This is a genomic window from Parasutterella secunda (assembly GCF_023336895.1).
Lineage (GTDB): Bacteria > Pseudomonadota > Gammaproteobacteria > Burkholderiales > Burkholderiaceae_F > Aphodousia > Aphodousia faecalis.
The window spans coordinates 1-41,377 of record NZ_JAMBLT010000014.1 but is presented as its reverse complement, the minus strand read 5'-3'; the positions used below and the strand labels follow the sequence as shown (position 1 = coordinate 41,377).

The window sequence follows — 41,377 nt, the reverse complement described above, 5'->3', positions numbered from 1 at the left end:
TCATTGGAAAACGTACAGTGAAAGGAAAAAGGCAAACCAAGAAAGAACGTTATAGTGGAAGTGGGACGCAGTTTCGGAATCTTGAATCTGAGTTAGTTGTCCGTTAAATCAGTCTCAAAAGCTCGGCGTAATAGACATTGGGAGCCTTATTTCCGAGTTTTGAGTGCGGGCGACTTCCATTGTAATAGAAAATCCAATCCTTGATTTTAGTTTTAGCCTCCTTTCGTGTATCAAATTGCCCCGACGGTGGTGTGACCTCACGTTTCAGTGTTGCCCACAGCGATTCCGACGGTGCGTTATCCCAACATTGCCCCAGGCCGCTCATCGAGCTACGTAAGCCGTATTCTTGGAGCATTGCTTGAAAAGATAAGCTGCAATATTGAGATCCGCGGTCGCTGTGGAAAATGCATCCGGCATCAGGCATTTCGTTCTCATAGGCCATTTTCATGGCATTCATCACTAAGTCGCTGGTCATACGAGACTGCATGCTATAGCCCACTAAGCGCCTAGTTCCCAAGTCAATGACACTGGCCAAATACAACCAGCCCTCGCGTGTGCGGATATACGTAATATCGCCACACCAAGCCTCATTGATACCAAGCTCGTCAAATTGCCTCGATAAAAGGTTGGGCGCAACGGCCAATTGATGGTTGCTGTCAGTCGTTTTAACGTACTTGCGATGGAAGCGATGATAGATTCCGGCGTTTCGCATTAAGTTGCGAAGCCGCGGAACCGACACAGAGACGCCTTGCTGGCGTAAATGGCGGTAGCACACCATTTAACCGGGCGTATAGCCCTTACAACGACCCTCAATAAAGGCCTTGATCGTGCTGACAATGAATGCATCGGTATGCACGACACCATAACGATGGGTCTTGTCGCTTTTTCTCCAATCGTAAAAGCCACTAGTGCTGATACCAAGCAAGTAACAAGCCCGAGTCACAGAAATGCCGGAGTGCTTACCGACTGTACCGTCTTCAATGCACTGAGCAATAAAGGCGTACTTCTTTACGGCAATTTGCCGAAGTACGCCGCCGCTTTTTTTAAAAATTCAATCTCAGCTTGAGCTTTCTTGAGTTCTAATCGCAAGCGTGCGGTTTCATCGAGGTTTTTATTTTCTTGTTCTGAACGAGCTTCTTTGGCTTTTAAGCACCAGACATTCAGTGTCTTTGGGCTGATTCCAAGACTTTTAGCCACTTCAACTTGAGTCTCACCGTTGAGAACACGGCTGACAGCAGACTGACGAAATTCGGGGGAGAACTTAAAGTTTTTCTTCATTTTGCTAGATCCTTTTAATCGTATTGTAAGGATCAGATTCAAAATTCCGAGTCTACGACCTTACTTCATACCTTATCTGAAATACGATGGAAAACCCTGCTTTCATTCAACCCCATAGTTAAGTAGTATGAATTTAATCATTTTTTATAAACACTTATGGATCCTCATCATGATGAAACAACTAAAAAATCCCCCCCCCAACATAACAATTACTACTTAATTCAGTCTCAAAATAAGTCCTTCACTACACCATCAATAAAAAAATCAGGTTCTTTATCTATAAAAGCAACTGCGGTGGCCGTTGCTTTGGCAGTCAACTGTAGCTACATTTTCGCTCAACCAATCTCATCTTGGGATGAGTTTAGTGCTGCTGTCGACTCAAATGCTGTTGAACTCGATGTTAATGCTGATTTGAATTATGACAATACCTCAGAAACTCTCAAGGCTCATAATGCATTAAAAATTAATTGGAATGGCTTTGGCCTTAACACCTACCCGATTGCCCCTGGTAGCCTACTGACAGTGTTCTCCTCAGACAAAAGTTTAGAAATGTTCGGAGCTGGGCAGATTGAGTATGATGAAGTAAGCGGCACCATCATTGACTACACAGGAGGCATCCAAACACGAATTTCAGTCGAAGGAAGTGCTCAAGACCCTAATTCGCCTTGCATTGTTTCATTTGACCACATGGTCTTCCAGAATTCCCAAGACTTATCCGACCATGGAGGAGCATTCTCCTATATTGAAAGCACCACAGGACTTGACAATATTCCATACAATGAGATTTCTATTAGCAATTCTGTTTTTGCCAATAATTTTGCGAGGGCATATGGTGGTGCCATTTTCATTGATCGATCAATAAAGACCACTATCTCTAATAGTCTTTTTGAGGGAAATTCAACAGAAGTAAGCGGTGGCGCACTATTAATCAGCCGGAGTTGGAAGACAACCATTAAAGATACTAATTTCATTAATAATTCAGCGACATCCTTCGGTGGAGCAATCTATCTAGCTCATCTGTATCCTTCTCCAATAGGGAGTTCTTTACGCCCTGCCATTCCAAGAGAGAATAAGAAATTTGTCACGCCGATGATCCTAACCATTTCGGCAGAAAATAAAGATGTTTTGTTTGACCAAAACTCTGCAGCATATGGATCTGACATTTACATTAATATGGGCGATTTCGTTGAAGGATCCAAGTTATACACTTGGCGAGCACACTCTGCCAATCTGAATTTATCTGCCGGCCCTGAAAGGACAATCACCTTCAATGGAAATATTGAAGGTAACGGAAGTTATTATGACCTTGGAAGCAGCGGAATCTTTGAAACGAATATCAACATCAACATCAATCAAGAAGAAAATTCAACGGGAACGGTAACCTTTAACGGCATTATTGATTTCATCGACCAAGACAACAATACCATTATTGCCGATCTCAATTTTTACCGGGGAACGGTAAATATAGGCCATAAAGACACGCTCAAAACAAGTGGCGTGATGATTATGGGTGACGCCCAAAATCAGAGGAATCTCTCTTTTTCTGATAAACAGGTTCAAACATACACGATCCACTCTCTTGGGGCTAAAGAATCGGGCGAGCATCATGTTAACTTAACCATGGATGTCGATTTAGCAAACAATATTGCCGATTCTCTCTCTTTGATTGACCACCATATTCTTGGAAATGGGAGTCTTTCTCTGGATGTAGGACAATGGAACATCTTATCTGACATGGCTGACGGCCAAGACGTTGCAACCGTAACACTTTTAGAAGGAGACTCTATCGAAAATCTTTCGTTTGGTCTCTTAGATGAAGCACAAAGCGTCAATGGGAAGCTTTACAAATATAACGTAACGTTAGATGACGCTTCAAACGGAACTTACACTTTTTCATCGATTGCCGATGCGGATCCCGAGATCCCCATTGTCCCCCAACCTTCACATTTCAACCCCGAAGTCTACGCCGGTGTTCTTATTCAAAAGACGATCCAAACTCTTCAACATGAAATTTCTCAAAGACTCTTTAACTCAGAACACCTTAATAATGGAGCGTGGACAACATTTGGCCGAGTTGACGGTTCTGCTCTAGGCGGTCAAGTCTCTCTGAACGTCGAACACTATGATTCTGACTGGGACTTGGACTACGGTATCGCACTGTTTTCAGCAATGTCAGAGCCTCAACACTTCGGCAAATTATCTTCTCGACTGGGGATGTATGGTGGTTTTATAACCGCAAGCGGAGAAGATCGTGTCAATGATGTGAGCTCTCAAGGGGGCTTTTTAGGCCTTGCCGCAAAACTCTCCACTGGACAAACATTTGCAGACTGGCATGCCAATATCGGCTACTTGGCCAGTGATGTCAATAGTCATTTAGGAAACTCAACCGATATCGATAACTATTGGATTGGAAGTGGATTGTCATTAGGTATGCATCTTGCCATTCCGAATACAAGCTTCTCTGTCATTCCGTCTTTAGATGTCATTTATACGTACGTCAACGGCCAAAACTTTCGTTCTGCACATGATGTAAAAGTTTCAATGGATAGTTTCTCCAATTGGGAAGTTAGTCCCGGTATCCGAATCGAAAGTGCCATTCCAAACGATTGGCGTATATATGTAGAAGGACGTTATGTCTGGAATGATGACAATTCCGGAGCTACTGCATACGGCCTGACAGACAATGAAGGAAACAGCGTGAGCGATCAAGTTCTACCCGATCTCAAATTCGGAGACTATGCAGAAGTGTCATTTGGCATAGGCAGAGATGTCGGCAATTGGAATTTCAGAGCGGATGTTGACTGCCAAGCAGGCGATACACAAGGTTGGAGTGCTGCAATGGAAGCGCAATATCGCTTCTAATCTTTGCCTGGCAATTCGTCCTCTCTAAAAAGACCCTCCTTTTTCTTGCTCAACACGAAAAAAGAGGGTCTGAATCTATCTAAGTTTCATATGTTTGTCCGCGCCTTGGAGTAGTTTCATGCCTGCATTACTTCGATTGCAATTTCTTCCCAAATTGAGGTTTCATAAAAATTGCCATGAATACAAGAATTAAGAAAAACCCGCATTACCGCAAAAATACATAATTATCTTTAGTTTTGATCATTCTAATGGTTGAATTGACAACTTCTCTCAATAATCAAAGCAGGTATTTGGAATAGGGTTGCAGAACAGGAATTTTGAATCTCTATTGAAAGCCTCATTTAACCGAGTTCAGAAGCTGAACGTAGTATTCATTGGGTGATTGCATCCCCAATTTTGAATGCGGCCGACGTCCATTATAGTAGTACAACCAGTTCTGCACCTGTCTTTTTGCCTCCTCTCGTGAATTAAAGCAACCGTTTAACGGAAGCGCCTCCCGTTTCAAAGTCGCCCAAAAAGCCTCTGCTGCTGCGTTATCCCAACATTGTGCGCGTCGACTCATTGAGCTACGAAAGTGAAAATTTTGAAGCGTTTCTTGAAAAGCTTGACTGCAATATTGCGAGCCTTGGTCGCTATGAAAAATACAACCGTCGTTCGGTAGCTCATTTTCCCAAGCGTTTGTCAACGCATTGATAACCAGTTGCTTGGTTATGTGTTTGTCAAAGCAATAACCGACCAGCCTGCGCGTGCCCAAGTCGATCACCGCGGTCAAATACAGCCACCCTTCTGCTGTTGGGATATGCGTAATATCTCCGCACCAAGCTTCATTAATTCCAAACTCTTCAAAGCGCCTGTCAAGTAAATTTGGGGCTTTTGGCAAATCGTGATCACTATCGGTTGTACGCACATATTTGCGGTGGAAACGATGAAATAAACCTTCGGCCCTCATGAGGCGCCGCAAGCGTTTGATATCGATACTCAGGCCTTTTTGTCTGAGGAACCGATAGCAAACAAGCAGGCCCGGGATATGACCATTGCAAGCGGTTTTGATTTCTGCCTTGAGTGTTTCAAGAATGAAAGCGTCCGTATAAACGACCCCAAATCGATGCTCCTTGTCACTGTTTCTCCAAGCATAAAAGCCACTAACGCTCACGCCCAGTAAGCGATAAGCACGGGTTATGGGCAAGCCGACGTGCCGACCGATTTCCGCAGCATTAATGCAGTGTTCAAGAAAGGCGTACCTCGTTACGGCATTTTTGCGAAGTACGCAGCTGCTTTTTTTTAAAAAGGCAATTTCTGCTTCGCGTTCTTTCAGTGCCTTACGCAACCGGGCATTTTCTTCAGACAACGAAAGAGTGCCTGAAGACATTTCATCTTTAGCCTTCACGCACCAACGATTTAAAGTTTTGAAACTAATGCCAAGACTCTTGGCAACATCGATTTGCGTCTCTCCGTTACGAACACGGGCGATAGCAGAATTTTTGAATTCGTCAGAAAAACGTTTTTGCATTTTGATCCTCATCTAAGCTCAGTATTTTAAAAAAGTGAGAATCAAAATTCCGAAACTACAACCTTATTTCATAGAGGGCTTCCGCCATGTTTGATAGACCAATGGCCTATCAAGCATGCTTGGACCAACAACAAGGAGGGAAAATAAAAAGGTTAAAATGAAAAAGACACTAAGGAAATGATCTCCAAAGTGTCAACCTAATTAGGTTTTAGATCTTTTGCTGTAAAGAGAATTTGGCAAAAGAGAAAACCTGTCAACTAAATTAGTCATAGCTCTAAAAGCTGTCAACCAATTTCAGGCAAGGTCAATTACCACGTAAAAAGGAAGTTTTTCTTGCTCATTCCTCTCTTGTATTTTTGAAAAAAAGTTAGTCAATATCCGACATATTTCGAATACAGTAAAAGGAAATCATCAATGCCAAGATCAAGCCGATATCATCGGGTGTGCCAAGAACTTGTAAGTCAGTGCATTAGTGAATAACTTAGAAAATAGACTGGGGAGAAAGAAAATAAAAAAGGAACCCGAAGGTTCGCTGCAGAAAATTTGGTGCGCCGGGTAGGATTCGAACCCGCGACCCCCTGGTTCGTAGCCAGGTACTCTATCCAACTGAGCTACCGGCGCACTTGAAGGGGTGTATTTTAATCATTAATCAGAAAAAATCAATATGGGGATAGTACTACTAAAGGCTAAAATTTCCAAAATAATCAATGAATTAGAAGTCTCTAAAATAAAAAAGTAAATAAATCTCTTTAAAATCAACATGTTAAATGTTTCATTATTAAAAAATAACAAAATGTTGTGTAATGGCAAAAGCTGATTAAAAAATATGCGCCTATCTAGTCAATTTAACCTATGATAAAAGGCTGAGAGCAAATGCTCCCCCTGCTTGTGTGTTGTCTGTAAAGACACATGGGAAGCAATCGTTTTACATATGAGGAGTTGTATATGCAATTGAAACATACTTTGTTGGCCACTGCCTTAGTGGCTGCCAGCGCCACCGCCATGGCTTTGCCGAACGTCGAAGTTTTGGCTACGGGCGGTACGATCGCTGGTGCCGGCCAATCGGCCACGGGTACGGCCTATACCGCCGGTAAGGTCTCCGTGAACCATTTGGTCGCTGCAGTCCCCGCTTTGGCTGAAGTGGCAAATGTCATTCCGAAGCAAGTCGTTCAAATCGGTTCTCAAGACATGACCGACGATGTGTGGCTCAAGCTCGTGAAGACGATCAATGAAGACTGCAACAAGGTTGATGGTTTCGTTGTCACGCACGGTACGGACACGATGGAAGAAACGGCCTATTTTGTTCACTTGACTGCCAAGTGCACGAAGCCGATCGTTTTCGTCGGCGCCATGTTGCCCTCCACCGGTTTGTCTGCTGACGGTCCGAAGAACTTGTACAACGCCGTTGTGGTTGCCGCTTCCAAGGAAGCCGCTAACCGCGGTGCCATGGTTGCCATGGACGACAAGATCATCGGTGCTCGCGACGTGATCAAGACCAACACGACCGCTGTGGAAACCTTCCAAGGCGCTAACTTCGGTACGATGGGCTATGTTTTCAACTCCAAGGTGCATTTCGGCAATACGCCCGCAACGCCCCATACCACGAAGACCCCGTTTGACGTTTCCAAGCTGACGTCTTTGCCGAAAGTTGGTATCGTTTACAACTACTCCAACGTTCCAGCTGAACCGCTTCAAGCTTTGTTGAAGGCCGGCTACAAGGGTATCGTGACCGCTGGTGTCGGTAACGGTAACATCCACAAGAACTTGTTCCCGATCCTTGAAAAGGCTGCTAAGGACGGCGTAGTCGTCGTTCGTTCTTCTCGTGTCCCGACAGGCTCTGCCACGAAGGATGCTGAAATCAACGACGCTAAGTACGGTTTCGTTGCCGGTCAATACCTCAACCCGCAAAAGGCTCGCGTGTTGTTGCAATTGGCTTTGACGAAGACCAGCGATCCGAAGAAGATTCAAGAATACTTCGACAAGTACTAAGATCGACGGTTGAAACTCTCTAAGAGTTTCGAGTAGCTTCGATTAACCCCGGTCAGAAATGATCGGGGTTTTGTTTTGCTTTAAAATTCGGCTTCTATGACTGAAAACTATATCGGACGCTTTGCGCCTTCCCCTACCGGCTTATTGCATGCGGGCAGCCTTGTTGCGGCTCTCGCAAGTTTCATTGACGCTAAAGCCCATCATGGAAAATGGCTCATCCGTATTGAAGACGTTGATCAAACACGTTGCAAAAAAGAATGGGCAGAGGGCATTTTGTCAGTCCTCGATCGACTTGAAATGAAAAGCGACGGCCCCATTCTGTGGCAAAGTCAAAGAACTGATCGCTATTTGGAAGTCATTGATCAGCTGATTGCTCAGAAAAAAGTCTATGGCTGCTCCTGTACCCGTCACACGATTGAAAAAGAGAACGTGCGTTTAGGCGCCCCCCTTAATCACTATCCGGGAACCTGTCGCCAAGGCCCTCACGGAGCGATTCGCTCATGGCGATTTTTAACCAATGACACCCCCATCACCTTTACCGATCGCTGGAGCGGCCACTACAGTCAAAATGTTGAAAAAGCGGTGGGCGACTTTGTGGTAAAAAGAGCTGACGGTTTATTTGCTTACCAATTAGCCGTTGTTATTGATGACCACGACAGCGGTGTCACCGATATCGTGCGCGGAGCTGATCTCATTGACAATACTCCGCGTCAATTAGCGATTTACCGCGCTTTGGGCTGGGAAGAGCCAACCTATATGCACATTCCTTTGGTTCTGAATGATCGTCACGAAAAACTCAGTAAACAAGGTGGAGCGCGGCCCCTTAGCGAAAATCTATTAGAAGAACTCAACCATGCCTGGCATCATCTTGGCTTTGCACCGATTTCAGCCAAGAATCCGACTGATTTTTACAATCAAGCCATTCCTCTTTGGCAAAATCGATTCCAAATAGCAAAATAGCCTAGGCATCAACCTAGGCTACTTTAAGAAACTTGGAGCGGGAAACGAGTCTCGAACTCGCGACCTCAACCTTGGCAAGGTTGCGCTCTACCAACTGAGCTATTCCCGCGACAGGTTGAGTATTTTAATGAACCTTTTTCGAAATGCAAGTCTTTTTGTCACTTTTTTGAATTTTTTTCTTTTTGACAACCCTGCAGCTTTATTAAACCGCAGGAATCAGGTCCTTTGAGCGTTTATATAAAGCCGTTTTAACGAGTTCTTTCCAAGTAGGAGCGTCCCCCTTCGGAGACAATCGCTTAACTCTTTCCGCTCTTTCTGCTGTGTCTTCAAACTTAAGAGAAGCCAAGAGCTGATCAGAGGCTTCAAAGTCATTGCATTGAATCAGCATGTCACAGCCGGCTTGAAGCGCCGCCTGGGCTCTTTGCGTTACGTCACCCACGCCCACAGCTCCTTTCATGGAAAGATCATCAGAAAAGACCACACCGGTAAAGTGCAACTCTTCCCTTAAAACCTTTTTGAGCCAATGTTCAGAAAAACCGGCAGGGTTTGAATCAACCTTCGGATAGAGCACGTGAGCTGCCATCACAGAGTCCAATGCCTGTCCCATCCACCGATAAGGCTTAAGATCAGCAAAAAGGAGCCGGTCATACGGTCGGTCATCAACGGGCAATTCCAGGTGACTGTCTGCAATCACCCAACCGTGACCCGGGAAATGTTTACCGCAATTGCTCATGCCTGCTAAACGCAAGCCTTGAACAACAGCCAAGGCCAATTGCGTCACAACATTGGGATTATTTGAAAAGGCGCGTTCACCGATAATCTGTGAACGACCAACATTAATATCCAAACAAGGAGCAAAGGTGAAATCCACTCCGCAAGCACGAAGTTCTGCAGCCATCACATAACCGCAGGCCATCGCTGACAACAACGTGTTTTCCGGTTCATCAATCCACTTTTCGCCCAATTTCGCCATGGCAGGAATTTTGGTAAACCCCTCTTGGAAGCGCTGCACACGCCCGCCTTCATGATCGACGGCAATCAATAACCCGGGCTTTACCGCATGAATGGCCGCACAAAGTTCTGTGAGCTGATCACGATCGCGGTAGTTTCTTGTAAACAAAATCACCATTCCGACCAAAGGATCAGCAATCCTTCGAACATCATCTTTTGTAAGTGCTGTTCCTTCGATATCCAATACAAGCGGTCCCATCACGAACTCCTCTAAGATCTCTGCTCAGCCACGGCAAAAGCTGCCACGACACTTTTTTCATCGGTAATTGAAACGTGAACAAAAAGGCCTTCCTGCATCAAACGCTCCTTAAGCGGATCCTTAAAGAGCATAAGAGGCGCCCCCTTAGCGTTATGCATGACTTCCATGGACTGAAAGGTCACATCTTCGGCAATACCGGTTCCGAGCGCCTTTGAAACCGCTTCCTTTACTGCCCAACGGGAAGCAACAAAAGCCAAGGCATGCGAGTCACTGAGCGCTTTACGTTTTCTGTATAGCGGACGTTCATTTTCGGTAAGAAGACGCTCAACAAAGCGCTCGCCATGTTTACTTATCACATCGGCCACGCGGCTTACTTCCACTACATCACAACCGATTCCTCTAATCACATTATTTCCTTTAAAGCCTTTTTAATTCTTCAAATATCCGACGGGTATTAAGCGGTTTATCACCCGCGTAATGGGTAATCATCCGTCTCATGAGTTGTTTGGCAAAAGTCAGTGTTTCTTTGGAACGAAAGTCCCGGTCATGGAGCTTGCGAATCATCTCAGAAGGAATGACTAGATGACGATTTGTTTCAATAACATCCTCATTCCAAGGTTTTAATTCCTCACCGTCCCAATACCAAGGCTCACCAGTCACAGGAAGACCGTACCCCAAACTCTCCATCAGTTCCAACTCAAACGTTCTGAGAGCGACTTCATGATTGGATTCGGCATCGGCCAACTTTTCCAAGACTCGAACATATGAGGCGAATAATTCGCTCATCTCATCTTCTCTGGCCAAAAGCCTCACAAGCAGCTCATTGACATAAAAAGCTGAAAAAAGAGCATCACCTTCAATCGGGAAAAAGCCGCCCAACCACTGTGCTCTTAGGAGATTTTTGACTTCATTTTGTCCCGAAAAACCGATTTTCAAAGGGGAAAACGGTGTAAGGAGTCCTCGAAAATGACTGCCCGGTCGTTTAGCCCCGCGAGCCACGGCCACCACTTTGCCATGGTGCAAAGTGAAAAATTCGACAAGAAGGCTTGTCTCCTTCCAATTCCAGCTCTGAAGCACAAAGGCCGCGTCATCACTACTGACGCGGCGCTCTTTGTTTTCCTTGGAAAGTACTTCGGACATTACTCGTATCCCAAGCTCTTAAGTGCCCGGGCATCATCATTCCAACCTTTTCTCACACGGACCCAGACTTCAAGGTAAACGTTTTTACCGAGCATTTCTGCTATATCCGCACGAGCCAGGCGAGAGATCTCGCGCAGCTTTTCGCCCTGCGCTCCGATCACAATTCCCTTATGAGCTTCGCGCTCAACGATGAGCGTTGCAATAATTTCTGCCCGCTTGTCGTCTTCAACCCACTTATCAATCGTCACCGCGATTCCATAAGGCAACTCATCGCCTAAAAGTCGGAAGGCTTTCTCACGAATGATTTCCGCGGCTAAAAAGCGCGGTGATTTATCGGTATAAATATCCGGATCAAAGAAAGGCGGATTTTCAGGCAAAAGTTTTTCAATCTCCGCCATCAATTCGGATACTTGTTTTCCTTTTTCAGCGCAAACAGGAACAATCGCGGCAAAGGGGAATTTTTGCATGGATTGCGCCATTAAAGGCAACAGCGCATCACGCTCCTTCATTAAATCCACTTTATTGATAGCCAAAATGACGTTTTTAGCTTCAGGATGAATCAGTTCCAAGACCTTTTCATCCGCTGGCTTCCAACCACCGCTTTCAATCACAAGCACCACGGCATCGGTTTCACCCAGTGTGCTTCTGACAGAGCGATTCATACCGCGAATAAGGGCATTGCCGTACTTGGTCTGAAACCCCGGCGTGTCCACAAAAACAAACTGTGCCCGCTCATTCGTCACGACGCCCAAAACACGGTTGCGCGTTGTTTGTGGCTTTTTGGACGTAATACTCACCTTCTCGCCGATGATGGTATTGATAAGCGTGCTTTTGCCAACATTCGGGCGGCCCACAACGGCAATGTAGCCGCAACGGAAATTTTCCGGTACTTGAGGCATCCTAGTGATCCCCCTTTTTCTTGTTATGGAAATGCTGTTCAGCCAATTCGTAGGCGATTTTGGCTGCCGCCTGCTCGGCTGAGCGGCGACTCTTGCCAGTCCCCTTCACACAAATAGCCAACTTTTTGACTTCACACTGACAATCAAATGTTTGATCATGCGCGGCACCGCGGATATCAACCACAGTGTATTCGGGCAATCCCAAATGATGAGCCTGTAAGAATTCCTGCAACAGCGTCTTAGCGTCTTTACCCATGCGCTCCGGTGTGAGCTTACTTAAAACCGGCTCATAGAGTTTCAGAATCACAGCCTTCGCTGTATCAAAACCGCTTTCCGTCATGATGGCGCCGAAGATCGCTTCCATCGCGTCTGACTGAATGGAGGGACGATGCGCTCCTCCCGTCTTCATTTCCCCTTCACCCAAGCGAAGGTAATCGGATAAAACCAAACGATTAGCAATTTCAGCCAAAGCATCCTGGCAGACCAAATTCGCCCGAACGCGTGATAGTGATCCTTCGTTAAAGTGAGCGTCTCGTAAAAAAAGCGCTTGGCCGATCACACAATTTAAAACGGAATCACCTAAAAATTCGAGCCGTTCGTTATTTTCAGCGCCGAATGAACGGTGCGTGACGGCGCGCTGCAACAATTTGCGGTTTGTGAAACGGTAGCCGATTTTTTCTTCAAGGCTTTCTAAAGGCAACATCTTCGCTCTCCTATTGAATGGAGCCGATGCGGCCCATGTCACTGATATTTAACCAAATAAAAAAGGCTCGACCAACAATATCTTCACGCGGCACAAAACCCCAGAAGCGGCTATCAGCGGAATTATCTCGATTGTCACCCATCATGAAGTAATGACCTTCGGGGACTTTGCAAACCACATCCCCCATGTTGTAGAGGCATTGATTCAAACCATTGTGACCTTGAACCGGTCGAGCCATGGATGGCACCTTGTCATTTTCAAGGATCTTATGTTTGACACCATCCAGGTTTTCGTCAAATTGATCTAAATCCGTATAGGTCTCTTTATCAAAGAAAGTGCCGTCAGGCGTGATTTGCTGAAGTTCTCCGTTGATATAAAGCTGCTTGTCAACATAACGGATTTCATCACCGGGCAAACCGATCACGCGCTTAATAAAGTCAACATTTTTATCCAACGGGTATTTAAAGACGACAATGTCACCGCGCTTGGGCGCCGAGCCTTCGGTAATCGCAAAATTGAAAACCGGGAAACGCAAACCGTACTCGTACTTGTTAACGAGAATAAAGTCACCGGCGTGCAAAGTCGGCAGCATCGATCCGGAAGGAATACGGAAGGGCTCGGCAAGGAAGGAGCGCAAAAGGAAAACAAACAGAATGACCGGGAAAAAACCGCCCGTGTATTCAATCCATTTGGGTTGAGCACTGAGTTTTTGATAAATGCTTTGAGCTTCTCCGATAACACTCATCTCGCCCTGATCAATCGCTTGGCGATTCAGTTCAGAGAAACGATCAGCCTCTTCCTTGGCACGAAGCAAACGTTTCGGGCGCCACAAGAAACGGTCCAAACACCAAATAATGCCGGTGCCCACCGTCAATAACATCAAAACTAAAGAAAAATTCATTTCAGCCCCCGACTATTTGTCATCCACTTGCAAAATCGCAAGGAATGCTTCCTGAGGAATTTCAACCGTACCCACTTGTTTCATGCGCTTTTTACCCGCCTTTTGTTTTTCCAAGAGCTTTCTCTTACGAGTAATGTCGCCGCCATAACACTTGGCGAGCACATTCTTTCTGAGCGCCTTCACGTTTTCACGGGCAATAATATTGGCGCCGATGGCTGCCTGAATGGCAACGTCATACATCTGGCGCGGAATGAGCGAACGAAGACGCGTAACGATTTCACGGCCGCGTGCGACAGAATTGGCACGGTGAATAATGGAGGAGAGCGCGTCAACGCGATCGCCGTTAATGAGCATGTCAACTTTAACGACATCAGCCGCACGGTACTCCTTGAATTCATAGTCCATGGAAGCGTAGCCACGCGTCAAAGACTTCAAGCGATCAAAGAAGTCGAGAACGATTTCAGCCAACGGCAAATCGTACGTCAAATGCACCTGACGACCATGGTAGGCCAAGTTGGTCTGAACGCCGCGCTTTTCATTGCAAAGCTTCATCACGGGACCGACATAATCACTCGGAACGAAGATCGTCACCGTGTCAATCGGCTCACGGATTTCAGCAATTTTGTCAGGCGTGGGCAACTTGGAAGGATTTTCAACCTGAATCACTTCACCGTCTGTCTTTAACACTTCATAGACAACGGACGGGGCCGTGGTAATCAGGTCCATGTTAAATTCGCGCTCCAGGCGCTCCTGCACAATGTCCATGTGCAAAAGTCCCAAAAAGCCTGCCCGGAAACCAAAGCCCAACGCTTGCGAAACTTCCGGTTCAAATTGCAAAGCCGCGTCGTTTAACTGCAACTTCGTTAAAGCATCTCGAAGAGCTTCATACTGGTTCGATTCGACCGGATAAAGTCCGGCAAAGACCTGAGGCTTAACTTGTTTAAAGCCAGGCAGCGGCTCCTTGGCCATCTTATTGGCTAAGGTGATCGTATCGCCAACCTTGGCGTCTCGAAGTTCTTTGACACCAGCAATGACAAAACCCACTTCCCCAGCGGACAGTTTTTCGCATTGAGTGGATTTCGGCGTGAATTTACCCACTTGTTCAACTAAATGCGTGGCGCCTGTTGCCATCAGGTAAATCTTGTCTTTAGGCTTGATCGTGCCGTTGACGACACGCACAAGCATCACAACGCCCACGTAATTGTCAAACCAACTGTCAATGATCAATGCTTGCAACGGATCCGTATCGCTTCCCTTCGGTGCCGGCACATCGCGAACAATGCGCTCAAGGATATCTTCAACACCCATGCCGGTTTTAGCTGAGCACGGGATGGCATCGGTTGCATCAATGCCGATCACATCCTCGATTTCTTCTTTGGCGGCATCGGGATTGGCAGAGTTAAGGTCCATCTTATTGAGAACCGGAATAACTTCCACACCCAAATCAATGGCGGTGTAGCAGTTGGCTACCGTCTGAGCCTCAACGCCTTGCGTGGCGTCCACCACTAAAAGCGCGCCTTCGCAGGCGCTAAGCGACCGAGAGACTTCGTAAGAAAAGTCCACGTGCCCCGGGGTATCAATGAGATTGAGCTCATAGACCTGACCATCTTTGGCCTTATATTTAAGCGCAGCCGTTTGGGCTTTAATGGTAATGCCGCGTTCTTTTTCAAGATCCATGGAGTCCAAAACCTGGGACTCCATTTCACGGTCAGACAACCCGCCGCAGCGCTGAATCAGTCTGTCAGCAAGCGTCGATTTACCATGGTCAATGTGAGCAATAATGGAAAAATTGCGAATATTTTGCATTAGTCGAATGTAAAAACGTTAAAAATACGCATTCGGACCAATGGGAAAACCGGCTAGAAAAACTGCCTTTCCCTTTATTCCGAAACCAGGCCATTGTAACACGTCAACATGTTCTTTTAATGAAAAAAATGCCGAGAATTCAAAGAACTCCCGGCATCTTTATCTACGGAAAAATTTCTTACATTATTCTTACATTAGAACACGTAACGGGCTCCGACAGAATAATGATAAGACTCTGCATATTCACTGCCGCTTGCTCTATCCAAAGAACCATAAACGTAGAAGTTCCTAGAGGGGTTCAATTGAAGGCCAATACCGTAACTGATCCACGTTTCATCCAAGTCATTGGAGAACTTCAATGCAGAAGTCATACCCGGAGCCTGAGCAGTGAAATCATTATTTCCTAAGAAATCGTGATTAACTGAAGCATGGGCATAGATTATGCCGGCATCCTTGGGGAAGGCTGCTCCAAGGCGAGTACCTAAACGGCCCACCAAGGATTGGAAGTCGTCTTGTTCAACCTTCACCCCATTAGAAGCAGTGTAGTCATCACCTAAGACATATCCGTAAGCCAATTCAGCCTGAGGTTCAACGAAGAAGACATCGGAAAGTTTCCAGTGATAGCCGACTTCAGTTGATAATCCAAAGGCCGTATTGTCATAAGAGCCATCGAAAGCTTCTACATTGACTCCGCTTGAAGCATACAAATCCGTTGACATGCGGCCCACTCGGCCAATCACGTCAATGTAGCCGCCGCAGTCAAAGAATCCGCTCGCGTAAGCCGATAACATGTAGCTTTCGGAATCACCGTTGCCGTTGGAAAAATCAGCATCCATATTGGTATAGCTGAAAGCACCGCCGACAATCCAGTTGCTACCTACTGTAGCATCGGCACCCACTTGAATGCTATTGGTTTTGATCGTTGAATCAATGGAATCACTCAATCTGCTCTTGGCTCCATAGACGCGAGCCCAGCCGCCAGCCTTATTGAGGTTATCACGCACTTCACCTAAGCGCTGAGACAAACGATTGTTTTCTAAGCGGAATTGAACCAAAGTTGAAGCATTCATTTGTTCAAGAGCTTTCATGGCCGTATTTTCTTGGACAGCGTGAGAGCCGTCTGCGAGCTCTACAATGGCACCGCGAACTTTACCTGCCTGAGCTCCGGTCGTTGCACCATCTGCGTTGATAAAATTAAGCGCATCAGCTCCGTATCGATCGTTTAAATCGCCTGAAGCTAAAACCGAAACACTCTTGGTTGTGTTAGCAATTTGAACTGCATTTTCCCGAGCAGTATTAAATACGATTTGAGCTCTTTCACCTTTAACATTTTCCATACTCATCGTGACGTTTTCAGCCAAATTGAGTGTGGAGCCATTTAAGGCAACCGTACCAGTTCCTTCGACATTACCCTGCTGAACATTCACATCGGCATTCTGGAAATTTAAATAAGCATTATCAGAAACGCCAATAGAATTACCTTCCGTTGCCGTAATACTGATTTGAGGTCTTTCGGAACTGGCTGAATTAACAAAGTTAATCACGGCATTGTCATCTACATCGAGAGTGGCAAATGATGCGTTTTTAACAACGGTTGATGCTTTACCTCCAGAGACCAGATTAACTCTTTGAGCGTCGATTGTGATGTTACTAGCAACCTTACTACCTTGACTCTGAAAAGTTACAATGGCACCGGCTTCTCCGTTAACCTCAACAACCGGTGCTTTAATGAGCATTTGAGAGCCTGCACCAGACCCAATTGTGCGAGCCTGCAAAACACCGCAATCACCCGCATTAATTGAAATCTTTTCATCAGCGATAAGTTGTAAATTTGTCTTACCAGGATTAGGTCCGTCATATCCTTTATCGTAATCAAGTGCTTCAACTCCTACTTTCGAATGGCTAATGATATTAATCGTAGAACCGCTAAGGGAAAGAGACGAGGCACTCGTTTCAGATGTATTAGCAATCAAACCTACCAAAATTGCAGCTGGATCACTTTCAATTGAGATATCACCTTCGGCATCGATATTAACACTACCATTATTTCCCTGAACCATAATGCCATTACCATAATGGAGGGCCTTGATAGTGACATTTCCGACCTCAGTCATAGTAACTGAGCCATTGTTTGCATGGATAGGAATGGGATCTGTCCCTGAGTTTTGTTTGTCTTGAGATCCAGTAATATAAACATTATTAATATTTTTCAGAGTAATGCTACCGCCATTTCCCGCATAAAGCCCTACCGAATCTCCTACTAATTTAGGATTATTAAAATCAATTGTGAAATTATTTAAGTTTGAAATATTCCATAAGTTTGAATTAATAGCTGAAAATCCACGATACCAGCCACCGGTAATACTCAAATCGACGTTGTCATTTATGCCACTGATACTTTCATTTCCTGAAGCGTTATAAGCAGTCGAACCGATTAAATCCCCTTTCGCAGTCAATTCAGTTGATGTAGAAAGAGAAATTTCTCGAGCGTAAGAGTTAGAGATCATTAAGCATAAAGCAGCCGTTAAACTTGCTGCCAGCATTGTTTTTTTCATAATATTTTCCTTTTGGAAAGTGTAATGCGCAGCCTTCAGCGCATTTCTTCCTACACTAGCTCAACCCCCCCCTTGTCAAGATTCAATTGAAGATTTCATATTGGTGTAAAAATCTAAATGTTTGATGCTCTGCCAGTTGCACTTCTGCCATTGAGCAAAAGCTTTTGATGTAATCGCCGATATACAGGTATCAAACAACTTTTAAAAGAAGAGGGATTTATACAGACGCAGTATTGATCCCGTTTGTCTTCCTTAAGCCTGCCACAGAAACCATCTTCAACTAAAGCTGTTCTACAACAATTCCTGCACTCTTTAAAAATTTAATGCCGGCATCATCACGATACATCTCGTGATAGTAAACATGGGAGATACCGCATTTCTGAATTAGCAGTGAACAATGAATGCAGGGACTGTGCGTAATGAAAATCGCTGCGTCCTTGCTGCAGTAGCCGTTATACGCCAACTTTGCGATGGCATTGAGTTCCGCATGCTGTACTTCGGGTCGCGTGACTAACTTACCGTCAACTTCCATCTCACAGCAATTGTCGTAGCCTGTCGGCATACCGTTCCAACCGATTGAAATGATGGAATTGTTTTTCACAATCACACAACCAACTTTAAGACGCTTGGCATAGCTTCTTTGTGCAGCAAGCATGGCAACTTGCATGTACATCTGATTGTCTTTTTGGATATCCATCATTACTCCTAAACAGAAAGAACAAAGCCCGAAGAGCCTGATTCAGATTCTTCGGGCCATATATTAATCACAAGTTGGAAATTATTCTTCCCAATGCTTGAAGATCAATGTACCATTCGTGCCGCCGAAACCGAAGGAATTCTTCATAGCGTAACGAATCTTCATCGGGCGAGCGGCGTTGGCGCAGTAGTCCAAATCGCATTCGGCGTCTTGTTCAACAATATTAATCGTCGGGGGCGAGACTTGATTCTTCACAGCCAAAATCGTGAAGACGGATTCAATGCCGCCTGCACCACCCAACAAGTGACCGGTCATAGACTTCGTGGAGTTGACCACGAGCTTCTTCGCGGCTTCACCAAAAGCTTCCTTGATCGCCTTGGTTTCATTGATATCACCAACGCTCGTCGAAGTTCCGTGAGCATTCAGGTAGTCAATGTCTTCCGGTTTGATACCGGCGCGAGCAAGAGCCATTTCCATGCAGCGTCTCGGACCGTCTGTGTTCGGAGTCGTGATATGGCCTGCGTCACTCGTTAAACCATAACCCACGATTTCAGCGTAAATGTGAGCGCCACGAGCCAAGGCGTGTTCAAGTTCTTCGATCACCACCACACCGGCGCCTTCACCCATCACAAAACCATCACGGTCTTTATCAAAGGGACGGGAGGCGTGAGCCGGATCATCGTTGCGACGGCTCAAGGCATGCATATTGTCGAAGCCTGCCACACCGACCGGGCAAATGCTTGCATCAGCACCACCGGCCACCATCACATCGGCATCACCGCGGCGAATGATCCAACTGGCTTCACCGATTCCGTGAAGACCGGTTGTGCAAGCCGTCACGTGAGCAATATTCGGGCCTTTTAAGCCAAACATGATCGACAATTGGCCGGAAATCATGTTGATGATCGTGCCGGGAATCATAAAGGGAGAAACACGACGGGCACCGCGTTCATGAAGAGCGAGGTAGTTGTCGCAAATCATGCCCAAGCCACCGATACCGGAACCGATGGAGCAGCCGATGCGCGTGAGATCTTCTTTTTCCAAGTCAAGACCAGCGTCACGAATCGCTTGTGTACCAGCAGCAACGCCATAATGCACATAGCGGTCATAACGACGAGCTTCTTTCGCGGGCAAATACTCTTCAACATTGAAATCCTTGACTTCGCCGGCGATTTGGCAGCCCATGCCACTCGCATCAAAACGGGTTATCGGACCAATACCGTTTTTCCCCGCCAAAGCATTTTCCCAACTTGTCCTCACATCATTGCCGATCGGACAAACCATGCCAAGCCCGGTTACAACTACACGACGCATGGACATTCTCCCTTAAATATTCAATTCATTAACAAAACCCCGCCCAAACTTAACCAATTACTTGGTGTTTAAGGCGGGGCGTCCATCCTAGAGATGGCAAATATTACTTAGCGTTGGCTTGGATGTAGTCAATCGCTTGTTGAACCGTACGCAACTTTTCTTGTTGATCGTCCGGGATTTCAATCTTGAAAGCGTCTTCCAAAGCCATAACCAATTCGACCGTATCCAAAGAATCGGCGCCGAGGTCTTCGATGAAAGCAGATTCATTCTTGATGTCTGCTTCATTGATGCTCAATTGTTCGGCGATAACCTTCTTGACACGTTGTTCGATGTCGTTCATTTGATAAGTCTCCTTGATGACAATTCAAACCGACGCAGCCACTAGGTGCGCCGAAAAATTAACTTCTTAGTATTTTATCAGAGCAAATAGAAAAGATGAGGGTGAAAACCCTCATCCTTTCGGACTATACCATATACATGCCACCGTTGACGTGAAGTGTCACACCGGTGATGTAGGAAGCGGCAGGCGAAGCCAGGAAAAGCACCGCATTGGCGATGTCATCCGTTTGACCCAAACGGGCAAGCGGAATTTGAGCCAAAAGGGCTTGACGGTGATCTTCAGGCAAGGCGCGGGTCATATCCGTTTCAATAAAACCGGGTGCCACGGCGTTGACCGTGATATTGCGGGAAGCCAATTCACGAGCCAAAGCGCGTGTTAAACCGGCAACACCGGCTTTAGCCGCAGCGTAATTAGCTTGGCCTGCGTTACCCATGGAGCCCACAACGCTCACGATATTGATGATGCGGCCGCAGCGAGCCTTCATCATGCCGCGCATAACAATGCGGCTTAAACGGAAAGCAGGCGTCAGATTCGTGTCAATCACTTCCTGCCATTGTTCATCCTTCATGCGCATGGCTAAACCATCACGCGTGATACCGGCATTGTTGACCAACACCGTCACGGCACCGTACTTGGCTGCCACGTCAGCCAAAACTTTTTCGCTTTGTTCGGCATCGGTGACATTGAGCACAACGCCTTCACCCTTGCCGCCGGCTTGAGAAATCTTTTCTGTAATGCGGGCTGCGCCGGATTCGCTCGTAGCGGTACCAATAACGGTTGCGCCGGCTGCTAGGCAAGCATCCAAAATCCCCGCCCCGATTCCGCGCGAAGCACCGGTTACAAATACCACTTGATCTTTCAATGCGTCAGCAGTAAACACATTCGTCATTTTTTATATCCTATTGCTTAAGTTATTCTGCAGAGTTAATTTCTTCAAGCACAGCCACAAGCGAGTCTTGAGAATTAATATTTTTGACAACAATGGAGCTGTCAATACGTTTAATAAGTCCGGCTAAGACACGGCCCGGACCGCATTCAACGATATGCGTGACACCCATTTCCTTAAAAGCTTGAATAGTCTTTACCCATTGAACGGCACCGGCAGCTTGAGATGCTAACGCTTCAATGATCGCTTCCTTATCCTTGTGAACCTTCACGTCAACGTTGGCGACAACGTCAATTTCGGGAGCACTCATCGGAGTTTCTTCAAGCTTGGCGCGAAGCGCGACACTGGCGGGCTTCATCAACGAAGAATGGAAAGGTGCCGAGACAGGCAAAAGAAGTGCGCGCTTAGCGCCTTGAGCCTTAGCCAATTCACAAGCCTTTTCAACCGCAGCCTTTTCACCCGCAATCACCACTTGACCGGGTGAGTTGAAATTAACCGCTTCAACCACACCTTGAGCTGAAGCTTCTTGGCAGACTTGGGCCACCACTTCATCACTTAAACCGATAATGGCTGCCATTCCCCCCTGACCAACAGAAACAGCTTCCTGCATGGCCTTGGCGCGGAAGCGAACAAGACGCACCGCGTCAGCTAAATCAAATACGCCGGCAGCGGTCAGTGCGGAATATTCACCCAAACTGTGGCCAGCCATCACTTCAGGCTTTTTACCGCCCAAAGCAAGCCAAGCTTGATAAAGGGCAACGCTTGAGGTGAGCATGGCAGGCTGAGTGTTGACCGTCATATTCAAGCTTTCAGCCGGACCACTGTGAATCATTTCGGCTAAATTCTCTCCCAATGCATCGTTAGCAGTCTTTAAAGCAGCCTGCACAACAGCGTTATCTGCGAAACTATCCAACATGCCGACAGTCTGACTGCCTTGACCCGGGAATACAAAAGCTAATTTCATGAAATATTCTCCTTAGTCCATTTGACTAAAACGCTGCCCCAAGCCATGCCTGCACCGACAGCTTGCATTAAAACCACATCACCTTTTTGAATCTCATTATGACGCGCGGCGTTATCCAATGCCAACGGAACGGAGGCCGCCGAGGTATTGCCGTGGCGATTAACCGTCACGACCATTTTGTCTTCCGATATGCCAATCTTTTGGGCTACCTTTTGCATGATGCGCAAATTCGCCTGATGCGGAACATATCGGCTGATATCGTCAACGGTAAGACCGGCATCTTTTAAAACTGCCTGAGCGCTCTCACTCATGGAGCCCACGGCCATACGGAACACCTGCTGACCGTCCATGCGGACAAAGGGATCACCATGAATTTCGCCGCCGTTAACAAAAGCGTTGCAGCCCAACACCTTTTCATCAAGCGTGCCGTCCGCGCTAAGCCTTGCAGCAAGAATCCCCGGTTCATCGGATGCTTCCAACACAACGGCACCGGCCCCGTCACCAAAGAGCACACAAGTCGAGCGATCATCCCAGTCCACAATACGGCTCATGATGTCAACACCAACCACAATCGCCTTTTTATAAACACCGGTGCGGATAAGCGCATCCGCGTTGGTTAATGCATAGACAAAACCGGCACAGACGGCCTGCAAGTCAAAGGCCGCTCCTTTGGCGCAGCCCAAGAGTTTTTGCAATTGACAAGCGGTGCTCGGAAACACCATATCAGGTGTCGTCGTTGCAACGATAATCAAATCGATTTCAGAAGGATCAACACCTGCATCCCAAAGAGCGGATTTAGCCGCGCGTTCAGCTAACTGCGTGGTTGTCAATCCCCTTTCAGCCAAATAGCGCTTCTCAATTCCGGTACGAGTGCGAATCCACTCATCACTCGTTTCGATATTGCGCAGAGCCAATTCATCGGCCAGGGCCTGATTGGAGGTAGAACGTTCCGGCAAAGCCGAACCCGTCCCAATGATTTTCGAATAAATCTGAGGCATGAACAAAAGCCTTTCTCAAAAAAATTGCTCTAATTGTAAAGCCAATACCCACCCGTTTATAAAGGGCAAAAATCAAGATTTGAAACAAAATTTGACAGAGTTTGAAACACACTCATGTTAATCTTCGATCGTCAAGAGTTAAATCTGAAAGGCCTACCCCATGCGTCTACACCACTTATTGCTAGTCATTCCTTTCGCATTAGTCAGTCAATTGTCGATTGCGAGCAACGATATGGACATTACAGATGTCACTTGCACGGTCAGTCACATCAATGAAGTGGCTCAAAAAGAAGGACTTGAAAAGGCTCAGGCGCTCGCTCAAAGCTGTATTGCCGCTGGATACGATGATGTTGAAAAACAGGTGAAAGAAGCCGGCAACACACTAATGGATCACTACGAAGCCGCCAAGTCGTATATTGGTGAAAAGACCGATGAATACAGCGAAAAGGCGGGAAATATTAAAAAAGAGCTGATGCGCTAAGAGAAAACAATTTATTTTCCCGAGGAGGGAAAAATGGAAACCGAAAGTTCTTTAGTCAATATTGGCCCTTCCGAATTCATTGAAGGCTTCAACCTCATGGATGCAAGGCTAGAAACGGGAATCAAGATGCGCTTTGCTATCGGTGGCAAAGGTCCTGCTCTCATGCTTGTGCACGGTCATCCTCACACTCATATTATCTGGCGAAAAGTTGCGCCGCTTCTGGCTCAAAAGTACACGGTTGTCCTCCCCGATCTGCGCGGATACGGTGACACGGATAAGCCTGAGAGCACACCGGATCACCGCCCATACAGCAAAAAAGAGATGGCTAAAGACCTCATCTCTTTAATGAAACTATTAAATAGGCCAACCTTTGCTTTCGTCGGCCATGATCGTGGTGCTCGGGTGGGACATCGTTTGGCTCTTGATTATCCGGAAAGCGTTACAAAGGCTGTTTTTGTCGATATCGCACCGACAGCGACCATGTATGCCCTAACTAATAAGGAATTTGCGACAAAGTACTTCTGGTGGTTCTTTCTCATCCAACCGGAACCATTTCCTGAAAAACTGATCGGTTTTGACCCCGACTATTTCCTTCATCATCACATTGACGGCCAAATCAAAATTAAGGGTTGTGTCGAAGACAAAGCCTTTTACGAATATCTTCGCTGCTACAAAGATCCCAGAACCATCCACGCGATTTGCGAGGATTACCGCGCAGCCGCCACCATTGATCTCGATGACGATAAAGAGGATGCTGACAAAAAAATCCAGTGTCCCCTCCACCTGTTATGGGGTGCTCGTGGCACAGTCGGCAAACTCTATGATGTGGTTGGTACTTGGAAAGAAAAAACGGTAACGGTAAGCGGTGAAGCATTAGACTGCGGACACAGTCCCGAAGAAGAGTGTCCGTCAGTTTTCTTAAAAAAAGTCCTGGCGTTTTTGGACTAAATCAGACACTACTTGCTCATTACTGATCGCTCTTCAAGGCAAAGCTTTTGAGCCGCACAAAACGCAGCGACTATACCGATCGCTGTTGAAATTACGGTGACAGCGGCAAAGCCGGCTCCGCCCGTCCCCAAGCCCGATAGCGGAGCAACGATACCGCCGGCGACAAAACCCAAAGCGCCGAGAAGCGCCGCAGCACTGCCCGCACGCTCCCGTTGACGATCAAGGGCCAAAGAAGTTCCGGATGGAATGGTAAGGCCTAAATTCAACAAAGAAAACGCGACTGCGGCCTCAAGAAACCAAACGGACGCTTGCCAATACAGCGAGGCTGCAATTAGACTCGCTCCCAACAGCATTCCAATGGAGCCGATTTTCAGAGAAAACAGAGCCGATTTAAACCGCTGACAAACAAAGGTTCCAATGGTGATAACAATCGCGTTGCAACCAAATACTATCGAGTAAGTCAAAGGCGAGAGGCCGAAAAGTTCCTGATAGACAAAAGGACTGGCTGAGATATAGGCAAATAACAAACCAAAACCCGCACACTGCTGAACGAGAAGCAAGGCAAATGTTTTGTCATTTTTTAACAGAGCAAAAAGACTGAAAAAAGGAAACTTGGCGGTATTCGGACGATAACTCTTAAGAGTTTCCTTAAAAAATAAAGTAGAGATCAAGAGCACTACACCAATAGCCAACAAAACCACAAAAATATCACGCCAATTGAGGTATTCATTGACAAGCGCTCCACAAATCGGTGCCAACACCGGCGCCAATCCCTGAACAGCTCCGATAATGGACAAAAACTTGGCTAAATCCCGGCCGCTATATAGATCGGTTGCAATTGACTTGGCTAAAACTATACCACCTGCACCGCCCAGTCCCTGTACAAATCGAGCAACCACAAAAAATTCCATTGTCGGTGAAAAGACACAAGCAACGGTTGCCACACAAAAAACAACCAATGAACATAAAAGAGGCACTTTTCTGCCTTTACGATCCGATAATGGCCCCACAATAAGTTGACCGATTGCAAGCCCCCACATAGAGGCTGAAAGACCAGCTTGGGTCAAAGCCGCCGAAGCGTTAAGGTCTTTGGCTTGAGCGGGCATCGCCGGCAAATAAAAATCAGTAACAAACGGACCGAATGCGGTCAATGCAGCCAAGAAAATCACCATAAAAATTGCACTAGCAAATGTTTTTTCAGACATCTTTACACCTCACAAGGAACACAAACAAAATAACCTTGAAAAGATGTATCTAATGCAAACGGCAACCGGTTACGGAAGGTGCTAGAAATTGCCTTGCCTGTCTCGGCAAGGAACCAAAATGAAGAAAAATCTCGTAGGTTGTAATTGAAGGGTTTGTCAGCATGCGGGCATTTTAAACACAAAACGAAAAAAGGGAACCCAAATTTCGGATTCCCCTTTTTTAATCGACGATTGAAAATCACTGTAGAAGCTTTCCCGTTTTGTCTCCCACCGCAACGTTTTGCACATTGGCTGTGGGGTTTTCGGCGTTGCCGGCGAAGGCTAAAGTCGAGATTAACTTCAGAGTGCTTTTCTCAATCCAGTGAATTATTCACCCTTAACGTCGATCACCTTCTTACCACGATAGAAGCCGTTCGGGCTGATGTGGTGACGGAGGTGAACTTCACCGGTCTTCGGTTCAACAGCCGTAGCCGGGTTCGTCAAGAAGTCATGAGCACGGTGATTGCCGCGCTTGTTGGTCGATTTTTTATTTTGTTGGACTGCCATAGCAATACCCCACTTTAAGAAAACACGCAATTATACCCTAGATATGCGCATCTTGCCAATGCCATTACCTAAAGCTTGGAAAAAAGTTTTGCGATTATATCAGTTTTTCTTCAATAAGTCTCGCAAGTTAGCAAAAGGTTTCGGTCTTTCGATCACTTCTTCGTCTTCGGAAGCTATGTCGCTATGTTTAAGCGGAGCTTCACAATCATCATGACGGGGGAAATTAGGCAGTGACAGAATGATTTCTTCCTGAACCCAAGCCGCCACATCCATATGCTCTGAACCGACAACCACTTCCCACTCCTCATCTTCTTCAACAGGAATGCGATTGGCTTCTGCTTCGCTTTTAACAAAAAGAAACGGCACTTCACGCTCAATGTCAATATCTATCGGTTGAGTGCAGCGGGTACAGCGCATTTGCACTTTTCCCTCGATAGTCAGTATGGCCGCCGGCAAACCGCGGACGCCTTCCGTTCCTTCAATTTCAATTGCAAAGGGTTTTACTGTTTCACTATTAATAATTAGGCTGGCGAGTTCGGGCATCTCCGAAATGTTCACCGTTGTGTTAATCTTCTGACGATTTGTTGCCACTGAAAAAATGTCGACAGTGGAAAAGTTTTGATTGCTTTTCGACATCCTTTACTCCCAAAAAGGTTACGAGGCGTATGTTACAGAAGAAATTGGTTCTGGGGTCAAGTTCTCCCTATCGAAAAGAGTTATTGGAACGTTTGGGTGTTCCGTTTGAATGTGTTTCTGCCGATATTGATGAAAGCCGCCACGAAGGTGAAACACCTGAAGCCCTTTGTGTCAGACTGGCTCGTGAAAAAGCCCTTAAAGTCAAATCCATGGTGGGCGATGCAATTGTGATCGGCAGCGATCAAGTTGCCGTTCTGGGAGAAAGAATTTTGGGCAAACCCCACACTCGCGAACGAGCGATTGAACAGCTTTCCAGCATGCAAGGACATACAGTTTATTTTCTGACAGCCCTTTGCATCATTGGTGAAAAAGGCGAAATCTTTGAAACAATGGTTCCGACTATTGTTACGATGAAAAAACTTTCCGTCAAAACTATTGAAAATTATCTCGATCGCGAACAACCTTTCAATTGTGCTGGCTCTGCCAAGATCGAGAAGTTGGGTATCGCCTTAATGAAGGAAGTCCGCTCAACCGATCCTACTGCGCTCATCGGGCTGCCTCTTATTGAAACCGTAAACCTTTTAGCTAAAGCAGGCCTGGAAATTATTGAAGGAATTGGTGAGGCTTAATTGAGTATGACTGGAACGCTGTATTTATTACCCAATCGAATAGCCGAACGTCCGGTAGAGGAAACGATTCCTACCTACACGCTTGAGGTACTGAGAAGAACTCAGTTTTTTCTAGCTGAAAATGCCAAAAGCGCCCGCGCTTATTTAAAAGCCGCCTCCCATCCTCAACCAATTGCCGAACTTCACATAGAGGAAATCGGTCATGAACCGCAGAGTGAAAAAATTGATGAGTGGCTTACCCCGCTTTTGGAAGGCCATGACATTGCAATTGTCAGCGAATCAGGCTGCCCCGGTGTAGCGGACCCAGGCGCAACGATCGTCGCCCGCGCTCAAGAAAAGGGACTAAAGGTTAAGCCTCTGGTGGGCCCCAGTTCTATTTTGCTCGCTTTAATGGCAAGCGGTTTAGACGGTCAGCATTTCCGCTTTTTGGGCTACCTTCCGATTAAGGAACCGAGCAGAACTCAGGCATTGCGCGATGCCGAACATCAAAGTGCCAAGGGTGAAACTCAAATTTTTATTGAAACACCCTACCGCAATCAGGCTTTTTTAGAGTTTCTCTGTCAAACACTTCAAGCCGATACAAAAATTACGATTGCCTGCGATGTCACGGGGGAAGCTGAATTCATCAGAACCCAAACAGCCTTAGAGTGGTCTGAAGAGAATATTGATTTACCGAAATTGCCAACTATTTTCGCCATCCTGGCTGTTAAAAGCCGAAAAAACAATGAACGGAAGGTGAAGAAAGACTTCAAGCATTTCGCACGTAAAAAGCAAGGCAGCTTTTGGCGTCAAGCTTAAAAAGACATGGGCGGTTTTCCCGCCCATATCCTTCATTAAAACTTCGACTAGAAAATTAAAGCAACTCGTCAACACCCAGAGCGCTCGCTAACTGGGGCACATCGTCCACAACAGGCACCTTCCACTTCACCAATTCACTCTTGGGAAATGCTCCGTAGCTGACAGCCACAGCCGCGCAGCCGGCATTTTTCGCCAACCACAGATCGTGCTCGGTGTCACCGATCATCACCATTTGATGAATGTCCACACCAGTCTCTTCAGCCAACATTTGCAGCATCAGCGGATTGGGTTTGCCGGCGCTTTCATCAGCCGTAACCGTTGCTTCAAAAATATCACCCACCCCGGTTTGTGCAAAAACCCGATCCAATCCCCGACGACTCTTTCCGGTTGCAACGGCAAGACGCAGACCGGCCGCTTTCATTTTGCGCATTAGATCTTCAAGTCCGGGGAAGATTCCGATTTCCTTTTCTTTAACGAGATAGTACTCACGGTAAGCTTGTTCAAACTGATCGTAGTGATCAAAACGGAATTCAGGCTCAATGGTTAAAATCGCACTTCTCCAATCCAGTCCAATCACACTTCTGGCGATCTGCATGCCGGGATCTTTATAACCCAAGGCGACAAAAGCATGGCAAATACCCGCGGCGATCGGTTCGGTTGTATCCATGACCGTACCGTCCCAATCAAAAACAAACAGATCAAATTTGGGTACCAACATCGTTATTGTTCCTTTCTCTGCTTTAAAGCAGTAATTAACTCTGCACAATCTTTAGGCAATTGAGCGGTCACAGACATTGACTGTCCGGAAATCGGGTGCTTGAATTCTAAGCGATAAGCATGCAGAAACATTCGCTTAAAGGGAATGCCGAGACTGCCTTTAGCGATTTTCTTATTTTCTTCAAAATCACCGTATTTATCATCACCGACCAAAGGGTGACCCGCCCATTGAGCATGGACTCGAATTTGGTGAGTGCGTCCAGTTTTCAAATCAACATTGAGATAAGAAACTGCCCCGAAACGCTCAATGAGCTGAAAAATACTATGACTTGGCAACCCCTTTTCTTCGTCCACACAGACACGCCGTTCACCGGATGACGTTACAAATTTATAAAGCGGGGCTTTAATGTGCTGACGGTCATTGACCCAGTCACCCAAAACAAGGGTTTTATACGATTTATGTAATTCACCGTTTCGGATCATCTCGTGAAGTCTGACCAAAGCCTTTCTGCTTTTAGCCAACATCATCACGCCGCTTGTGTCACGGTCGAGCCGGTGCACAAGTTCCAAGTAAGGTTGGTTAGGGCGGGCAGCTCGCAGCCGTTCAATCAAACCGAAACTAACGCCTGAGCCACCGTGAGCAGCTAATCCCGCAGGCTTATCTACCACTAAAATGTGCTCATCTTCGTACAAAATCGGCAATTCAATATCGTCAATCGGACGGGCTGATTCTTTTTTCGCGATCGTCGAAACACGAATAGGCGGCACTCTCAACTCATCGCCCAACTGCAAACGGGTATCAACCGTCGCTCTTTTTTTATTAACACGGACCTCCCCGCCTCGTACAATTCGGTACAGATGGCTCTTGGGGACGCCTTTAGCTATACGAAATAAGTAATTATCAAGCCTTTGTCCATCCGCATCCGCACCGATGCGAATCCAGACAACGGCATCAGCTTTAGCACTTGCTTGCGATGATGGAATAAATGTAGGGGTTTTCCCAACTAAATTTGCCATAACTCTATATAATGGGGAACTTGTTGAATCGGAACAAAAAATGTAGTTTGTTGCGATCAACTTTGATAGAAAATCAACATGTGCATTTTAGCCATGTTTTGATTAAAAATTTCTCTTTGTTGAACCGTGTGTCCAACGAAGTTTTTTGTGTGCCTGAAAGAGCTGCCTTTCAGGGTGTCGTGGCGGAGCTGCGGTTAGTCTGCAGACTGTGAAGCCTAAGTGTTTAATACACGAAAAGCAGCAAACGGTATTTGTTAAGTCCTCTTTTCGGACCCAATCGGTCGATCAGAGGCGTTTGTTAATTGCCGTGATGAAAAAATCTGTGGTTGGACAAGCCCCACTGGGATCACCGTTGAACATTTTCGGTGAATCAGACTTGTCAATATTAAGACGATAGTATTTATTAGACCTCATGTGAGGGATTGAGCTCATAGATGCAAAATAGGGTCACTATTTTGAATTCGTTCGTTTCGGTGCTCTCCCTACCGCGGCTTTGATAGTGACGCGACACATGTCTAACAATTTGTTTTCTCGCACGACCTCGGTTAGAGCTATTCACCGGGGTTCTGGTTGTTTGAGAAAAGATTAAGCGGCCGGACGTTTTTCCCGGCTATGCTTGCGCCACGGATTTGTTTCTGACACGGCACGCCAGACTTTGACGACCTGCGACAGTGGTTGTCAGCCCGGAGTGTTCAATGAAACGCATGTTATTTAACGCCACGCACGCCGAAGAAACGCGCGTCGGCATTGTTGATGGCCAAAAGCTCATCGATATTGATATCGAAACAGCCGGCCGTGAACAACGTAAATCCAATATCTACAAAGGCATCATTACCCGTATCGAACCGAGCCTTGAAGCTTGTTTCGTCAATTACGGTGAAGATCGCCACGGTTTTCTCCCTTTTAAAGAAGTTTCCCGTCAATATTTCAAAGAAGACGTCGATGTTCGCACGGCGACCATCCGTGATGCCCTCGTTGAAGGACAGGAACTGATTGTTCAAGTTGAAAAAGAAGAACGCGGCAATAAGGGTGCTGCACTAACCACCTTTATTTCGCTTGCCGGCCGCTATTTGGTCTTAATGCCCAACAATCCTCGCGGAGGCGGTGTTTCACGTCGTATCGAAGGTGAAGAACGTCAGGAACTGCGCGAGACGATGGATCGTTTGAAGTTGCCAGCCGGCATGAGCATCATTGCCCGCACCGCTGGGATCGGCCGCACGGTTGACGAATTCCAGTGGGACCTCAATTACCTGCTCAAACTTTGGGAAGCGATCTGCGAAGCCGCTCAACCGCAATACGAATTACAAAGCCGTGAAGGCAACCGCGTTGTTACCAAATACGTGACGGAATCCGTCGGTCCCAAGGGTGAGGCACTTAAGCGAGCCAACCCCGCACCGTTTTTGATCGTTGAAGAAAGCAACCTGGTCATTCGCGCTATTCGCGACTACTTCCAACCGGAAATCGGTGAAATCCTCGTTGATACCGATGAAATTTACGATCAAGCCCGTCAGTTCATGGCCCATGTGATGCCTGACATGGTGGGCCGGGTCAAGCGCTACCGTGAAGAAACGCCGCTTTTCTCGCGCTTTCAAATTGAGCATCAAATTGAAACCGCTTACTCGCGTACGGTCCCCCTGCCCTCCGGCGGCGCTATTGTGATTGACCACACGGAAGCCCTGGTGGCCGTTGACGTGAACTCTGCACGCGCAACCAGAGGCTCTGATATTGAAGAAACCGCCTTCAGAACAAACTGCGAAGCAGCCGACGAAGTAGCTCGCCAAATGCGTCTTCGCGACTTGGGCGGTTTGATTGTGATCGACTTTATCGATATGAACGATCCGAAGAACCAACGCGCAGTTGAACAACGCCTCAAAGACGCGCTCAAGTATGACCGAGCCCGTGTTCAAATGGCAAAAATCAGCCGCTTCGGTTTGATGGAATTGTCCCGTCAGCGCCTGCGTCCGGCCTTAGCCGAAGGCAATCACATCACCTGCCCGCGTTGCAACGGCGTTGGCGTCATTCGTGATACTGAAAGCTGCGCATTGCAGATTTTGAGAATTCTTGAAGAAGAAGCCATGAAGGAAGGCACAGGAGCCGTCCACGCTCAAGTGCCTGTGGATGTCGCAAGCTTCCTTTTGAACGAAAAGCGTCGTGATATTGCCAAGATTGAACAACGTCACCGTCTGCCTATCGTTTTGATTCCTAACAAGTTCCTCGAAACGCCGCACTACCATATCGAACGTCTGCGTTACGACGATGAACGCTTGGATGATGAAGTGGCTAGCTACAAGCGAGCTGAAGAAATTCAACCCGATGAGGAGGCGATCGACCCTTATCGCGTGAAGAAACCGGAAGAAAAGCCGGCGGCCAAACGCCAAGAACCGGTTCTTCGCAACTTCATGCCCGAAGTAGCTCCTGAACACAATGAGGCTGACCGCTTAATCAATAAGAAGGCCGAACAACGGGCCGCCCGCGAAGAAGCGGCCAAGCGTGCCCAAGCCGCCCAGGAGCCGAGTCTTATCCGACGCTTGATTAACTTCCTCTTTGGTTCCGATCAAAAACCGGCTGAAGAAAAGAAGGACGAAGAGAAGAAGGGACGCTCTGATCGTCGCTCTCGCCGCAATCCCCGCGATCGTCGCGAGAAGGACTCTACGTCGCGTCGTCAACGCAGAGAACGCACCCGTGTTGAAAAAGATGAAGACAAGAGTGCATCGGTTGATAAACCGGAAACAACGGAAAGAGTAAAGACTCAAGACAAGGAGGCGGTTCGTGATACGCAAACACGCCGCCGTCCGCGCCGCCGCGTCAAGAGTGAAGAAACGCCGGAATTGTTGCCTGCTCCGGAAACCAAAGTCGCTTTGCCGAAACCTGTTGTGGAAGAAACCGCACCGGCTCCTCAAACGGTTGCCAATGACGAAGACTTCAACTTTGCTACCGATACGATTCCTGAAGCGAAGGTTTCTGAAGAACGTGTGGAAGCTTCTGTTGAAGCTCAACCTCAGGCTGAATCGAGCAATATCGAACGCCGTCCGCGTCGCCGCCGTCGCACCACGGACGATTTAATGGTTCGCCGTGACCGAATTCCGCCTGAAATTGAAGCCGAAGAAATGAATCGTGCTCCGATTGTGTTGCCTGAAGAATATATTGAGGAAGCACCGGTACGCACTGAACCTTTGAACAAATCTGAGCTTCACCTCGAAGTGAAGGAAAATACGGTTGAACCGCGTCACGTGAACGTTGAAAGTCAAATCGCTAATCAAAAACGCGAACCGTTGGCACAGCGTCCCCGCGCCGAAGAGCAACCTCTCGAAGAAAAGGTTGAAGACGTTCAAAAAACCGAGGTAACGGTGGAGGTTCCTGTTGCCGAAGCCACTTTAGCAGTTGAAGAAACTGTTTCTGAAACCGCTGAAGTTGCTACAGCAGAAGACGCCATGGCGCGTTTGACAGCCGGTCTTGATGAAGCCTTGGCTAAGAGTGGTTTGACCGTTGTGCACACCAATCCTGAATTGGTCCACCCAGTTGATTACTCACCTGTCATCTATCCGGGACGCCCCAGAAAGGTTTTGCCGCCTTTAGATGACACGCCGCTCATTCAGGTTCACACAAAGACCCTCTGATATTACTGATTACTGACTCGGAGGGCGAAGCCAAATGGCTCGCCCTCCTCTTTTTCTAAACAAAGTATCGTGACTGACAGCAAACTTCTTAATAAGACAATTGATGAACTCGTAAAACTCATCAAGAAAGCCGACGCAGCAACCGATATTGATCAAAAATATCCGATCTACACCAAGTTGCAGCTGGCCGCTGCTTCAGCGTACGCCAAATTAGAGTCAGACTTCATAACACCGGTCATTCAAAAGCTAGAAGAAAACAATTACGAATACAGCGATTTAATGCGCTGGACATTTTTCTTTGAATGCTTATCGTGCAACATCACAGATGACAAATACACTCATGCCTTGATGGTCATGCCGTTTATGGCCTCAAGCGCATACGGTTTGCCGTTCGGAGAAATTCCGCAAGAAGCGTTAAAGAAAATTGAGGTTTTCTTAAAAGGTCTCTTTACACCTGACTATCAAATCCGCATCAATAGCGACATGGTCAGTACCGATACATTTGCCCTACGACCTTGTGAAATGCAAAGCCATGTCAGACAATGGGTGGCCTCGAGTAAACCTGGTATCTCGCGCTTTATCACTTCTGAAGAGACCCGTGAGGAGATGACCGAGCTTGTTGCTGATATTCGCTTGATTCCTTTTATTGTCAGCACCCCCATCAAAAAGCTTCCGCTCACCACTTTTGTGCCGGAAGTCAGTTTGCAGAAAATGCAGAAAAATCTTGTTTTTGCACTCAAGCGCATTTTTGATGAGCATTACCCGGCAACGCACATGGAATTTTTGCAGCATCCTTCTGAAGAGCTTCAGACGTACTTGCAAAAAGTCGATGATCCGAAGAACTACAACACAAGTCTCATGTTGCCGTGCATTGCCTCCATGATGGAAGCCGGCCGTCTCTTCCGCCATTTCTCTTTAAGAGAAGCACTTGCCAAGCTTCAGCAAACTGACGGCTACGCCATTAAAGATCTGCAAATTGCCGTCGCTCCTTTTTACGAACCGGCGGGGCCCGGAGAGGCAAAGATGGCAGAATTTCGTCTTGGCATCAGTCTTAAAGGCGAGAATTCAAAGGTTTATCAAGGATTGGGGTGGCCTGTCTTTTTTGATGATCCCGCCGAGCTTCTCGATAGTCTCGAAGCCACTTTAATGCTGCACAAATTTGAGCATGAGCAAGTGCGATTTGTGAGTGAAGGGACGTTTATGCTCGAAGACGATGATGAGGAAGTTCGTTACCCGGCCTTTGACGGTAAGCTCTATGAACCATTCTTACGTGAAGAGATTTCTTACCTGACACCGACTCTTTATCAGCTCAATTGATCTTTTGTCTTAACCGATAAATGAACGGCTCTGTCGCGTATTTTTGCTGACAGAGCCGTTTCTTATTTAATGGATTAAATTAGTTGCGTTGAAAAACGAAATTACCGTTAACCATCGTGGCATCGACCTTAACCTTGAGGATGTCGTCAGGATTAATGGTGAAGATGTTGTTGCTTAAAACAACCAGGTCCGCGAGATACCCCTTCATCAAGCGCCCCTTCACCTTTTCATCAAAGGAAGCGTAGGCGCTTTCAATGGTGTAAGCATCAACGGCCGAATAAATATCCACACATTCCTCAGGATGCCAACCGCCGGCAGGTTCGCCACGCAAATTCTTGCGAGTCACCGCACAGTAAAGGTTGGCAATCGGATCCATATCTTCTACGGGGCTATCCGTACCGTAGCTCGTGTGAACGCCCAAATCCATCAAGGTCTTGAAGGCATAGCTTGTTGCCGCCAAGTCCTTACCCACACGATCTTCCACAATGGCCGTGTCGTAGTGCAGGAAGATCGGCTGAACCAAAGCTAGGATGTCATTCTTTGTGAAGCGTTCAAGCAACGGACGATCCGTGATCTGAACGTGAATAATGCCCAAACGCAACGGATTTTCACCATTTTCACAAACCTTGTCATAGGCGTTCAAAACGTTTTCAATCGCCGCGTCCCCAATGGCGTGCACAGCCACGCCACAATTATTCTTAACAGCCATGCCGACCAACGTATCGATTTCTTCAGGCGTTAAGGTGGCAATACCACGAGTGGACGGATCATCAGCATAGGGTTCACGCATGTAGGCCGTACGGGCGCCGAGGCTGCCGTCAACAAAGAGCTTCAAGGGACCGAAGCGGTTGAAGTCGTTACCCACACCCGTGCGATAGCCTTTATCCAAAAATTCTTGGAAAGCATTGGGCTCCATGAAGCTGAATTGGTGGTAGACACGGACAGTCGGCGTTTCAGCCAACACTTGATTGTAAGCTTCAAGCGTCGATTCCCAGTCTCCCATGCGCACGTCACACGTTTGGACAGAGGTCACCCCCGTTTCATTGGCGTGCTTCATGGCCGTGCGGATTAAACGCTTTTTCGTTTCAATCGAACGTTCACTCATTAAGCAGCGGACTTGAGCGCGTGCGTTTTCACGCACAACCCCGGTCAATTCACCGTTTTCTTGGTCAATGGCGCCGCCTGCGTTCGGAACCGTGTCAACCGTGACACCGGCCATTTCAAGCGCCTTGGTGTTGCAAGTCAGAATGTGACCGCAAGCGCGATCGAAAATGATCGGGTAATCCGTCGAAATCTTATCCAAGTCGTGACGAGTTAAAAGACGATGCTCGTCTGTAAAGTAGTCCTGATTCCACCCCATCCCGTGAATCACTTCACCGGGCTGCGGTTGATTTTCTTCAATATAGCGACGACCGCGCTCAATCACTTCTGCGATGGAAGTAACACCTTGAAGTCGAACGGCAGCCAACGCGATACCCGTGTTAAAGAGGTGTTGGTGCGAGTCATTAAAACCCGGAACAATCGTGCGGCCTTGTGCATCGTACAAATTTTCGTTGCCCGTGCAGGCAGCGCGCACCTCTTCCTCTGTACCGACCGCTGCGATCTTGCCATCATCACCCACTAAAAGAGCTTGGGCAAATACGTCTCGTTGGACATAAATATTGGCGTTATAAATCAATGTCGACATGGTGTTACTCTCCATTTTCCTTAGCTTGAGCGGCCACTTGAGCGTCGTGCTGCTTGCGGAACATTACTTCATAGATAACCAAACCGAGCAACGGCACAATGAAACCTAAAACAACGGTGATCGGATCGTTGCCGATCGTGTTAATGATCAAACCGATCATCACAGCGCAGATGATCAAAATCGGGATCGGATAGAACCAAACGCGATACGGGCGTTCCAAATCCGGATACTTACGGCGCAAGACAATCACGGCAAAGAAAGTCATACCGTGGAAAATCATACCGCACAAGGCAACCAAACTCGTCAATTCACCCAAGGTTCTCGACAGAATCAAAACAATGGCGAGAACAGCCGAAGCAAGTTGGGCGTTGACCGGCGTGCGATACGTCGGGTGAAGCTTGGCAAAGGGCTTGAAGAACGCACCGTCACGAGCCATGGCGTAAGTCATACGCGGAAAGGCAAGAACGCAACCGTTTAAGGAACTGAAGATTGCCAAAATCATGGCCGCGCCCACGATGTAGAGACCGGCGCTGCCAAAGAGCATGTTAGCGGCTTCCGTACCCAAGTAGTAGTTGCCGGAATTAACCATTTCCACAATCTTGCCGTAAGGCACGACACGGAAAATGGCGTAGTTAAAGAGCACGTACAAAAGCGCCACGCCAACGATAGCCAAAATCAAAGCAAGCGGAATGTTTTTCTTCGGATTCTTGATTTCTTCTGCTATGTTATTGAGGTTGGTCCATCCTTCATAGGCCCACAACGTGGCGATAACGGCGAAACCGATCATCGAAAGCAAAGTCGAGATGGAGGGCATTTCACCCGGGTACATGAAGAGGTCGGGAGATTCTTCGCCCAAAAGCAGACCCGCAAAGAGAATCAAAAGAATCGGCAACATCTTTAAAACCATAAAGACATTACCCAAACGGCTGCCGATACCCACCCCGCGGATATTAATAAGCGTCAAGAGCAAAACGGTGGAAATGGCAATAACCTTTTGACTGATCGGGTCAATTGTCCAAATGGAATTGAGCGCCGCGGCAAAGGCGACAGCCAATGCAGCGATGGAGCCCGGGTTGGACAGGCAGAAATTACCAAACCCGCACATAAAGGCAATGCGTTCGCCATAAGCTTCACGCAAATAAACGTAGTAGCCGCCAGCCTTCGGGATCATGGCACCTAATTCAGCAAAGCAGATACCGCTCAAAAGCGTCACCAGACCGCCGATTAACCAAACCAAAAGGGAGAGACCGGGACTCATGCCCGCGCGTTGGAGAACGATGGCACCGATGTAGAAAATACCGGAGCCGATCATGATACCTGCCAAAACGGAAATGCCACCGAAAAGCGTTACATCACGACGCATTTCAGTCTTCTCGCTTTGCAGTTGATTGGCAACAGAGCTTGTCGTCATCATCTAGTCCTTATTGTTATTGAATTAAACAAAAGCTATAAAAAAAAGTTGCATCCATCGATGCAACCTTGCTTATGTCATTCAAATAAGGCGATGACAGCCGTTTGCGATCGATAGCTCCTCCACTTCCTGTCGAAAGCGGGAGTCATGGAAATATTCTTCCCATGCCCAACTGGTGATTCCTACCGGAATCATCGTTTCGGCGACTTGACCTTTCTCGAGCTGTCTTCGGGTGTCCCCTCAGGCTTGATACTCTTTCGCGTCGCGCCTCTATCAACTTTGGATTAAATTAAACGCCAAAAATTAACGTTTGTAAATAGAAAGAAAAAACAAAAAAGGCCCGATTTTTTTATTTCGGGCCTTTTTTTAAGCAATTTAGATTAGAAGTTTCTAAATTTATGCGTCAACTGACTTCACATCAAAGGTGAAGTCATCGCCTTTGGCACCAACCGTCACGGTATCACCCGGTTTAACGTTGCCAGCCAAAAGCAGACGAGACAAACCGTTTTCGATATGATCTTGGATCGCGCGCTTTAATGGACGAGCACCGTAAAGCGGATCAAAACCAACCTTGGCGATTTCCGTTAAGGCTTCATCGGTCACAACCAACTTAATGTCCTGAGCCTCGACACGGGCGGCCAATTTCTTCAGTTGAATCTTGGCAATATCCTTAATCACCGATTCACCCAAAGCATTAAAGACCACAATCTCATCAATACGGTTGATGAATTCCGGACGGAAGTGCTCACGCACCTGCGCCATCACAGCGGTCCGGATTTCATCCTTGCCGGCTCCGACAAGCGACTGAATTTCATGTGAACCCAAGTTACTTGTCATGATGATGACCGTGTTCTTAAAGTCCACCGTCCGACCTTGACCATCGGTCATACGACCGTCATCCAAGACCTGCAGCAAGACGTTAAAGACATCCGGGTGCGCCTTTTCCACTTCATCGAGCAAAATGACGCTATAGGGTTTACGGCGAACGGCCTCGGTCAAATAGCCGCCCTCTTCATAACCCACATATCCCGGAGGCGCACCGATCAAACGAGCCACCGAGTGCTTTTCCATGAATTCGCTCATATCGATACGGATCATGGCGTCTTCCGTATCAAAGAGGAACTCTGCCAAAGCCTTCGTCAGTTCCGTCTTACCGACACCGGTCGGTCCTAGGAAGAGGAACGAACCGTAGGGGCGATTCGGATCTGATAGACCGGCCCTTGAGCGCAAAATCGTTTCAACAACGGCCTTGACGGCTTCGGGTTGTCCCACAACACGGCGTTCAAGCGCTTCACCCATGTGAAGAAGCTTTTGACGCTCGCCTTCCATCATCTTGGAAACCGGAATACCCGTTGCACGGGAAACCACCTCGGCGATTTCCTCTGCTCCGACGCTTGTACGCAAAAGCTTGGGCTTCATCTCGCCTTTCTTAGACTCTTCTTTTCTCAGCTTTTCCTCAAGTTTAGGCAACACACCGTATTGCAACTCGGCAAGCTTTTCGAATTGTCCCTGGCGGCGGTACTCTTCCATTTGGTGACGGGTCTTATCAATATCGTCACGCGCTTTCTTCGCTTCAAGCGCCTCGATCTTTTCTTTCTTCCAGACCTCTTCCAAATCACCGTACTGCTTGGTCAGATCCGTGATTTCGTCTTCAATCGCGGCCAACCGTTTTTTACTGGCATCATCGGTTTCTTTCTTCATCGCCTCGCGTTCAATCTTTAATTGAATGATTCGGCGATCAAGCTTATCAAGGGCTTCCGGCTTGGAGTCGATTTCCATCTTCACGCGTGCCGCCGCTTCATCGATCAAGTCAATTGCCTTATCGGGCAAGAAACGGTCGGTGATGTAACGGTGCGACAACTCAGCCGCAGTCACGATAGCCGGGTCAGTAATTTCAACGCCGTGGTGAGCTTCGTACTTTTCCTGCAGTCCACGCAAAATAGCGATCGTATCCTCAACGCTTGGTTCATCGACCATCACTTTTTGGAAACGACGTTCAAGCGCGGCGTCCTTTTCAACGTACTTGCGGTACTCGTCAAGCGTGGTCGCCCCGATTACGTGCAATTCGCCACGGGCAAGAGCCGGCTTTAGCATATTGCCCGCATCCATCGAGCCCTCGGTCTTACCGGCTCCGACCACGGTGTGCAGTTCATCGATAAACAAAATGATCTGACCGTTGGCACGCGTGACTTCTTTGAGTAACTTCTTTAAGCGTTCCTCAAATTCACCACGGTACTTGGCTCCGGCAATCAAGCCTGCCATATCCAAACTTAAAATCCGTTTGTTTTTCAACGTATCAGGCACTTCGCCATTGACAATACGCTGGGCCAAGCCTTCCACCACGGCTGTCTTACCGACACCGGGTTCACCGATCAACACAGGGTTATTTTTCGTTCTGCGCTGCAGAATCTGCATGGCACGACGAATTTCATCATCACGGCCGATAACCGGGTCAAGCTTGCCTTCACGCGCCTTGGCGGTTAAATCAATGGTGTACTTTTTGAGGGCTTCGCGCTGATTTTCCGCATCCGGATTATCAGCCGAGTCTCCGCCCCGCACTTCTGCAATGGAAGCCTCAAGCGCCTTACGGGTTAAGCCGCAGCGTTTGGCAATACGAGACGCTTCCCCTTGCGCTTGCGTCAAAGCCAAGAGTGCCATATCCACGGAAATGTATTCATCACCGTGAGCCATGGCTTCCTTTTCAGTGAGGTTCAACCAATTGATCAGATCGCGGCCGGGCTGAATATCGCCCCCTGTACCGCTTACCTTCGGCAAACGGCGAACCGTGTCTTCAACCTCTTGAACAAGTCTTTGAACCGATACACCGGCTCTCTGAAGCAACGACTTCGTGGATCCGTCTTCGTCACGCAAGAAAGCTGCGAGAAGATGCACGTCTTCCATGATTTGGTTGTCGTTGCCAAGCGCAATTGTTTGTGCGTCAGCCAAAGCTTGTTGGAATTTTGTCGTTAATTTATCTTGTCTCATTGTTTTCTTTCCTTCTGCTTTGCCCGTTTCCAGAACCGGCAAAACAATCTTTCTAACTCCTATATGGGGTAGGGTTTAGAAATTTCAAGAGAAAAGAAAAAGATATTTTTTACTTATTTTTCAATGAGATAATGACAAATTGAAATAGATTGTCACACAAAAGAGGTGGATCAAAAACTTTTTTCTCACAGAATAATCACGAAGGAAGCCCCTTGTTTTAACAAGGGGAGGAATTCGTGCAACGACCTTGGTCGTTAAAGTAAAATTCAGTCCCATGACTAGCCCAACCTTTATCATTGAGCTTCCCATTCGTGTGAGTGATTCTGAATCTCGAACGATTCTCAGAAAGCTAGAGTTCGCTCGCCAACTTA

35 protein-coding genes, 2 tRNA genes and 1 riboswitch are annotated in these 41,377 nt (G+C 47.1%); of the genes, 9 read left to right on the top strand and 28 right to left on the bottom strand.

Translation table 11 applies throughout. The features are described 5' to 3' along the window. Window positions 1-103: 103 nt before the first annotated feature. The 3 genes from M3080_RS08600 to M3080_RS08590 form a co-directional block, all read right to left on the bottom strand. Window positions 104-778, bottom strand: a complete 675-nt coding sequence (locus tag M3080_RS08600; protein WP_283162581.1) for an IS3 family transposase — start codon at window positions 776-778, stop codon at window positions 104-106. Beyond that, entirely contained in the window at window positions 779-943 is a 165-nt protein-coding gene (locus tag M3080_RS08595; protein WP_249092735.1) for a hypothetical protein, read from the bottom strand. A gap of 65 nt (window positions 944-1,008) precedes the next feature. Further along, a complete protein-coding gene (locus M3080_RS08590) occupies window positions 1,009-1,278 on the bottom strand; it encodes a transposase (RefSeq protein ID WP_249092734.1) in 270 nt (89 codons plus the stop codon). Between the two features lie 156 nt (window positions 1,279-1,434). Here M3080_RS08590 and M3080_RS08585 point away from each other — a divergent pair, with 156 nt between their 5' ends. Next, window positions 1,435-4,140, top strand: a complete 2,706-nt coding sequence (locus tag M3080_RS08585; protein ID WP_249092733.1) for a hypothetical protein — start codon at window positions 1,435-1,437, stop codon at window positions 4,138-4,140. A gap of 337 nt (window positions 4,141-4,477) precedes the next feature. On the opposite strand, the gene M3080_RS08580 is transcribed toward M3080_RS08585, so the two are convergent. Both M3080_RS08580 and M3080_RS08575 read right to left on the bottom strand, forming a co-directional pair. After that, a complete protein-coding gene (locus M3080_RS08580; RefSeq protein ID WP_249092732.1) occupies window positions 4,478-5,650 on the bottom strand; it encodes an IS3 family transposase in 1,173 nt (390 codons plus the stop codon). 544 nt (window positions 5,651-6,194) lie between these two features. Then, a tRNA-Arg gene (locus M3080_RS08575) sits at window positions 6,195-6,271 on the bottom strand. A 324-nt stretch (window positions 6,272-6,595) separates the two neighbouring features. Here M3080_RS08575 and ansB point away from each other — a divergent pair. Together ansB and gluQRS are read left to right on the top strand one after the other, a co-directional pair. Next, window positions 6,596-7,639, top strand: coding sequence for an L-asparaginase 2 (ansB, locus tag M3080_RS08570; protein ID WP_249092731.1), 1,044 nt, complete (start codon window positions 6,596-6,598; stop codon window positions 7,637-7,639). 96 nt (window positions 7,640-7,735) lie between these two features. Continuing rightward, window positions 7,736-8,599 (top strand): tRNA glutamyl-Q(34) synthetase GluQRS, encoded by an 864-nt coding sequence (gene gluQRS, locus M3080_RS08565; RefSeq protein ID WP_249092730.1) that lies wholly within the window; start codon window positions 7,736-7,738, stop codon window positions 8,597-8,599. A gap of 33 nt (window positions 8,600-8,632) precedes the next feature. Here the strand turns inward: gluQRS and M3080_RS08560 are convergent. The 15 genes from M3080_RS08560 to M3080_RS08490 form a co-directional block, all read right to left on the bottom strand. Further along, window positions 8,633-8,708 (bottom strand) — tRNA-Gly (locus M3080_RS08560). Between the two features lie 93 nt (window positions 8,709-8,801). Then, complete coding sequence (gene nagZ / locus M3080_RS08555; RefSeq protein ID WP_249092729.1) at window positions 8,802-9,809, bottom strand: beta-N-acetylhexosaminidase; 1,008 nt, start codon at window positions 9,807-9,809, stop codon at window positions 8,802-8,804. Window positions 9,810-9,820: 11 nt separating this feature from the next. After that, on the bottom strand, window positions 9,821-10,216 hold the full coding sequence (gene acpS / locus M3080_RS08550; RefSeq protein WP_249092728.1) for a holo-ACP synthase: 396 nt from the start codon (window positions 10,214-10,216) through the stop codon (window positions 9,821-9,823). A 10-nt stretch (window positions 10,217-10,226) separates the two neighbouring features. After that, a complete protein-coding gene (gene recO / locus M3080_RS08545; RefSeq protein ID WP_249092727.1) occupies window positions 10,227-10,949 on the bottom strand; it encodes a DNA repair protein RecO in 723 nt (240 codons plus the stop codon). Next, on the bottom strand, window positions 10,949-11,848 hold the full coding sequence (gene era / locus M3080_RS08540) for a GTPase Era (protein ID WP_249092726.1): 900 nt from the start codon (window positions 11,846-11,848) through the stop codon (window positions 10,949-10,951). The genes recO and era overlap by 1 nt, the downstream gene beginning before the upstream one ends. 1 nt (window position 11,849) lies before the next feature. After that, window positions 11,850-12,551 (bottom strand): ribonuclease III, encoded by a 702-nt coding sequence (gene rnc / locus M3080_RS08535; RefSeq protein ID WP_022472998.1) that lies wholly within the window; start codon window positions 12,549-12,551, stop codon window positions 11,850-11,852. Between the two features lie 10 nt (window positions 12,552-12,561). Then, window positions 12,562-13,452, bottom strand: a complete 891-nt coding sequence (lepB, locus tag M3080_RS08530; RefSeq protein WP_249092725.1) for a signal peptidase I — start codon at window positions 13,450-13,452, stop codon at window positions 12,562-12,564. A 12-nt stretch (window positions 13,453-13,464) separates the two neighbouring features. Next, window positions 13,465-15,258, bottom strand: coding sequence for a translation elongation factor 4 (gene lepA / locus M3080_RS08525; protein WP_249092724.1), 1,794 nt, complete (start codon window positions 15,256-15,258; stop codon window positions 13,465-13,467). Between the two features lie 194 nt (window positions 15,259-15,452). Continuing rightward, on the bottom strand, window positions 15,453-17,813 hold the full coding sequence (locus M3080_RS08520; protein WP_249092723.1) for an autotransporter outer membrane beta-barrel domain-containing protein: 2,361 nt from the start codon (window positions 17,811-17,813) through the stop codon (window positions 15,453-15,455). A 280-nt stretch (window positions 17,814-18,093) separates the two neighbouring features. Continuing rightward, window positions 18,094-18,510, bottom strand: a complete 417-nt coding sequence (locus tag M3080_RS08515; RefSeq protein ID WP_022473004.1) for a deoxycytidylate deaminase — start codon at window positions 18,508-18,510, stop codon at window positions 18,094-18,096. An 81-nt stretch (window positions 18,511-18,591) separates the two neighbouring features. Further along, on the bottom strand, window positions 18,592-19,830 hold the full coding sequence (gene fabF, locus M3080_RS08510) for a beta-ketoacyl-ACP synthase II (RefSeq protein ID WP_249092722.1): 1,239 nt from the start codon (window positions 19,828-19,830) through the stop codon (window positions 18,592-18,594). A gap of 97 nt (window positions 19,831-19,927) precedes the next feature. Next, a complete protein-coding gene (gene acpP, locus M3080_RS08505) occupies window positions 19,928-20,164 on the bottom strand; it encodes an acyl carrier protein (protein WP_022473006.1) in 237 nt (78 codons plus the stop codon). A gap of 124 nt (window positions 20,165-20,288) precedes the next feature. After that, entirely contained in the window at window positions 20,289-21,053 is a 765-nt protein-coding gene (gene fabG / locus M3080_RS08500) for a 3-oxoacyl-ACP reductase FabG (RefSeq protein WP_249092721.1), read from the bottom strand. 22 nt (window positions 21,054-21,075) lie between these two features. Further along, a complete protein-coding gene (gene fabD, locus M3080_RS08495; RefSeq protein ID WP_249092720.1) occupies window positions 21,076-22,014 on the bottom strand; it encodes an ACP S-malonyltransferase in 939 nt (312 codons plus the stop codon). After that, the gene (locus tag M3080_RS08490) at window positions 22,011-23,012 is read right to left on the bottom strand and encodes a beta-ketoacyl-ACP synthase III (RefSeq protein WP_022473009.1); all 1,002 of its coding nucleotides are present in this window, start codon (window positions 23,010-23,012) and stop codon (window positions 22,011-22,013) included. Before M3080_RS08490 ends, fabD begins: the two co-directional genes overlap by 4 nt. Before the next feature lie 160 nt (window positions 23,013-23,172). On the opposite strand from M3080_RS08490, the gene M3080_RS08485 reads away from it, so the two are divergent. After that, the gene (locus M3080_RS08485) at window positions 23,173-23,493 is read left to right on the top strand and encodes a hypothetical protein (protein WP_249092719.1); all 321 of its coding nucleotides are present in this window, start codon (window positions 23,173-23,175) and stop codon (window positions 23,491-23,493) included. A gap of 33 nt (window positions 23,494-23,526) precedes the next feature. Next, window positions 23,527-24,441 (top strand): alpha/beta fold hydrolase, encoded by a 915-nt coding sequence (locus tag M3080_RS08480; RefSeq protein ID WP_249092718.1) that lies wholly within the window; start codon window positions 23,527-23,529, stop codon window positions 24,439-24,441. An 8-nt stretch (window positions 24,442-24,449) separates the two neighbouring features. Here M3080_RS08480 and M3080_RS08475 read toward each other — a convergent pair whose 3' ends face one another. The 3 genes from M3080_RS08475 to M3080_RS08465 form a co-directional block, all read right to left on the bottom strand. Beyond that, the gene (locus M3080_RS08475; RefSeq protein ID WP_249092717.1) at window positions 24,450-25,646 is read right to left on the bottom strand and encodes a multidrug effflux MFS transporter; all 1,197 of its coding nucleotides are present in this window, start codon (window positions 25,644-25,646) and stop codon (window positions 24,450-24,452) included. 366 nt (window positions 25,647-26,012) lie between these two features. Beyond that, entirely contained in the window at window positions 26,013-26,192 is a 180-nt protein-coding gene (gene rpmF / locus M3080_RS08470) for a 50S ribosomal protein L32 (protein ID WP_022472295.1), read from the bottom strand. Between the two features lie 99 nt (window positions 26,193-26,291). After that, window positions 26,292-26,828, bottom strand: coding sequence for a YceD family protein (locus M3080_RS08465; RefSeq protein WP_249092716.1), 537 nt, complete (start codon window positions 26,826-26,828; stop codon window positions 26,292-26,294). 29 nt (window positions 26,829-26,857) lie between these two features. On the opposite strand from M3080_RS08465, the gene M3080_RS08460 reads away from it, so the two are divergent. Together M3080_RS08460 and M3080_RS08455 are read left to right on the top strand one after the other, a co-directional pair. After that, window positions 26,858-27,457: a Maf family protein gene (locus M3080_RS08460; protein ID WP_249092715.1), complete on the top strand. Its 600-nt coding sequence runs from the start codon at window positions 26,858-26,860 to the stop codon at window positions 27,455-27,457. A 6-nt stretch (window positions 27,458-27,463) separates the two neighbouring features. Continuing rightward, window positions 27,464-28,255: an SAM-dependent methyltransferase gene (locus M3080_RS08455; RefSeq protein ID WP_249092714.1), complete on the top strand. Its 792-nt coding sequence runs from the start codon at window positions 27,464-27,466 to the stop codon at window positions 28,253-28,255. Between the two features lie 55 nt (window positions 28,256-28,310). Here M3080_RS08455 and M3080_RS08450 read toward each other — a convergent pair whose 3' ends face one another. Next, window positions 28,311-28,973, bottom strand: a complete 663-nt coding sequence (locus M3080_RS08450) for an HAD-IA family hydrolase (RefSeq protein WP_022472299.1) — start codon at window positions 28,971-28,973, stop codon at window positions 28,311-28,313. Between the two features lie 2 nt (window positions 28,974-28,975). After that, a complete protein-coding gene (locus tag M3080_RS08445; RefSeq protein ID WP_249092713.1) occupies window positions 28,976-29,989 on the bottom strand; it encodes an RluA family pseudouridine synthase in 1,014 nt (337 codons plus the stop codon). A gap of 695 nt (window positions 29,990-30,684) precedes the next feature. On the opposite strand from M3080_RS08445, the gene M3080_RS08440 reads away from it, so the two are divergent. Both M3080_RS08440 and M3080_RS08435 read left to right on the top strand, forming a co-directional pair. Next, a complete protein-coding gene (locus tag M3080_RS08440) occupies window positions 30,685-33,606 on the top strand; it encodes an Rne/Rng family ribonuclease (RefSeq protein ID WP_249092712.1) in 2,922 nt (973 codons plus the stop codon). Between the two features lie 69 nt (window positions 33,607-33,675). Continuing rightward, window positions 33,676-34,923, top strand: a complete 1,248-nt coding sequence (locus tag M3080_RS08435) for a DUF2863 family protein (protein ID WP_249092711.1) — start codon at window positions 33,676-33,678, stop codon at window positions 34,921-34,923. Window positions 34,924-35,002: 79 nt separating this feature from the next. Here the strand turns inward: M3080_RS08435 and M3080_RS08430 are convergent, their stop codons facing one another. The 3 genes from M3080_RS08430 to clpB form a co-directional block, all read right to left on the bottom strand. After that, on the bottom strand, window positions 35,003-36,610 hold the full coding sequence (locus tag M3080_RS08430; RefSeq protein WP_249092710.1) for an amidohydrolase: 1,608 nt from the start codon (window positions 36,608-36,610) through the stop codon (window positions 35,003-35,005). A 4-nt stretch (window positions 36,611-36,614) separates the two neighbouring features. Then, window positions 36,615-38,021 (bottom strand): APC family permease, encoded by a 1,407-nt coding sequence (locus M3080_RS08425; protein WP_249092709.1) that lies wholly within the window; start codon window positions 38,019-38,021, stop codon window positions 36,615-36,617. Between the two features lie 106 nt (window positions 38,022-38,127). Continuing rightward, a riboswitch (Lysine riboswitch) is annotated at window positions 38,128-38,302 on the bottom strand. A 115-nt stretch (window positions 38,303-38,417) separates the two neighbouring features. Continuing rightward, window positions 38,418-41,006, bottom strand: coding sequence for an ATP-dependent chaperone ClpB (gene clpB, locus M3080_RS08420; protein ID WP_249092708.1), 2,589 nt, complete (start codon window positions 41,004-41,006; stop codon window positions 38,418-38,420). Between the last annotated feature and the right edge of the window lie 371 nt (window positions 41,007-41,377).

Excerpts from the sequence above, each read along its gene's own strand:
- M3080_RS08600 (WP_283162581.1), bottom strand. The coding sequence starts at position 778 with ATGGTGTGCTACCGCCATTTACGCCAGCAAGGCGTCTCTGTGTCGGTT.
- M3080_RS08590 (WP_249092734.1), bottom strand. The coding sequence starts at position 1,278 with ATGAAGAAAAACTTTAAGTTCTCCCCCGAATTTCGTCAGTCTGCTGTC.
- M3080_RS08585 (WP_249092733.1), top strand. The coding sequence starts at position 1,435 with ATGGATCCTCATCATGATGAAACAACTAAAAAATCCCCCCCCCAACAT.
- M3080_RS08580 (WP_249092732.1), bottom strand. The coding sequence starts at position 5,650 with ATGCAAAAACGTTTTTCTGACGAATTCAAAAATTCTGCTATCGCCCGT.
- ansB (WP_249092731.1), top strand. The coding sequence starts at position 6,596 with ATGCAATTGAAACATACTTTGTTGGCCACTGCCTTAGTGGCTGCCAGC.
- gluQRS (WP_249092730.1), top strand. The coding sequence starts at position 7,736 with ATGACTGAAAACTATATCGGACGCTTTGCGCCTTCCCCTACCGGCTTA.
- nagZ (WP_249092729.1), bottom strand. The coding sequence starts at position 9,809 with ATGGGACCGCTTGTATTGGATATCGAAGGAACAGCACTTACAAAAGAT.
- recO (WP_249092727.1), bottom strand. The coding sequence starts at position 10,949 with ATGTCCGAAGTACTTTCCAAGGAAAACAAAGAGCGCCGCGTCAGTAGT.
- era (WP_249092726.1), bottom strand. The coding sequence starts at position 11,848 with ATGCCTCAAGTACCGGAAAATTTCCGTTGCGGCTACATTGCCGTTGTG.
- rnc (WP_022472998.1), bottom strand. The coding sequence starts at position 12,551 with ATGTTGCCTTTAGAAAGCCTTGAAGAAAAAATCGGCTACCGTTTCACA.
- lepB (WP_249092725.1), bottom strand. The coding sequence starts at position 13,452 with ATGAATTTTTCTTTAGTTTTGATGTTATTGACGGTGGGCACCGGCATT.
- lepA (WP_249092724.1), bottom strand. The coding sequence starts at position 15,258 with ATGCAAAATATTCGCAATTTTTCCATTATTGCTCACATTGACCATGGT.
- M3080_RS08520 (WP_249092723.1), bottom strand. The coding sequence starts at position 17,813 with ATGAAAAAAACAATGCTGGCAGCAAGTTTAACGGCTGCTTTATGCTTA.
- M3080_RS08515 (WP_022473004.1), bottom strand. The coding sequence starts at position 18,510 with ATGGATATCCAAAAAGACAATCAGATGTACATGCAAGTTGCCATGCTT.
- fabF (WP_249092722.1), bottom strand. The coding sequence starts at position 19,830 with ATGTCCATGCGTCGTGTAGTTGTAACCGGGCTTGGCATGGTTTGTCCG.
- acpP (WP_022473006.1), bottom strand. The coding sequence starts at position 20,164 with ATGAACGACATCGAACAACGTGTCAAGAAGGTTATCGCCGAACAATTG.
- fabG (WP_249092721.1), bottom strand. The coding sequence starts at position 21,053 with ATGACGAATGTGTTTACTGCTGACGCATTGAAAGATCAAGTGGTATTT.
- fabD (WP_249092720.1), bottom strand. The coding sequence starts at position 22,014 with ATGAAATTAGCTTTTGTATTCCCGGGTCAAGGCAGTCAGACTGTCGGC.
- M3080_RS08490 (WP_022473009.1), bottom strand. The coding sequence starts at position 23,012 with ATGCCTCAGATTTATTCGAAAATCATTGGGACGGGTTCGGCTTTGCCG.
- M3080_RS08485 (WP_249092719.1), top strand. The coding sequence starts at position 23,173 with ATGCGTCTACACCACTTATTGCTAGTCATTCCTTTCGCATTAGTCAGT.
- M3080_RS08480 (WP_249092718.1), top strand. The coding sequence starts at position 23,527 with ATGGAAACCGAAAGTTCTTTAGTCAATATTGGCCCTTCCGAATTCATT.
- M3080_RS08475 (WP_249092717.1), bottom strand. The coding sequence starts at position 25,646 with ATGTCTGAAAAAACATTTGCTAGTGCAATTTTTATGGTGATTTTCTTG.
- rpmF (WP_022472295.1), bottom strand. The coding sequence starts at position 26,192 with ATGGCAGTCCAACAAAATAAAAAATCGACCAACAAGCGCGGCAATCAC.
- M3080_RS08465 (WP_249092716.1), bottom strand. The coding sequence starts at position 26,828 with ATGTCGAAAAGCAATCAAAACTTTTCCACTGTCGACATTTTTTCAGTG.
- M3080_RS08460 (WP_249092715.1), top strand. The coding sequence starts at position 26,858 with ATGTTACAGAAGAAATTGGTTCTGGGGTCAAGTTCTCCCTATCGAAAA.
- M3080_RS08455 (WP_249092714.1), top strand. The coding sequence starts at position 27,464 with ATGACTGGAACGCTGTATTTATTACCCAATCGAATAGCCGAACGTCCG.
- M3080_RS08450 (WP_022472299.1), bottom strand. The coding sequence starts at position 28,973 with ATGTTGGTACCCAAATTTGATCTGTTTGTTTTTGATTGGGACGGTACG.
- M3080_RS08445 (WP_249092713.1), bottom strand. The coding sequence starts at position 29,989 with ATGGCAAATTTAGTTGGGAAAACCCCTACATTTATTCCATCATCGCAA.
- M3080_RS08440 (WP_249092712.1), top strand. The coding sequence starts at position 30,685 with ATGAAACGCATGTTATTTAACGCCACGCACGCCGAAGAAACGCGCGTC.
- M3080_RS08430 (WP_249092710.1), bottom strand. The coding sequence starts at position 36,610 with ATGTCGACATTGATTTATAACGCCAATATTTATGTCCAACGAGACGTA.
- M3080_RS08425 (WP_249092709.1), bottom strand. The coding sequence starts at position 38,021 with ATGACGACAAGCTCTGTTGCCAATCAACTGCAAAGCGAGAAGACTGAA.
- clpB (WP_249092708.1), bottom strand. The coding sequence starts at position 41,006 with ATGAGACAAGATAAATTAACGACAAAATTCCAACAAGCTTTGGCTGAC.